This window comes from Rhodanobacter lindaniclasticus (assembly GCF_004799035.1).
Lineage (GTDB): Bacteria > Pseudomonadota > Gammaproteobacteria > Xanthomonadales > Rhodanobacteraceae > Rhodanobacter > Rhodanobacter lindaniclasticus.
Map to the genome: position 1 here is coordinate 1 of NZ_MWIO01000004.1, position 57,671 is coordinate 57,671.

Sequence of the window (57,671 nt, forward strand, 5' to 3'; positions counted from 1 at the left end):
CTGGGGCGCGCGGTCGCGCGCCCCAGGCCGAGGTGACGAAACACAGCTGCTGCGCCTGCTCGCGGATCGCCGCGACCACGGCCGGATGCTGGTGGCCGAGGTTGCTGCATTCGGCCAGGCTGCTCATGTCCAGGATGCGCCGGCCGTCCTCCAGTTCGAGGTACGCGCCACTGCCGCCGACCACGGTCGGTGCCCGCCATGCCGACTGCACGCACCAGCTGTGCAGCACACTGTCGCGTTCGCTCGCCACACCGATCCCCTCGATCCGGTTTGTGCGGTAATCGCACAACAATTCGTATTGCGAACCCATTGGAAACCTTCTACGCTCGGCCTGTCAATGGAGGCCGCCAACGCATGGCATCGACAGCATTCGAGGACAGCGCGGACTACGTGCAATCGCTGGCGCGCGGGCTCCAGGTGCTGCGCGCATTCGATCGCGAGCTGCCCAGCGCGAGTCTGTCCGAGGTCGCCGAACGCACGGACCTGTCGCGTGCGGTGGTGCGCCGCAGCCTGCTGACCCTGCAGCACCTGGGCTACGTGGGCAGCCGCGGCCGCAGTTTCTTCCTGACCCCGCGCGTGCTGGAGCTGGGCTACAGCTACCTCACCTCGCTGGACCTGACCGAGCTGGCGCAGCAGAGCATGGAGCTGCTGTCGCAGCGGGTCGGCGAGTCGTGTTCGATGGCCGTGCTCGACGGCAGCGACATCGTCTACGTGCTGCGCGTGCCGGTGCGCCGGGTGATGAGCCTGGCGCTGGGCGTGGGCGCGCGGCTGCCGGCGTTCGCCGCCTCGCTGGGGCGGGTGATGCTGGCCGACCTGGCCGAGGCCGAGCTGGCCGCCTGGCTGCGCGGCCAGAAGTTCCGTGCCTACACGCCGCAGACGATCCGCAGCGCCAGCGCGCTGAAGGCGGAACTGCGCCGTGTGCGCGAGCAAGGCTATGCGCTGGTCTCGCGCGAGCTGGAGCCGGGCTTGTGCTCGATCGCGGTGCCGATCCACGCCGGCGACGGCCGCGTGGTCGCCGCGTTGAACGTCGGCATGCCATACAGCGAGGAAGCCCCCGCGCGCGCGGTGCAGCAGATCCTGCCGGCCCTGCACGAGGCGCAGCGCGCCATCGAGCAGGCGATCCGGCGCGGCGGCTGGCTGCCGCACCTGGCAATGAGGCACGCCTATGAATGACGCCTGGCTGGTCGACGCCACGCGCACCCCGTTCGGTCGCCTCGGCGGCGCGCTGGCCGGCGTGCGCGCCGACGATCTCGCCGCGCTGCCGATCGCGGCCTTGATGGCGCGCCACCCGGCGCTGGACTGGGCGGCGCTGGACGAGGTGATCCTGGGCTGCGCGAACCAGTCCGGCGAGGACAACCGCAACGTCGCGCGGATGGCGGCGCTGCTGGCTGGCTTGCCGCCGGACGTGCCGGCCGTCACCGTCAACCGGCTGTGCGCGTCCGGCCTCGAAGCCATCGGCCAAGCCGCGCGCGCGATCGCCTGTGGCGAGGCCGAGCTGGTCGTCGCCGGCGGCGTCGAGAGCATGAGCCGCGCGCCGTACGTGCTGGCCAAGGCCGGCGCGGCGTTCGCGCGCGACCAGCAGCTGGAGGACACCACGCTGGGCTGGCGCCTGGTCAACCCGCGCATGCAGGCCGGCTACGGCATCGACTCGATGACGCAGACTGCCGAGAACCTCGCCCGCGAGCACGGCATCGACCGCGACAGCCAGGACGCCTATGCGCTGCGCAGCCAGCAGCGCACCGCGCACGCGCAGGGGCAGGGCTGGCTGGCGGAGGAAATCACCGCCGTGGATGCGCCGCGTGGGCGGGAGTCGATCCTCGTGCAGATCGACGAACACCCGCGCGCCGAGACCACCGCGGCGAAGCTGGCCGCGCTCAAGCCGCTGCTCGGCGCCGGCAGCAGCATCACCGCCGGCAACGCGTCGGGCCTCAACGACGGCGCCGCCGCCGTGCTGCTGGCCTCCGAGGCGGCACTGGCGCGATACGGCCTGCAGCCGCTGGCGCGCATCGTCGGCATGGCCGCGGCCGGCGTCGCGCCGCGGGTGATGGGCATCGGCCCGGTGCCGGCGATCCGCAAGCTGCTCGCGCGCACCGGCCTGGACCTGGCCGACTTCGACCGCATCGAGATCAACGAGGCGTTCGCCGCGCAGGTGCTCGCCTGCACGCGCACGCTCGGCCTGCCCGACGATGCCGATCACGTCAACGCCAACGGCGGCGCGATCGCGCTCGGCCACCCGCTCGGCGCCAGCGGCGCGCGGCTGGCGCTGAGCGCGGCATTCGCGCTGCGCCGCCATCAGCAACGCCGCGCGCTGGTCAGCCTGTGCATCGGCGTCGGCCAGGGGCTGGCGCTGGCCCTGGAGCGACCATGATGCGACTCCGTTTCCTGCACGCCCTCATCGCCACGGCGGCGCTGCTGCCGCTGGCCGGCCATGCCGCCGATACCGCGCCGCCGGCCGACCGCGCGCTGGGCCGCGCGCTGCTCGGCGAGCTGATCGCCGTCGACACCACCTCCGAACACGGCAGCACCACGGTCGCGGCAGAAAAGCTCGCCAAGCGCTTCCTCGACGCCGGCTTCGCGCCGGCGGACGTGCAGGTGGTCGGCGACGATCCGCGCCGGCGCAACCTGGTGGTGCGCCTGCGCGGCCACGGCGAGCGCAAACCGATCCTGCTGCTGGCGCACCTGGACGTGGTCGAGGCGCGGCGCGAGGACTGGCACGTCGATCCGTTCGCGCTGACCGAGCGCGACGGCTACTTCTACGGTCGCGGCAGCATGGACATCAAGGGCGGCGGCGCCGGCCTGGTCGAGACACTGCTGCGCCTGCACCGTGAGCGTTTCGTGCCGAAGGGCGACTACATCCTCGCGCTGACCGCCGGCGAGGAAGACGGCGTCGCCAACGGCGTGCAGTGGCTGCTGGCGCACCGGCCCGAACTGATCCGCTCGGCTTATTCGATCAACGTCGACGGCGGCGGCCCGGAACTGCGCGGCGGCCGCGTGGCGGTGCTGTCGGTGGAGACCGCCGAGAAGGTGTTCCTGAGCTACACGCTGACCGTGCGCAACCCCGGCGGGCACAGCTCGCTGCCGACGCCCGACAACGCGATCTATCGCTTGGCGCAGGCGCTGGCGCGGCTGGCGCCGCTGCAGTTCCCGCTGCGCAGCAACGCGGCCACCCGCGGCTATTACGCGACGCTGGCGAAGGATTATTCGGGCGCGCTCGCCGCCGACATGCGTGCGGTCGCCCGCGCGCCGTCCGATCCCGCGGCGCTGGCGCGGCTGGCGGCGTCCTCCGTCTACAACAACGCGCAATTGCGCACCACCTGCGTGCCGACGCTGCTCGCAGGCGGCCAGGCCGAGAACGCGCTGCCGCAGCTCGCGCGCGCCACGATCAACTGCCGTCTGCTGCCGGACGAGGACCCTGACCGGGTGGATGCGGCGCTGCGCCAGGCCGTGGCCGATCCCGGCATCGAGATCGCCCGCGTCGCGCCGCCGCAGCCCAGCCCGCCCAGCCCGGTGGACGCGGCGCTGTTCGCGCGGATCGGCGAGGTGGCGCAAGCGCTGTGGGGGCCGATTCCGGTGACGCCCTACATGTCCGCCGGTGCCTCGGACAGCGTGTTCCTGCGCGCCGCCGGGATGCCGTCCTACGTCTTCAACGGCATCGCCTACGACGTCGACGACGACCGTTCGCACGGCCAGGACGAACGCATCCTGGTCGATGCCTACTACCGCTCACTGGAATTTGACTATAGCTTGTTAAAAAAACTTTAAGAGGCCACTGTCTCCTCATGCAACGCACCGCCTTCCCCTGCTTGTACCGCCTGTCCGTCGACGCGGACCGGACCGCCGTGCCGCCGCGGCAGCACCGGCCATGACGGACACACTCGCCACCGGCACGCTGGAGCAGGCGCTGGCCCACGCCGAGCGTCTGCTGCAGCGCGACCCGGCGCTGGCCGGCGAACAGGCCGCGGAGATCCTCAAGGCTGCCGCCGGCCACCCCGCCGCGCTGCGCCTGCTGGCGGCGGCGCGGATGGGGCAGGGCGACACCCAAGGCGCGCTGGAGATCCTCGAACCGCTGGCGCGGGCCCAGCCGAACTGGGCGCTCGCCCAGCTCGACCTTGGCCTGGCGCTGGGCCACGACGGCCGCGGCCAGCAGGCGATCGCCGCGTTGCGTCGCGCGGTGGCGCTGAAGCCCGACCTGCCGCAGGCCTGGCGCGCGCTCGGCGACCATCTCATGGCCGCCGGCGAGCAGGAGGCCGCGGACGCCGCCTACGCCAGCCACGTGCGCCATTCCACCAGCGACCCGCGCCTGCTGGCCGCCGCCACCGCGCTGGTCGAGAACCGCATCCCGGTGGCCGAGGCACTGCTGCGCGAGCATCTGAAGCAGGCGCCGACCGACGTCGCCGCGATCCGCATGTTCGCCGAGGTCGCCGCCCGGCTGGGCCGCAACGAGGATGCGCTGCACCTGCTGGAGCGCTGCCTGGAGCTGGCGCCCGGTTTCGATGCCGCGCGCCAGAACTACGCCCAGGTCCTGCATCGCAGCAACCGGCCGGAGCAGGCGCTGGCGCAGATCGAGCGCCTGCTGGCGACGGCGCCGGGCCACCCCGGCTACCGCAACCTCAAGGCGGTAGTGTTGTGCCGGGTCGGCGACTACGAGCCGGCGATCGCCCTCTACGCCGAGCTGCTGGAGCAGTACCCGGACAACCCGAAGGTGTGGATGAGCTACGGCCATGCGCTGAAGACCGCCGGGCACACGCAGCGCGCCATCGACGCCTACCGCCGCAGCCTGGCACGGGAGCCGTCCTTCGGCGAAGTCTGGTGGAGCCTGGCCAACCTCAAGACCTTCCGCTTCGACGCCGACGATCTCGCCGCGATGCGCCGCCAGCTGGTGCGTACCGACCTGGCCGCGGACGACCGCCTGCACCTGGAGTTCGCCGTCGGCAAGGCGCTGGAGGACGCCGGCGAGTACGAAGCCTCGTTCCGGCACTACGCGCAGGGCAACGCGATCCGCCGCGCCCAGCTGCACTACAGCGCCGACGAGACCAGCGCGCGCGTGCGGCACATCCGCCAGCGTTACACCCGCGGGTTCTTCGCCGCGCGCGCCGGTTGCGGCAGCCCGGCGCGCGATCCGATCTTCGTGGTCGGCCTGCCGCGCTCCGGTTCCACCCTGATCGAGCAGATCCTGGCCAGTCACAGCCAGGTCGAAGGCACCATGGAGCTGCCCGAGGTCACCTCGATCACGCGCATGCTGCGCGAGCGCGCCGGCGCCGACGGCGAGATGCCCTACCACGACGCGCTGGCGGCGCTGGACGCCGGCGCGCTGCGCGAGCTGGGCGAGCGCTACCTCGACAATACCCGCATCCAGCGCAAGACCGCCGCGCCGTTGTTCGTCGACAAGATGCCGAACAACTTCATGCACGTCGGGCTGATCCACCTGATGCTGCCGAACGCCACCATCATCGATGCGCGGCGGCACCCGCTGGCCTGCTGCTTCTCGGGCTTCAAGCAGCACTTCGCGCGCGGGCAGGGCTTCAGCTACAGCCTCGAGGACCTGGCGCGCTACTACCGCGACTATGTCGCGCTGATGGCGCATTTCGACGCGGTGCTGCCCGGGCGCATCCACCGCGTCTTCTACGAACGCATGGTCGAGGACACCGAGGGGGAGATTCGGCGCCTGCTCGACCATTGCGGCCTGCCGTTCGAGGAATCGTGCCTGCGATTCTTCCGGAACGAGCGACCCGTCCGCACCGCGAGTTCGGAACAGGTGCGCCGGCCGATCTACCGCGAAGGGGTGGATCACTGGCAGAACTACGCGCCATGGCTGGCGCCTTTGGAATCGACACTGGGGCAGGTATTGCAGCGCTACCCCGAGGTGCCGGGATTCGAATCCGATGTGGCAGTTTCCGATTGATCGTCATCAACACTTAGAGAGGGGAGCCAATGCACAGGATCAGGGGTAGACAACCAGCAACAACACGGCGGACGAGCTTGAACCGCCTGCCGCTCGCCGCGGCGATCTGCTTCGCCATGAGCTCGGTGGCGTTCGCGCAGGACGCCGGCCAGGCCCAGACGCCGACCGGAACGCCGGCGGCGGAGCAGAAGGTCGCCACGCTCAGCACGGTGACCGTGACCGCGCAGAAACGGACCGAGAACCTGCAGAAGGTGCCGATCAGCATCCAGGTGCTGGGCTCGGAGAGAATCGAGCAGCTGCACATCGCCAACTTCGACGACTACGTGAAGTACCTGCCCAGCGTGTCCTACCAGAGCGCCGGCCCGGGCTTCTCCGAGATCTACATGCGCGGCGTGGCCAGCGGCGGCGACGGCAACCATTCCGGTTCGAGGCCGAGCGTCGGCGTGTACCTCGACGAGCAGCCGGTCACCACCGTCACCGGCCCGCTCGACATCCACATGTACGACATCGCCCGCGTCGAGGTGCTGGCCGGGCCGCAGGGCTCCCTGTACGGTGCCAGCGCGCAGTCCGGCGCGTTGCGCATCATCACCAACAAGCCCGACGCCAGCGGCTTCGCCGCCAGCTACAGCGCCGGCATCGACTCGGTCGCGCATGGCGGCATCGGGCACGTGGTCGAGGGCATGGTCAACATCCCGATCGCGAAAAGCGCGGCGGTCCGTCTGGTCGGCTGGCACGAGCGCGACGCCGGCTACATCGACAACAAGGAAGGCACGCGCACTTACCCGGTATCCGGCATCACCGTCAGCAATGCCAGGAACTGCACGGCGTCGAGCCTGCTGGTCTGCATGCCCGCGGCCAAGAAGGACTACAACGGCAACGACATCGACGGCGCGCGCGCGGCGCTGAAGGTCGACCTCAACGACGACTGGTCGATCAACGGCACCCTGATGGGACAGAACACGGTGGCCCACGGCAACATCGCCACCGACCCGGCGATCGGCGACCTCGCCCTGACCCACTTCTATCCGGAGCGCACTTCCGATCGCTGGTGGCAGGCGGCGCTGACGCTGCAGGGCAAGATCGGCAACTTCGACCTGACCTATGCGTACGCGCACCTCAAGCGGAACCAGGTCGAGCACAACGACTACAGCGACTATTCGTTCTGGTACGACCAGCTGCCCTACGCGTACGGCACCTACCTCTACGACAACGACGGCGCGCTGATCAATCCGTCGCAGTACATCATCGGCAAGGACCGCTACGCCATGGACAGCCACGAGCTGCGCCTGGCGTCGCCGAAGGAGGATCGCCTGCGCGTGGTCGGCGGCCTGTTCTGGGAACGCTCGGTGCACGACATCGAACAGCGCTACATGGTCGACGGCCTGGCCGATTTCCTGTCGATCACCGGCTGGCCGAGCACCCTCTGGCTGACCGAGCAGGTGCGCACCGACCGCGATGAGGCAGTGTTCGGCGAGCTGTCCTACGACTTCATCCCCGACACGCTCACCGGCACCATCGGCGGGCGCTACTTCCGCGCCGACAACAGCCTGGGCGGCTTCTACGGGTTCAGCGCCGGCTACTTCCCCGGCTCCAGCTACGGCGAGGCAGGCTGCGTCTCGCCCGAGCCGTTCCACGGCGCGCCGTGCCTGGACTTCGACAAGAACGTGAAGGAAACCGGCTCGCTCGGCAAGGTCAACCTGACCTGGAACATCTCGCCGACCAAGATGGTCTACCTCACCCGGTCCGAGGGCTACCGCCCCGGCGGCCTGAACCGTCGCGGCTCGCTGCCGCCGTACAAGTCGGATTACCTGACCAACTACGAGTTCGGCTGGAAGACCACCTGGCTCGCCAACCGGCTGTCGTTCAACGGCTCGGTGTTCCAGCAGGACTGGAAGGACTTCCAGTTCAGCATCCTCGGCGCCAACGGCCTCACCGAAATCAAGAACGCCAACCAGGCGCGCATCCGGGGCCTGGAAACGGAGTTGAACTGGGCCGCCGCCTACAACCTGCAACTCAGCGCCGGGGCCGCCTTCTACGACGCCAAGCTGACCGCGACCTACTGCGGCTTCACCGACGCCAACGGCACGCCGGTCACCGATTGTCCCGGTGCGGAGCTGGCGCCGAAGGGCACCCAGCTGCCGGTGACGCCCAGGTTCAAGGGCAACCTGGTGGCGCGCTACACCTTCGACGTCGGTGAAAACGAGGCCTACCTGCAGGGCGCGGTGGTGCATGTGGGCGAGCGCAAGTCCGACCTGCGTCTGCTCGAAAACAGCCTGACCGGCAATCTGGCGGCTTACACCACCATGGATGTCTCCGCCGGCTTCCGCAAGGGCGGCTGGACGCTGGACATGTACATCAACAACCTGTTCGACAAGCGCGCGCAACTCTACAAGTACACCGAGTGCGCCGAGGCGGTTTGCGCCGCCCACGGCGTGGTGGCGCAGTACCCGAACGGGCAGGTGTACACCGTCACCAACCCGCCGCGCACCATCGGCTTGCGCTTCACGCAGGAGTTCTAGGCCGGCAAGCCGCCCGCCCGCACGGCAAGGATGCCCGCGAAAGGCCCCGGTGCGAACCGGGGCCTTTCGCGTTCCAGGGCGGTGTCCGCGGCGGACCGGCGCGTGTTCGTCCGGTTGTCCGTACGGTGTCCGCGGACACTTCGGCGGCGCCGTCGGAACCGATCAAACCGTTGCAGGACAAGCGTTTGCGGCGCCGTGGCCGAGTGGCACGTGGATTGCAATGACTGCCGTGCAACCGCGCTGTACGCGGTCAGGAACGGCATCGATGATTCGCGACACTTCCGCACAGGACAAACTGGTAGAGGTCAAACCCAACCGCAAACGGCAGCTGATCTTCGGCGCCGTCGGCGTGCTCGTGCTCGGCCTGCTGGTGTGGCTGGCGCCCGGCATCGGGCGGCTGTTTTCCGCCTCCGGCTCGGTGAGCGCCTCGCGGCTGTCGTTCGCCACGGTCGAGCGCGGTCCGTTCGTGCGCGACATCGCGGCCGAGGGCAAGGTGGTGGCCGCGGTCAGCCCCACCCTGTACGCCACCTCGGGTGGCGCGGTGACGCTGAAGGTGCACGCCGGCGACACGGTGAAGAAGGGCCAGGTGCTGGCCACCATCGACAGTCCCGAGCTGACCAACAAGCTGGCCCAGGAACAGAGCAACGCCGACGCGATGCAGGTCGACTACATGCGCGCGCAGGTCGATGCACGCAAGCAGCGTTCCGCGCTGCAGAAGGCCTACGACAACGCCAAGATCGACCTGCAGACCGCCCAGCGCGACCTCGCCCGTTACCAGAAGGCGTTTGCCCGCGGCGCCGTGCCCAGCATGGACGTCGACCGCGCCAAGGACACCCTGGACAAGGCCAGCATCTCCCTGGAGCACGCCCACAGCGACCTGGGCATGGACAACGCCAGCCTCAATTTCGACATCCAGTCGAAGAAGCTGGCGCATGACCGCCAGCTGCTGCTGGTGGCCGACCTCAAGCGCCAGGTCGACGACCTCAACGTGAAGTCGCCGGTGGACGGCCAGGTCGGTCAGTTGTTCATCGCCGAAAAGGCCACCGTCGCCAAGGATGCGCAGCTGCTCAGCGTGGTCGACCTGTCCGCGCTGCAGGTGGAGATGCAGGTGCCGGAGAGTTTCGCCCGCGACCTCGGCATCGGCATGACCGGCGAGATCAGCGGCAACGGCCACACCTGGAAGGGCATCGTCAGCGCGATCTCGCCCGAGGTGGTCAACGGCCAGGTCGCCGCGCGGCTGCGCTTCGACGGCACCACGCCGAAACAGCTGCGCCAGAACCAGCGCCTGTCGGTGCGCGTGCTGCTGGACAAGCGCGACAACGTGCTCACCGTGCAGCGCGGCTCGTTCGTCGACGAATCCGGCGGCAGCTACGCCTACCTGGTGCACGACGGCATCGCCACCAAGACCCCGATCCGCGTCGGCGCCTCCAGCATCGACAAGGTGGAGATCCTCGAAGGCCTGAAGGAAGGCGACAAGATCGTGATCTCCGGCACCGACAGCTTCAAGGGCGCGGCCACGGTCGCGATCAGCAACTGACGCAGATTCACTCCCTCCCCTGCCTGCAGGGGAGGGCCGGGGTGGGGTAGCTCTTCGTCACGCAAGATCAAGGCGTCACCCCCTCCCAGCCTCCCCCTGCGAAGCAGGGGGAGGGGCAAAACACCATCACCACCACCAAAGGACGCAACCATGCTGAAGATGACCCACCTGTCCAAGGTCTACCGCACCGAAGTGGTGGAGACCTACGCACTGCGCGATTTCAACATCGACGTGAAGGAGGGCGAGTTCGTGGCCGTGACCGGACCGTCCGGTTCGGGCAAGACCACCTTCCTGACCATCGCCGGCTTGCTGGAGACGTTCACCGGCGGCGAGTACCACCTCGACGGCGTGGAGGTCAGCAACCTCAACGACAACGCGCGCTCGAAGATCCGCAACGAGAAGATCGGCTTCATCTTCCAGGCGTTCAACCTGATCCCGGATCTCAACGTGTTCGACAACATCGAGGTGCCGCTGCGCTACCGCGGCATGAAGGCCGCCGAGCGCAAGCAGCGCATCATGGACTCGCTGGAACGCGTCGGCCTGGCCTCGCGCGCCAAGCATTACCCGGCCGAACTCTCCGGCGGCCAGCAGCAGCGCGTGGCGATCGCCCGCGCGCTGGCCGGTTCGCCGCGCCTGCTGCTGGCGGACGAACCGACCGGCAACCTGGACACCCAGATGGCCCGCGGCGTGATGGAGCTGCTTGAGGAGATCCACCGCGACGGCGCCACCATCGTGATGGTCACGCATGACCCCGAGCTGGCCGCCCGCGCCCAGCGCAACGTGCACATCATCGACGGCCAGGTGGTCGATCTGGCCGAGGAGCCGCGCTTCCACGCCCATGCGGCTGCAGGGAATCGGGAATAGGGAATCGGAGAGAGCGATCGCGCATGCGTCGGCTTTGACGAAGCCCCAATCCCGGATATCGAGATGTTCACCTACTACCTCCAACTCGGACTGCGCAGCCTGCGCCGCAACCCCGCCCTCACTGCGCTGATGGTGATGGCGATCGGTTTCGGCGTGGCGGCGTCGATGATCACGTACTCCGTGTTCCGTGCCGTGTCGGGCAATCCGATACCAGGCAAGTCGGCGCAGCTGTTCACGCCGCAGGTGGACGGCTGGGGGCCGCAGCAGAACCTGAAGGGCGAGCCGGCCGAGGCGCTGGGTTACATCGACGCGATGGCGCTGATGCGTGCACACGAGGCCAAGCGCCAGACGTTCCTGTACCCGGTGCAACTGTCGGTGATGCTGGGCGGCAGTCGCGACCTTCCATTGAACGCCAACGGCTACGCCGTGACCGCCGACTTCTTCAGCATGTTCGAGGTGCCGTTCCGCTACGGCGGCGGCTGGAGTGCGCAGGACGACGACGCACGCGCTAGTGCCGTCGTCATCAGCGGCAAGCTCAATGCCAAGCTGTTCGGCGGCGCCGACAGCGTGGGGCGCACGTTCAATCTTGGCGGGCATGACTACCACGTGGTGGGCGTCACCAGCCAATGGAACCCGCGGCCACGCTTCTACGACCTGTTCAGCACCAACGGCTTTGCCGACGAGCCGGACATCTACATGGTGTTCAGTCGTGCGCTGGACCTGCAGATGCGCTCGGGCGGGCGCAACAGTTGCCGCGGCTCGCTCAGCTACACGACCTGGCAGGGTTATCTGCAGAGCAACTGCGTGTGGATCACGCCGTGGGTGGAACTGGACAGCCCCGCCGAGGTCGCCAGCTACCGCCGCTTCCTCACCAACTACGCCGCCGACCAGCAGCACGCGGGCCGCTTCGGCTGGGCAGCCAACGTGCGTCTGCGCGACGTGATGCAGTGGCTCGACTACGAGCACGTGGTGCCGCCGGAAAGCCGCATCTCGCTGGTGGTGGCGCTGGGCTTTTTCCTGATCTGCCTGGTCAACACCATCGGCCTGCTGCTGGCGAAGTTCATGCGCCGCTCCGGCGAGATCGGCGTGCGCCGCGCGCTGGGCGCGACGCGGCGCGAGATCTATACCCAATACCTGATCGAGGCCGCCACGATAGGCCTGGCCGGTGGCGTGCTGGGTCTGCTGCTCACGGCGGTGGGCGTGTCCGGCGTGGGCATCCTGTTCCGGCCGGAGATCGCGAAGCTGGCCCGGCTCGATGTCTCGCTGGTGGGGCTGACCCTCGTCGTCGCCATCATCGCCACCGTGCTGGCGGCGTTCTACCCGGCGTGGCGCGCGGCACACGTGCAACCCGCCTGGCAACTGAAGTCGAGCTGAGGAGAGTGCCATGAATTTTCAGGTCAGGCCCATCCTCACCGCGCTGCGCCGGCACAAGGCGGGCACCATGCTGATCGCGCTGCAGATCGCGTTGACGCTGGCCATCGTGTGCAACGCGCTGTTCATCATCCACCAGCGACTGGGCAACCTGTCCGCGAGCAGCGGCGTGGACGAGGCCAACGTGTTCGTCATCGCCAACATGTGGGCCGACATGGGCCAGTCGACCTCGCAGATCGATGCGCAGGTGCGCGCCGACCTGATCGCGCTGCGGCAATTGCCGGCCGTGGGCGATGCCACGCCCGCCAGCGGCTATCCGCTGCGGGGCGGCGGCTGGGACAACTTCGTCACCATGACGCCCGACCAGGTCAAGCCGACCACGGATAGCGCGGTGTACACCGGCGACGAGCATTTCATCGATACGCTGGGCCTGAATCTCGTCGCGGGACGCAATTTCCGCGCCGATGAGGTGATGGTGATGGGCACCCAGGAAGCTGTCACTCCGCCGACGGTGATCGTGAGCAAGGCGCTCGCCGACCGTCTGTTCCCCGACGGCAACGCGCTGGGCAAGAGCTTCTATGCGATGGGCACCACGCCGAGCACGATCGTCGGCATCGTCGACCCGCTGCACCGGCAGGGCGTGGATCAATGGAGCAACGGCTATGCCGGCCAGTCGCTGATCTGGCCGATGCGGGCGGATGATTCGCGCGGCGTGTACTACATCGTGCGCGCCAGGCCCGGCCAGCTTGCCGACGCCATGCGCGAGGTGCCCAAGGCGCTGTACGCACAAAGCCGCATGCGCATCATCGATCCCAAGGACGGCATCCAGGACTACGCCACCATCCGTCACAAGGTCTACGACAGCGACCGCGGCATGGCGATCCTGATGGGCATCATCAGCGTGGTGCTGCTGGCGATCACCGCGGCCGGCATCGTGGGCCTGACCAGCTTCTGGGTCGGCCAGCGCCGCAAGCAGATCGGCGTGCGCCGCGCACTGGGTGCACGGCAGCGCGACATCCTCGCGTATTTCCTCACCGAGAACTTCCTGATCAGCGCGTCCGGCGCGGTGCTGGGCATCGTGCTGGGCTTCGCCTTCAACCTGTGGACGGTGACCCACTTCGCGATGGACCGGATGTCGCTGGTCTACGTGGGTCTGGGCGTGCTGATGCTGGTGCTGCTTGGCCAGGCCGCCACGCTGGCGCCGGCGCTGCGCGCCTCGCGCGTGTCGCCGGTGGAGGCCACGCGGAGCGTGTGAACGACGAATTCCTGCAGGGCGCACGAGGTGCTCCTGCAACAACGAAGGCTTCGCGCACGAAGGTGCGCCCCTGCATGTGACAACGGAGAGACGAGATGTTCGCCTACTACCTTGAACTGGCCCTGCGCAGCCTGAAACGCAGCCCCGGACTCACCGCACTGATGGTGCTGGCGATCGGCTTCGGCGTGGCCGCGTCGATGACCTCGTGGTCGGTGTTCCGCGCGGTGTCTGGCGACCCGATTCCATGGAAATCGTCCAAGCTGTTCGTGCCGCAGATCGACATGTGGGGGCCGAACGGCCGCAGTCCCGACGGCGAGCCGCCGAATGCCATGGACTACACCGACGCTGTCGCCCTGATGCGCGACCACCGCGCCAAGCGGCAGTCGGCGATGTACCAGATCTCGCCCTCGATCGTGCCGACCGATGCCAGCAAGCATCCGCTCAATGTCAGCGGGCATGCCGTGTACGGCGAGTTCTTTCCGATGCTGGACGTGCCGTTCCAGTACGGTCGCGGCTGGAGCAGCAGCGACGACGCCAACCGTGCCCAGGTCGTGGTGATCAGCAGCAAGCTCAACCAGAAGCTGTTCGGCGGCGTCGACAGCGTGGGTCGCATCGTCAATGTCGAAGGCCGGGACTATCGCGTGGTCGGCGTGCTCGACCATTGGAACCCGCAGCCGCGCTTCTACGACGTGGTCAACAGCGGCGGCTTCTCCACCACCGATGCCGACGTGTTCCTGCCGTTCCAGACCGCAATCCAGGCCGACATCACCAACGACGGCAACACCAACTGCAATGCGGTGCCCGACGAGCCGGGCTTCGTCGGCCTGCAGCACTCGCCCTGCGCGTGGATCGCGTTCATGGCCGAACTTGACGATGCCGCGGCGGTGACGGCGTATCGCGCCTATCTCGACGGCTATGCCAAGGACCAGCAGTCTGCCGGGCGCTTCCGCTGGGCGCCGAACAACCGCCTGCGCGACGTGCCGGCATGGCTGGAAAACCAGCACGTGGTGCCCAGCGATACCAAGGTGTCCTTGCTGGTGGCGCTGGGCCTGCTGCTGGTGTGCCTGGTCAATACGGTGGGCCTGCTGCTGGCCAAGTTCCTGCGCCGCAGCAGCGAGATCGGCGTGCGCCGCGCGCTGGGTGCGCCGCGTGCGGCGATCTACACGCAGTTCCTGGTCGAGGCGGGCATTGTCGGCGCGGCCGGCGGCGTGCTCGGCCTGCTGTTGACCGGCGCCGGCGTGGCCAGCGTGGGCTGGGTGTTGCCGCGTGACATCGCCTCGCTGGCGCGGATCGACGTGTCGCTGCTGGTGCTGACCCTGCTGGTGGCGGTGGTCGCCACCATGCTGGCCGGCCTGTATCCCACCTACCGAGCCTCGCGCGTGCAACCCGCGTGGCAGCTGAAGAGCAATTGAGGATCACGCCATGAAACTGCATCCCATCCTCGCCGCACTGCGCAAGCACAAGGCCGGTACCGTGCTCATCTCCCTGCAGATCGCGCTGACCCTGGCGATCGTGTGCAATGCGATCTTCATCATCGGCCAGCGCATCGAACGGGTGAACCGGCCCACCGGGCTCAACGAGAGCAACCTGCTCCTGGTCACCCAGCAATGGGTGGGCGCGCCGAACGCCGACACCGCCGACGGCGTGGAGAAACTCGACGCGATGCAGCGCGAGGATCTGGCCGCATTGCGCAACCTGCCCGGCGTCGTGTCGGTGACGCCGACCAATTCGCTGCCCTTGCTCAACTCCTCCTGGACCGGCTCGGTGTCGCACAAGCCGGGCGCCCAGCTCGGCGGCAAGGACAACACCCGCACGGCGTACTACTTCATCGGCGACCAGGCAATGGACACGTTTGGCCTGAAGCTGGTGGCCGGCCGCGCCTTCACTGCCGGCGACGTGCAGCACCAGGGCTTTCGCGACCAGCCGCCGCGGCCGATCGCGATCATCACCAAGGCCTTGGCGCAAAAGCTGTTCCCCGACGGCAGTGCGGTCGGCAAGGTGATGTACAGCGACGGCAGCAATGCACCGACCACCATCATCGGCGTGGTCGAGCGGATGCAGACGCCGGCCACCGGCAGCTGGGGCAACGACTTCGCGTGGTACTCGACGCTGATCCCGACCCGGCTGGACGCCAACTTCGCCCGCTACGCCGTGCGCACCCGGCCCGGCCAGCTCGACAGCGTGATGCGCGCCGTGACCCCGTTGCTGTACAAGGTCAACCCGCTGCGCGTGCTCGACGACGACAGCGTCAAGTCCTTCGGCGAGATCCGCGCCAAGGCGTACCGCGCCGACGTGGGCATGGCGATCCTGATGGGCGTGATCTGTCTGGTGCTGATCGCGGTCACCGCCGCCGGCATCGTCGGCCTGACCAGCTTCTGGGTCGGCCAGCGCCATCGGCAGATCGGTGTGCGTCGTGCCCTGGGCGCGCGCAAGATCGACATCCTGCACTACTTCCAGGTCGAGAACCTGCTGATCGCCGGCATCGGCGTACTGCTTGGCATCGCGCTCGCGATCGGCCTGAACCTGTGGCTGATGACGCGCTACGAGATGACCCGGTTGCCGGTGCTGTACGTGCTGGTGGGGGTGCTGGCCATGCTGGTGATCGGCCAGGCTGCCGTGTTCGTGCCCGCGCGGCGCGCGTCCAACGTGCCTCCGGTGTCGGCCACCCGGGCTGCGTGATTTTTGCGGGCCGGGATTCGGCGGACGGGAAGGGGCAATCGCAAGCGCACGGGCTCGCGCCGCTGTCGCTCTTGCGCATCCCTTCCCGGTTCCGGACCCGGTCTCCTTGGGAGATATCATGTTTGCCTACTATCTCGAACTGGCGCTGCGCAGTCTCAAGCGCAACAGGGCGCTCACCGCGCTGATGGTGCTGGCGATCGCGCTGGGCATCGGCGCGTCGATGACCACGCTCACGGTGCTGCACGTGCTGTCGGGCGATCCGCTGCCGGGAAGCAGCGGCACGCTGTACTACCCGCAGATCGACCCGCGCGACAACAGTGGCCAGCTGCCCGGCGCCGAGCCGCCGGAGCAGGTCACCCTGATCGACGGCCTCAACCTGTTGCACGCCGGACGCGCCGACCGCCAGGCACTGATGACCGGCGGCTCCGTGCCGATCCAGCCCGACTCCGTGGTCGTGGACCCGTTCTACGTGGAATCGCGTTACACCACCGCCGATTTTTTCCCGATGTTCGGCACGCGGTTTAGCTACGGCCGCGGCTGGAACGCCGCCGACGACGAGGCGAAGGCGCGCGAGGTGGTGATCAACGGCGAGCTCAACCAGCGCCTGTTCGGTGGCGCCGACAGCGTGGGCCGCAATCTGCGCATCGCCGACGCCAGCTTCCGCATCGTCGGCGTGCTCGACGACTGGGCACCCAACCCCCACTTCTACGATCTCAACACCGGCTCCTACGGCCGCGCCGAGCAGGTATTCGTACCGTTGCAGACGGCACTGGACCTGAAGATGGAGCACAACGGCTCCAACGACTGCTGGGGCAGGGGAGCCGGTGGCGTGGGCCGGATCTATCCCTCGGAAAGCTGCGTGTGGCTGCAGTTCTGGGCGCAACTGGACAGCCCGGCCAAGGCGGCGGACTACAAGCAGTTCCTGGTGCACTACTCGCAGGAGCAGAAGGCGCTGGGACGCTTCGCGAAGGCGCCGAACGTGCGCCTGCGCAACATGATGCAGTGGCTGGCCCATGAGCGCGTGGTGCCCGACGACGTGCGCCTGCAGACCGGCCTCGCCTTCGGCTTCCTGCTGGTCTGCCTGGTCAACACGGTGGGACTGATGCTGGCCAAGTTCATGCGCCGCGCCGGCGACCTCGGCGTGCGCCGCGCGCTGGGCGCCTCCAAGCGCGCGCTGTTCGGCCAGTTGCTGATCGAATCCGGGGTGGTGGGCGTGGTGGGCGGCGCCGGCGGCCTGCTGCTGGCGGGGTTGGGCCTGTGGGTGGTGCGGCAGCGTCCGTCCAGCTACGCCGCGCTGGCCCACCTGGACGCGACGATGCTGCTGACCACGTTCGTGCTGGCACTGGGCTCGACCCTGCTGGCGGGCATGCTGCCGGCATGGCGCGCCTGCCAGGTGCCGCCGGCCCTGCAACTGAAGAGTAATTAGTGCGCTTTCCCTGCGCGTGGAAGCGGCCATCCATGGCCGCACTACTCAAGAAAAGCCGCTCCGATCTGGAGCATGAGGCAAGATTCATGGAACTGCGACCGATCCTCTCCACGCTGCGGCGGCACAAGACCACCGCCTGGCTGCTGATCCTGGAGATCGCGCTGACCTGCGCGATCGTGTGCAACGCGGTGTTCATGATCAACCATCGCCTGCAGCACATGGAGATGCCCACCGGCATCGACGAACATGCGCTGGTGCAGATCCAGCTGGCCGAGGTGACGCCATCGCCGGACATCTACGCGCGGGCAAGGGAGGATCTTGCCGTGATCCGGCAAGTGCCCGGCGTGCTGGACGTGGCGCTGGTCAACCAGTTGCCGCTGGGCGGCTCCTCGTCCAATGCCAGCATCAAGCTGGACCCGGAGCAGCGCCAGCCGACCCTCAGCGCCGGCACCTATTTCGGCGGGAACCTGGCGCAGACGATGGGTCTGCGCCTGCTGGCGGGGCGCCACCTGCAGCCCGACGAGGTGCTCGACGCCGACGTGGTGCTCAAGGCGCTGGCCACCGGCGACACCAAGGTCATCGCACCGGTCACGGTCATCACGCAGGCCATGGCGCAACGGCTGTGGCCGGGCGCCGACGCGCTCGGCAAGACGATCTACGTCGGCCCGGTCGGCGTGCGCGTGGTCGGCGTGGTCGCCGACCTGGCGCGCGCCAACGCCTACGATGACGCGACCGCGCACTACTCGATGATCCTGCCGATGTTCATGGGCGCCGGCAAGGACCAGAGCTACCTGATCCGCACGCGCCCGCAGGATCGCCAGGCCGTGCTGAAAGCCGCCGTGGCGGCGCTGAAGAAAGCCGACCCGCGGCGGGTGGTGACCGAGCAGCGCACCTACGACGAAGTGCGCGACAAGTTCTTCGAGAACGACCGCTCGATGGCCGGCATCCTGGTGGGCGCGATCGCCGCGCTGCTGATCGTCACCGCGCTGGGCATCGTCGGCCTGGCCAGTTTCTGGGTGGCGCAACGCCGGCGCACCATCGGCGTGCGCCGCGCGCTGGGCGCAACGCGCCGCAACATCCTCAACTATTTCCAGACCGAGAACCTGCTGCTGGCCACGATCGGCATCGTGCTCGGCATGGTGCTCGCCTACGCCATCAACCTGTTCCTGATGCTGCACTACGAGCTGCCGCGATTGCCGGCGATCTATTTCCCGGTGGGCGCGATCGCGCTGTGGCTGATCGGCCAGCTCGCCGTGCTCGGTCCGGCGCTGCGCGCCGCGGCGGTGCCGCCTGTCGTGGCAACGAGGTCGGTGTGACGCAGGAGCCCGCTCGCGGGCGATGCCCTTGATTTGATCTGCGTCGCGCATTTGAGCAGGAGCATCGCCCGCGAGCGGGCTCCTGCGAAAGAACGAGTCAACAGGAGTAATTCGGACGTGTTCACCTATTACCTCGATCTCGCCCTGCGCAGCCTCAAGCGCAACAAGGTGCTCACCGCGCTGATGGTCATCGCCATCGCGGTGGGCATCGGCGCCAGCATGACCACGCTGACGGTGATGCATCTGCTCTCCGGCGACCCGGTGCCCACGCGCAGCGGCACGCTGTTCTATCCGCAGGTGGACGGCAACCCGACGCCCGGCGATTTCAAGCAGCCGCTGGACGTGATGGATTACCAGTCGGCAGTGGACCTGTGGGGCGCGCATCGGGCCGATGCCCAGACGCTGGTGGTGGACAGCCCGGTGCGGCTGAGCGCGCCGGGGGTCAACCTGCCGACCTTGATGCCGAGCATGCTGTCCACCACCAGCGACTTCTTCCCGATGTTCGACGTGCCGTTCCGCTACGGCAGCGGCTGGAGCGCGGATGACGATGCCCGGCACGCGCGGGTGGCGGTGATCTCCGACGATCTCAACCACAAGCTGTTCGGCGGCCGCGACAGTGTCGGCCAGGTGCTGCGCCTGCGCGACACGGACGTGCGCATCGTCGGCGTGCTGCGTCCATGGCGCCCGTCGCCGGTGTTCTACACCGTGGCCGGCGGCCGCTTTGCCAATGGCGACACCGCGGACTTCTACGGCAAGACGCAGGACGTGTTCACGCCGTTCTTCACCGGTCTCGAACTCAACGACGGCAACTTCCAGCAGTTCACCTGCTGGCACATGCCCGAGCGGCCGGGCCATCTGCAGAACTCGCCGTGTGCGTGGGTGCGCCTGTGGGTGCAGCTTGGCGACGCCGGCAAGGTCGCCGCGTACAAGCAGTTCCTGGATGGCTACGCGGCGCAGCAGGCCGCGCTGGGACGCATCGTGCGGCCGCAGAACACGCGCCTGCGCAGCCTGATGCAATGGCTGGACTACAACGGCGTGGTGCCCGGCGACGTGCGGCTGCAGACCTGGCTGGCGTTTGCGTTTCTCGCCATCTGCCTGTTCAACATGATCGGCCTGCTGCTGGCGAAGTTCCTGCGCCGCAGCGGCGAGATCGGCGTGCGCCGCGCGCTCGGCGCCAGCCGCGGCGCGGTGTTCGCGCAATGCCTGGTGGAGGCCGGGCTGGTCGGCTTGATCGGCGGCATCGGTGGCCTGGGCCTGACCCTGCTCGGCCTGTGGCTGGTTCGCCGGCAGCCGGTGGCGTACGCCGATCTGGCGCACCTGGACGTGTCGATGTTCGTCGCCACCTTCGTCACCGCGATCGCCGCCAGCCTGCTGGCCGGGGTCCTGCCGGCGTTCCGCGCCAGCCGGGTGGCGCCGGGCCTTCAGCTAAAGACTTTGTAGTGCGCTGTTCCTGCGCAGGAGCCCGGCCATCCCTGGCCGGACATCTCAGACAGGCACCGTTTTCACCAGGCATCAGGTAACGAGACATGCAGATTCGACCCATCCTTGCCGCGTTGCGCCGCCATCGCATGGCCACCGTGCTGATCGCGCTGGAGATCGCGCTGGCCTGCGCGGTGCTGTGCAACGCCTGTTTCCTGATCGCCGGCCGGATCGACGCGATCCAGGTCGACAGCGGCGTCGACGAGGCCTCGCTGGCGACGGTGCAACTGGCCGGCTACGAGAACGCGCACGCGGTCGACCTCAACGCCCGCGTGCTGGCCGGGCTGGGCAGCATTGCGGGCGTGCAGTCGGTGAGCCTGCTCAACTCCATCCCGTTCGGCGCGCGCCGCGGCACCGCGGGCATCACCACGGACATGGCCGGCAAGCACTTCGGCGGCGTGGTCGAGTTCTACGTCGGTGGCCCGGGCAGCCTTTCGGCGTTGGGCACGCGGCTGGTTGCCGGGCGCAATCCGCAGCCCGACGATTTCCGTCCGTTCACCGCCTTGATGCCGGACGACGCCTCGGTGCAGGTGACGCGGGCACTGGCCGAGCACCTGTGGCCGGGCGCCGATCCGCTGGGCAAGGAGTTCTGGCTGGACAAGTCGCACTTTCGCGTGGTCGGCGTGATCGACCACCTGGTGCGACCCGACCCGGGCGGCTGGCCGGGCGACAGCCGCGACTGGTCGGTGTTCGTGCCGGCGCAGTCGAGTGTCTATCTCTCCGGCAGCTACCTGCTGCGCGCCGCGCCGACGGACCTGCCGCGGGTGTTGCGCGATGCCCGCGCCGCGATCGCGAAGATCGCCCCGGATGCGGTGCTCGACCAGGACGGCACGCAGACCCTCGGCGACCTGCGCACCCGCAGTTTCCAGAAGGACCGCGCGATGATCGGCATGCTGGTGGGCGTGATCGTGGCGCTGCTGCTGGTCACCGCCCTGGGCATCGTCGGCCTGGCCAGTTTCTGGGTGGCGCAGCGGCGGCGGCAGATCGGCATCCGCCGCGCCATCGGCGCCACCCGCCGCGACATCCTGCACTACTTCCAGACCGAGAACTTCCTGATCGTCAGCTTCGGCATCGTGCTCGGCATGGTGCTGGCCTATGCGCTGAACCTGCTGCTGATGACCCACTACGAATTGCCGCGCCTGCCGCTGGTGTACCTGCCGATCGGTGCCGCCGCACTGTGGCTGCTCGGCCAGCTCGCCGTGCTCGGTCCCGCGTTGCGCGCCGCCGCGGTGCCGCCGGTGGTGGCGACCAGGTCGGTGTGACGAACAAGGGTGCACCCCAGCAGGTGATTTTGGTGCTTGAAGGGAAGGGGGGGAGCAACATGGTTGGCTACTACATCCACATGGCGGCGCGCAGCCTGCGGCGAAACCCGGTCCTCACCGGCTTGATGGTGCTGGCGATCGGGCTGGGCATCGGCGCCAGCATGACGATGGTCACCGTGCTGCACGTGATGACGGACGACCCGCTGCCGGGGCGCAGCGCGCAGCTCTACACGCCGCACATCGATCCGCTGCCACTTGACTACAAGCAGGACGGCGGCGGTCCCGACGCCAGCGACAACCTCACCTGGCCCGATGCGATGGCGCTGCTCACGGCGCGACGCGCGACGCGACAGGCGGCGATGGCAGGCGGCAATCTGTTGTTGCGTCCCGACCGGGCAGGAGTACGGCCGTTCTATGTGGCCGGCAGATATACCAGCGCGGACTTCTTCACGATGTTCGGCGTGCCGTTCGTGCACGGCGGCGGCTGGAGCGCCGCTGACGACGCGGCCGGCGCGCAGGTGGTGGTGTTGACCGAGACGGTGGCGCGCAAGCTGTTCGGCACCGCCGATGCGGTGGGGCGCACGGTGCGGTTGGGCGAGCACGATTACCGGCTGGTCGGGGTCACCACCGACTGGGCACCGAAGCCGTTGTTCTACGCCGACAACGTCGGCAACCAGTACAGCGATGCGGATCAGTTCTTCCTGCCCTTCTCTGTTGCGGTGAACCAGGATCTCCAGGTCAGCGGCAACCAGTCCGGCTGGGGCAAGGATGAGAGCGCGTCCAAGCGCAGCGACACGACGACCTGGCTGCAATTCTGGGTGCAACTGGACACGCCGGCGCAGGTAGCGGCGTACCGTCAGTATCTGGTCGACTACTCGGCGCAACAGAAGGGGCTGGGTCGTTTCCAGCGCCCGCCCGCCAACGCGAAGTTGTACAGCCTGATGGGCTGGCTTGCGCATGAAAACCTGGTGCCCACGGACGTGCGCCTGCAATTGTGGCTTGCGCTGGGTTTCCTGTTCGTCTGCATGGTCAACATCGTGGCGTTGCTGCTGGCCAAGTTCCTGCGCCGCAGCGGCGAGATCAGCGTCAGGCGTGCGCTGGGCGCGCGCCGGCGCGACATCTTCGTCCAGTTCGGCGTCGAGTCGGCATTGATCGGAGTGGCCGGCGGTGCGCTGGGCCTGGCCGTGGCCCAGCTGGGCCTGTGGAGCATCCGCCAGCGGCCCGACGACTACGCCAGGCTGGCGCAGATGGATGCATCGATGCTGCTGGGCACCCTGATGCTGGCCGTGCTCGCCAGCATGCTGGCCGGCTTGCTGCCGGCCTGGCGCGCCTGCCGGGTGCCGCCGGCGCTGCAGCTCAAGGCCATGTAGCGCGCCTTGCGTCCGTTGGAACCGGCGTGGCCGGCTTCCTTCACGAAAGACAGGTAACCATCATGCAACTGCGACCGATTCTTTCCACCCTGCGCCATCACAAGCTCACATCCATCCTGCTGACCCTGCAGGTCGCCTTCACTTGTGCGATCGTCTGCAACGTGGTGTTCATGGTGGCCAAGCGCGTGGAGCGTGCCAGCGTGGCCACCGGCATCGTCGAGAACGAGTTGTCGGTGATCCACAGCAGCGGCATCGAGAAGAACGAGAACAAGCAGGCGCGCAACCAGGCCGATCTTGCCGCCTTGCGCGCGATTCCCGGCGTGACATCGGTGGCGGCGGTGAGTTATTCGCTGCCGTTGAACCACAACAGTTCCTCACGCGGCGTCTGTCCCGACCAGGCATCACTGCAACGCGCGATGCAGCAGCGTTCCGCCGATGGCACGAGCTGCATGACGCCAAGCATTTACGATGGTACGCCGGGGCTGATCGATACCCTTGGCCTGCATCTCGTCGCCGGACGCCGGTTCCAGCCGGACGACTACGTCGTGGGCATGGGGCATACGCCGGCGGTAGCCATCATCAGCAGCGCGCTGGCCCGGCGCCTCTACCCGAACCAGTCGGCGCTGGGCAAGGACATGTACCTGGGCCATTCTGTCATCCGCGTGGTGGGTATCGTGGAGACTTTGCTGCGCCCGAGTCTGCGCGATCCGGGCACGGAGGGCGACAGCATGCTCTGGCCGCAACTGCCCGACCTTTCCGGCGTCACCTACCTGTTGCGCAGCGCGCCGGGCGATCGCCGGCGCGTGCTCGAGGCTGCCGAGGCCGCTCTGCTCAAGGTCAGCGCCAGCCGTCTCATCGATCCCAGGCGGGTGCAGACCTATACGCAGATCCGCCATGACTATTTCCAGCGCGACACCACCATGATCGGCCTGCTGGTGGCTTCCGCCTCGGGCCTGCTGTTCGTCACGGCACTCGGCATCGCCGGACTGGCCAATTTCTGGGTGCAGCAGCGCTGGCGCAGCATCGGCATCCGGCGCGCGGTCGGCGCCACGCGCGGCGACATCCTGCGCTACTTCCAGGGCGAAAACTTCCTGATCGTCGGCGCCGGCATCGTGCTCGGCGGCGTGCTGGCGGTGCTGCTCAACCTGCTGCTCATGGCGCACTACGAGCTGCCTCGCCTGCCGCTGTGGTACTTGCCCATCGGCGCGGCGGTACTGTGGGTGCTCGGCCAGCTGTCGGTGCTGTCGCCGGCGCGGCGTGCAGCGCGCGTACCGCCGGTGGCGGCGATGCGTTCGGCATGACCATGCTATCTGGCACGGGTTGTCGGCATCGCGCGGCGCCACAATCCTGCCGGCCCCCCCCCATTTTCCTGCAGAGGATACCGTCCAATGAAAACCTTGCCCTTGCTGATCTGCGCGGCCCTGCTGGGTCCGGTCACTATCCCGGCCAGCGTGCTGGCCACCCCGACCGCGCAAGGCGCTGTCAAGGCGGACGTGGCCACTCGCGTGCGGGCGCTCAACTCGCTGCTGGCCGGGCAGTGGCAGTACACGCTGAAGAACAGCCCCGAGTTCGCCACCATCCTGGGCGACTTGCGCTACAACGACCACTGGAGCGATGTCTCGCTGGCGCATGTGCGCGCGGACCATCAGGCGACGGCCGATTTCCTCAAGCGCTTCGAGGCGATCGACACCAGCGGCTTCCCCGACAGCGACAAGTTGAACCAGCAGTTGATGGTGCGCCAGCTGAAGGATTCGCTGCGCTCCTACGACCTCAAGCTCTACGAGATGCCGCTGGACCAGATGAGCGGCGTGCATATCGCGCTGGCCGGCTTCGTCAGCTCGATCCCGTTCAACAGCACCAAGGAATACGACGACTATCTGGCGCGCCTGAGGTTGGTACCCAAGCTGTTCGACGAGGTCACCGTGTTGGCGCGCAAGGGCATGGCGGACAAGATGATGCCGCCGAAGTATCTGCTGGAAAAAGTGGTCAAGCAGATCGCCAGCATCGAGCAGCCGGCCGGCATGGACAGCGTGTTTGCCGAGCCGCTGAAGCATTTCCCCAAGTCGGTGCCGGAAGCCGACCAGAAGCGCCTGCATGACGCCATCCTCGCCGCGATCGACCACGACGTGCGCCCGGCCTACGCGAAGCTTGGCAAGTTCGTGGCGGACGACTACGCACCGCACGGACGCAGCCAGCCCGGCGTGTGGGACCTGCCCAACGGCGAAGCGATCTATCGCTTCCAGGTCGAGCAGATGACCACCACCCACGAGACTCCGCAGCAGATCCACGAGATCGGCCTGGCCGAGGTCAAGCGCATCGAGGGCGAGATGACCGAGATCGCCCACGCGCAGGGCTTCAAGGACCTGGCCAGTTTCCGCGCCTCGCTGAAGACCAACCCGAAGACGCATGCCACCTCGCGCGAGGACATCCTCAATCGCTATCGCGGCTACATCGCCGGCATGGAACCGGAGCTGCCCAAACTGTTCGGGCGCCTGCCCAAGACCGAGGTGGTGGTCAAGCCGGTGGAGAAGTTCCGCGAGAAGGAGGCCGCGGCGGCCGAATACCATCAGGGCACGCCGGACGGCTCGCGGCCCGGGCAGATCTTCGTCAACACCGGCGATTTCGCCAACCGCAGCGTGCTGACCATCGAGTCAACCGCCTACCACGAGGGTATCCCGGGCCATCACCTGCAGATCTCGATCGCGCAGAGCCTGCCCAAGCTGCCGCCGTTCCGCCAGCAGGCCGGCTACACCGCCTACATCGAGGGCTGGGCGCTGTATTCCGAGCAGTTGGGCAAGGAGGTGGGCTTCTACAAGGACCCGCTGTCCGACTACGGCCGCCTGTCCGACGAGCTGCTGCGCGCCGACCGCCTGGTGCTGGACACCGGCGTGCACTACAAGCACTGGACCCGCCAGCAGATGGTCGACTTCTTCCACGCCCATTCCAGCGAGGATGAGCCGGACGTGCAGGCCGAGACCGACCGCTACATCACCTGGCCCGGCCAGGCGCTGGCCTACAAGACTGGCGAGCTGAAGATCCTGGCGTTGCGCGCGCGGGCCAAGCAGGCGTTGGGCGACCAGTTCGACATCCGAGCCTTCCACGACGAGATCCTCGGCGGCGGCGCGCTGCCGCTGGACGTGCTGGAGGACCGCGTCAATGACTGGATCGCCGCGGTGAAGGCCGGCAAGGCGCCAGCGCATCCGATGGCGATCTAGAGGTTGGTCCCTTGTAGGGCGGGCACCGCCCGCCATCGTCGCGCCGCGGGACGGCCGGCGGGCGGTGCCCGCCCTGCGCGCGACGTGCCGTTCTTGCCATCGGGGCTTGCATAGCCCGATGGTCATGGCAACCTTGTGGGCACGAGCGGCATCCATGCCCGCATGTGCAGAAAACGTATGACCCGAACCGTACTCATCATCGACGACAACCCCGCGGTGGGCGAGGCGCTCTCGCTGGCGCTGTCGCTGCACGAGATCCGCCCGCTGACCGCGCTGACGCCGGAAGACGGGCTGGCCGTGCTGGAGCGCGACGCCGTCGACGTGGTGATCCAGGACATGAACTTCACTGCCGACACCACCTCGGGCGAGGAGGGTGTGGAGCTGTTCCGCGCCATCCGCGAGCGCCATCCCGACCTGCCGGTGATCCTGCTCACCGCCTGGACGCACCTGGAAACCGCGGTGGAACTGGTCAAGGCCGGCGCCGCCGATTACCTGGCCAAGCCGTGGGACGACCACAAGCTGCTGGCCACGGTGGAGAACCTGCTGGAGCTGTCCGAATCCAGCCGCGAGCTGAGCCGCAGCCGGCGCGAGCGGCGCCAGCGACGCGAACAACTGCGCAGCAAGTACGACCTCGACGGGCTGGTGTTCGCCTCCGAGGCGATGGGGCGCACGCTCAACCTGGCCTGCCAGGTCGCCCGCTCCGACGTGCCGGTGCTGATCACCGGCCCCAACGGCACCGGCAAGGAGCGCATCGCGGCGATCGTGCATGCGAACTCGGCGGTGAAGCGCGGGCCGTTCGTGGCGGTCAACTGCGGCGCGCTGCCGGGCGAGCTGATCGAGGCGGAACTGTTCGGCGCCGACGCCGGCGCCTACACGGGCGCCAACAAGGCGCGCGAGGGCCGCTTCGAACTGGCCGACGGCGGCACCCTGTTCCTCGACGAGATCGGCAACCTGCCGCTGCCCGGCCAGATGAAACTGCTGCGCGTGCTGGAAACCGGCCAGTTCGAGCGGCTCGGTTCAGGCAAGACGCGCCAGGTCAAGGTGCGCGTGCTCAGCGCCACCAACGCAGATCTCAAGGCGATGATCCAGGCCGGCACCTTCCGCGAGGATCTGTACTACCGGCTCAACGTGATCGAGGTGAACCTGCCGCCGCTCACCGAGCGCACCGACGACATCCTGCCGCTGGCGGAATTCTTCCTCGACGGCCGCGCCGAACTGGGCGACGCGGCGCGCGAGGCGATGCAAAGTTATTCGTGGCCGGGCAATGTGCGCGAGCTGAAGAATGCGATCGAGCGCGCCGCGCTGCTGGCCGGTGGCAGCCCGATCACGCCGGAGCTGCTCAACCTGCCGCAACATGCGGCGGTGTCAACCCGCAACCTGGACGAGCCCAGCCGCGACGCCGTGGAGGATGCCTTGCAGCATGCCGGCGGCGTGGTCAGTCGTGCCGCGCAGCAGCTTGGCCTGTCGCGCCAGGCGCTGTACCGGCGGATGGAGCGCTACGGGCTGGCCACCTCGGGCTGACCGGGGCGGCCTTGCCGCCACGCAGGCGGCGGACAAAGATGCGCGATCGGAAAGACGGGAGATACGCGATGAAATTCCGAGATCTGTTGATCCCCTGCGCGATGCTGCTGGCCGGCACCGTGGCGGCGCAGTCGGCCGCGCCGCAGAGTGTGTCGCGCGACGATCGCTGGGATGCCGCACCGCCGGCGACCAGCTCGACGAGCTACCGCAGCGCACCGACGCTGCCCGGCAACGACGCCCGTGGCGTGTTCCGGTTCAAGCAGGCGAAGCATCAAGGTCCCGCCTATGCGCCGCCGCCGCAGGCCAACGACAAGGCTGCCGTGATGGGCAAGCCGCGACCGTGGCAGAACGGCCGGCCGCCAGTCGATTGCGCGGCGCAGCCGAGGGATCCGGCATGCCGCTGATACGGCGGACGGCTGATCTCCGGGTGGCGGCAGCCAGTACGGCCGCCATCGCGTGCATCGGCCGGAGCGGTGCCCCATGTGGCAACACCTGAGTTCGCTGCGCGCCCGGCTGAGCCTGCTGCTGGTCGCCGCCGGCATGGTCGGCGGCCTGATCCTGGCCGGCGTTACCCACTGGCCGTTGCCGCAGCTGCTGGCATGGCTGCATGGCGGCATGGGCCAGGACGCGGCGGCGCCGACCCCGGTCACCGCCACCGCCACCACGGCGGCGTCTGTGCCGATGTCGCCGCAGGACCTCTATGTCGTGCTGGCGGTGGGACTGGTGCTGCTGGTGCTGGCCGCGATCTGGCTGGCCGGGCGCGCGCTGGACCCGGTGAGCCGTCTGCTGCGGGCGCTGGAAGGCGCGGTGGCCAGTTATCGCGACGGTGATTTCAGCTTCTCCATCGCGGCCAACCGCCGCGACGAACTGGGCAAGCTGATCCGCATGCACAACGAGCTCGGTCACACCTTGCGCGAGCAGCGCCAGCACCTGGCGCAACGCGAGCTGCTGCTGGACACGGTGGTGCAGAACACGCCGGTGGCGCTGGTGCTCACCGACGCCTCCGGCCGCGTGGCCTACGCCAACATCGCCTCGCGGCATCTGTTCAACGAGGGGCGCAGCCTGGCCGGGCTGGATTTCGCCGAGCTGCTGGCCGAGGCTCCGCAGGTTCTGCGGCAGGCGGTGGAGAGCGGCGAGGACGCGTTGCTCACGGTCGACATGGACGGCAGCGACGAAACCTTCCACCTGTCGCAGCGCGCGTTCCGGCTGCAGGGGCGGCCGCATCGACTGCATTCATTCCGGCGCATGACGCGGGAACTCTCGCGCCAGGAGGTGGCCACCTGGAAGCGCGTGATCCGGGTCATCAGCCACGAGCTCAACAATTCGCTGGCGCCGATTTCCTCGCTGGCCCATTCGGGCGCGGAGCTGGCCCGGCGCGGCGACGTCGATCGCCTGCCCGGCGTGTTCGCCACCATCGGCGAGCGGGCCCGCCACCTGCACGGCTTCATCGCCGGCTATGCCAGCTTCGCCAAGCTGCCGGCACCGCGACCGGTCGCGGTGGAGTGGGCGGGTTTCCTGGAGGGCCTGTCGCTGCATTGCCGCTATCGCCTGGCCTCCGCCGCACCGGAGCGGGCCGGCTGGTTCGACGCCGCGCAGATCGAGCAGGTGCTGATCAACCTGATCAAGAACGCCCATGAGGCCGGCGGCCCGGACGACGAGGTCACGCTGTCGATCCATGACGGCGGCAACGAGACGCGAGTGGAGGTATCCGACCGCGGCCCGGGCATGAGCGAGACGGTGCTGGCACAGGCGTTGTTGCCGTTCTATTCGACCAAGCGCGCCGGCACCGGCCTGGGCCTGGCGCTGGCGCGCGAGATCATCGAGGCGCACGGCGGCCGGGTGCTGCTGGCCAACCGCGAGGGTGGCGGCCTGCGGGTGACCTTGCTGTTGCCGACCGCCAAGGCGCCGCCGCGCGGCTGATCACGGGCGCGCGGGCTTGTCTCCCGATCCGGCCAGGCCGGAGAAATCCGCGCTGGAGGTCTGGTCGAGTTTCCTGCGCTGCGATTGCAGCGGTTCGCCGGTGACCTGGAACCACACGTTCTCGGCGATGTTGGTGGCGTGGTCGCCGATGCGCTCGATGTTCTTGGCCATGAACAACAGGTGCGTGCACGGGGTGATGTTGCGCGGGTCTTCCATCATGTAGGTCAGCAGCTGGCGGAAATAGCCGGTATAGGCCTCGTCCAGCACGGTGTCGTTCTTCCACACTGCGTGCGCGCGCTCGGCATCGCGCTCCTGGTAGGCCGCGAGCACCTCGCGCACGCCGGTGGCCGCCAGTCGCGCCAGGTGTTCCAGGCCCCTGGCCGGCTGCACTGGCGCCACCATCGACAAGGGGATCGAACGTTTGGCCACGTTGGCCGCGTAATCGCCGATGCGCTCGATGTCGGCCGCCGTGCGCAGGGCCGCGAACACGTTGCGCAAGTCGCCGGCCATCGGCGCGCGCAGCGCCAGCAGGCGGACCACGTCGTGGCTGATGTCGTGCTCCATCTGGTCGATCGTGTCGTCGTTGTCGACCACGCGCTGCGCGGCGCGCTCGTCGCGCCGCTCGACCACGTCGATCGCCGCCTCCAGCTGCTTCACGGACAACTCGCCCATGCGCACGATCTCGGCGGTGAGCCGGCTCAGTTCGGTGTCGTAACTCTTGATGATGTGGTCTGTGCCAGTGTTCATGATGTGCCTCTGCTTGTTCCTTCTCCCTTTGAGAGAAGGTGCCCCGAAGGGACGGATGAGGGTTCGGGGCGGAGCGAAGCATCGCGCTTCGCCCGGACCCTCACCCCAACCCCCCTCCCATGGGGAGAGGGGCTTTCAGTCGATCAGCCAAACCGCCCGGTGATGTAGTCCTCGGTCTGCTTCTTGTCGGGCTTGGTGAAGATCTTCTCGGTCTTGTCGAACTCGATCAGCTCGCCAAGGTACATGAAGGCGGTGAGGTCGGAGACGCGTGCGGCCTGCTGCATGTTGTGGGTGACGATGACGATGGTGAACTCGCTTTTCAGCTCCTCCACCAACTGCTCGATGCGGCCGGTGGCGATCGGGTCGAGCGCCGAGGTGGGTTCGTCCAGCAGCAGCACCTCGGGTTTCAGCGCGATCGCGCGGGCGATGCACAGGCGTTGCTGCTGGCCGCCGGAGAGGCCGAGCGCGTTCTGCTTGAGCTTGTCCTTCACCTCGCCCCACAGCGCCGAACTGCGCAGCGCCTGCTCGACGCGGCCTTCCATGTCGGACCTGGACAGCTTCTCGTGGTGGCGGATGCCATAGGCGACGTTCTCGAAGATCGTCATCGGGAACGGCACCGGCTTCTGGAACACCATGCCGATCTTGCTGCGCAGGCGGTTCATCGAATAGCGCGGGTCGAGGATGTTCTCGCCGTCGAGCAGGATCGAGCCGGTGGCCCGCAGCTTCGGATAGATCGCGTAGATGCGGTTGAAGATGCGCAGCAGGGTGGACTTGCCGCAGCCGGACGGCCCGATGATCGCGGTGACCTGCTTCTCGGGGATATCCATGTCGATGCCTTTCAGCGCATGGAAATCGCCGTAGTGGAAGTGCAGGTCGCGCACGGTGAACTTGGGCGACGCCACCGGCAACGGCCGGGCGGCGAGGGCGGGATCAGTCATGGGACACCTTGGTGCGGGAAAGGATCAGGCGCGAGGCCAGGCTCAGCAGCAGCACGAACATGGTGATCACGAACGCGCCGGCCCACGCCAGCGCGTGCATCGATTCGCCCGGGTCGTTGGCGTACTGGTAGATGATCTGCGGCAGGCTGGACATCTTCTCCATCGGGTTGATGGCCATGTAGTTGTTGCCGAAGGCGGTGAACAGCAGCGGTGCGGTCTCGCCGCTGATGCGCGCCAGCGCCAGCAGCACGCCGGTGATGATGCCCGAGCGCGCGGCGCGGATCAGGATCTGCACGGTCAGCTTCCACTGCGGCACGCCCAGCGACAGCGCGGCCTCGCGCAAGGTGGATGGCACCAGCCGCAACATCTCGTCAGTGGTGCGCACGATCACCGGCAGCGCGATCAGCGCCAGCGCCACGCCGCCGGCGAAGCCGGAGAAGGTGGTGTTGCCGTGGGTCAGCGCCGTGCTGGGCAGCACGATGATGGTGTAGACGAACAAGCCCATCACGATCGACGGCGCGGACAGCAGGATGTCGTTGAGGAAGCGGATCGACTCCCCCAGCTTCGTGCGGTTGGCGTACTCGGCCAGCCAGGTGCCGGCCAGCACGCCGATCGGCGTGGCGATGCCGATGCCGATGAAGTTGATCACCAGGCTGCCGACCATCGAGTTCAGCAGGCCGCCGTCCTCGCCATAGGCGGTGATTTTGGTGAACAGTTTCAGGTCCAGCGCGCTGATGCCCTGGCGCAGCGTTTCCCACAGGATCCAGGCGAGGAAGGCCAGCCCCACCAGGGTGGCCAGCATGCTCATCGTCATCGCCAGCGCATTGGTGATCCGCCGGCGCAGGTAGAGCGCGTTCATCAACGTCCCTCCTTGCTCGCCAGGCGGCGCAGCATCAGGCGCGCGATCAGCAGCACGATGAAGGTGACCACGAACAACAGGAAGGCCAGCGCCATCAGTGCGGACTTCTGCAGGCCGGCGGCCTCGCTGAACTGGTTGGCGATGGTCGAGGCGATCGAGGTGCCGGGATCGAGCAGCGAGGCCGACAACTGCATCGCGTTGCCCAGCACGAAGGTCACCGCCATGGTCTCGCCCAGCGCGCGGCCGAGGCCGAGGAAGATGCCGCCGATCACCGCCGAGCGGGTGTACGGCAGCACGATGTCCCACGACACTTCCCAGGTGCTGGAACCCAGCGCATAGGCCGATTCCTTCAGCCGCGTCGGCACGGTCTGGAACACCTCGCGCATCACCGAGGAAATGAACGGGATGATCATGATCGCCAGCACGATGCCGGCGACCAGGATGCTGGCGCCGAACGGATAGCTGCTGCCGAACAGCTTGCCCACGAACGGCACGTGCTCGGCCACCCACGACAGCTGGCCGTCGTCGGGCTGGTTGCCGAGGTTGTTGGTCAGCCACGGCTTGACGTGTTCGGCGAAGAACGGGGCGAAGATGAAAAGCCCCCACATGCCGTAGATGATCGAGGGGATGCCGGCCAGCAGTTCGATCGCCGAGGCCACCGGCGTGCGCAGCCAGGTCGGCGCCACTTCGGAGAGATAGACGGCGATGCCGAAACTCACCGGCACCGCGATCAGCAGGGCGATGAACGAGGTGGCCAGGGTGCCGTAGACCGGCACCAGGGCGCCGTAGACCTCGTTGCCCGGGTCCCATTCGGAGCTGACCAGGAAATGCCAGCCGAACGTGGCGAACGCGTCGCGCCCGCCCCACAAGGTGGCCGCGGCGGCGCCGAGCAGGGACGCCAGCACCAGCAGCGCGCAAGCCTTCAACAGCCAGCGGAACAGCCGCTCGTGACGGGCGTCGCGGCGGCTGCGCTGTTCCAGGATGTCGGTGGTGATGGCAGTCGTCATGCGGGACTCGGTGACCGGCTGGTGATTGAACAAACCCCGTTCCCCCTGAGCGTAGCGCAGCGGAGTCGAAGGGCAGTCCCCTTCGACTCCGACCCTGCGGCCACGCGTTCAGGACGAACGGGGCGGGGGGCTGCGATCAAGCCATCAATGCTTGAACTCGGCCGCCCAGTAGGCCTCGATCTGGCTGACCAGCGACGCCGGCAGCGGCACGTAGTCGAGTGCGCTGGCGGCTTGCTGGCCATGCTCCAGCGCGTACTTGAAGAAGTCGAAGGCGACCTTGCTGTTGCCGGCGTTCTTCGGCGTCTTGTACATGATCATCCAGGTGGTGGCGGTGATCGGCCACGCCTGCTCGCCCGGCGCGTTGGTCATGATCAGGTTGAAGTCCTTCGCGCTGGCCCAGTCGGCTGTCGCGGCGGCGGCGGCGAAGCTGGCGGCGGTCGGCGAGACGATGTTGCCGGCGGCGTTCTTCAGGTCGACCCAGCTGATCTTGTTCTTCACCGCATAGGCGTATTCGACGTAGCCGATCGAGCCCTTGATCTGGCGCACGTACTGCGACACGCCTTCATTGCCCTTTCCGCCCACGCCGGTCGGCCATTCCACGGCGGTGCCGAACTTGACCTTGCTGGCCCACTCCGGGCTGACCTTGGACAGGTAGTTGGTGAAGTTGAACGAGGTGCCCGAACCGTCCGAGCGATGCACCACGGTGATCTTGCCGGCCGGCAGGGCGAGGCCCGCGTTCAGCGCGGCGATCTTCGGATCGTTCCAGTTCCTGATCTTGCCCAGGAAGATGTCGGCCAGGGTGGCGCCGTCCAGCTTGATCTGGCCGGCCTGCACGCCGGCGATGTTGACCACCGGCACGATGCCGCCGACCACGATCGGGAACTGGCCCAGACCGTACTTCTTCAGGTCTTCCGCCTTCATCGGCGCGTCGGAGGCGCCGAAGTCGATGGTGCCTTCCTTGATCTGCGCGATGCCGGCGCCGGAGCCGATCGACTGGTAGTTGAGGCGGTTGCCGGTCTTCTCGGCATACGCGGCCGACCACTTGGACATGACCGGGTAGACGAAGCTGGAACCGGCACCGGTGATGTCGGTGGCGTGGGCGGCCACGCCGAACGTCGAGGCCACGGCGAACGTGGCGACGGCGGCGAGCCGGACTGGCAGTTTGCGGAGGGTCAACATGGAAGCTCCTTTCGAGTGAGGTCGGATGCGACCCCGCCATTTCAGGCTTTTCGTGTTGCCATTGAATGAAATGAATGTTGCAGCAAGATGACAGTCCCTGTGACAGTGCCTGCGGGCCGCACGCGGCGGGTGTCTCGAATCTGTCATGTCAGTGGCATCCAGCCGTAAAAGTCCGTCTGCAAACTTTTAACCAATCGCCGGCCAGGCCCCTCCGGGTCGAGCGGCGACCCAGCGATATCCCACCCACTTGCGGAGAAAGACATGCGTTCCAAACTGATTGCGGTGGCGATTGCCGCCGGCCTCGGGGTTGCCAGCTTCACGGCCGCGGCCGCGCCGCAGAACCGGACGTCGGCGACCACCAACGCCGAAGTCGAACTGCTGAAGGCCCAGCTCGCCGCACTGCAGGCCAAGGTGGACGAACTGGAACAGCGCACCGATGCGCAGTCCGACATCAACGTCAGCACCGGTCAGGCGGTGGAAAAGGCGACGGCGGTGACTACCGCCAGCGACAAGAAACTCGCCTCGCTGGAGAAGCTGGTCAACAACACCAAGTTGTCCGGCCGCATGTACTTCGACTTCACCAACATCGACCAGAAGGACAGCGACAGCGGCAAGACCGACAAGTCCGGCATCGGCCTGGACGTCAAGCGCTTCTACCTCGGCGTCGACCACAAGTTCAACGACATCTGGTCGATGAACCTGACCACCGATTTCAACTATTCCAGCAGCGACGGCCAGACCAGCCTGTTCGTCAAGAAGGCCTACGTGCAGGGCAAGTTCGACGACGCGGCGGTGCTGCGCATCGGTTCCACCGACATGCCGTGGATTCCGTTCGCCGAGCAGTACTACGGTTTCCGCTACGTCGAGAACACCATCACCGATCGCCTGAAGTACGGCAACTCGGCGGACTGGGGCCTGCACCTGGGCGGCGAGCTGGGCGCCGGCAAGTCGTTCAACTATGCGGTGTCGGTGGTCAACGGCAACGGCTACAAGAATCCGGGCCGCAGCAAGGGCGTGGATTTCGAGGGCCGCGTGGGCTTCGTGCCGTTCGAGAACATGGTGGTGGCGGTCGGCGGCTACCGCGGTCATCGCGGCCAGGAGACCGAGAACGTCAACGCCGTGAACACGGCCGAGCGCGGCGACATCATGGTCGCCTATGCCAGCGATGCGTTCCGCCTCGGCGCCGAGTACTTCACGGCGAAGAACTGGAACAACGTGCTCACCACGGCTACCGACAAGGCCGACGGCTACTCGCTGTGGGGCAGCGTGGCGGTGGCCGACGACGTGAGCCTGTTCGCCCGCTACGACAACGCCAAGCTCAGCAAGACGCTGGATGGCGCCAACAAGAACGTCTACTACAACGCCGGCGTCGAGTACCAGGTGACCAAGGGCTTCAGGCTGGCCGGCGTGTGGAAGCACGAGAAGGCCGACAAGACGGTCGGCACCCCGGTGCCGCCGCACGTGCGCAACGTGAAGACCAACGAGATCGGCGTGTTCGGCGAAGTGCGCTTCTGAACCCCGTGCCGCCGCGGCAGTGCGGCGGGGCAAACGGCTATCGTGAAGGAGTTCCACCCAGGGATGGAGAGCGGCGGGCGAGGATGCCCGCCGTTTCTTTTTTGCGCGGATGGGGACGATGACGCTGTGCGTGCGCGTCCACCGGGGCGTGAGTCAGGCCTTGTACTGCTCCAGCAGCCAGTCCTGCGCCGAATGTGCCGGCGCGTCACCCGGCGTGGCGCGGCGATAGCGGCCATCGGCGTCCAGCAGCCAGGCCTGCACGTTGTCGTCCAGGTAGTTCTGCAAGGTTTCGCGGAAGACGCGCGCCGCCAGGCGCGGGTCGCGTATCGGGAAGCACGCCTCCACCCGGCGCAGCAGGTTGCGCTCCATCCAGTCGGCCGAGGAGCCGTAAATCTCGGCGTGGCCGTCGTTGGCGAACCAGTACACGCGGCTGTGCTCGAGAAAGCGGCCGAGTACAGAACGCACGCGGATGCGCTCGGAAACCCCGGGCAGGCCGGGCCGCAGGATGCACGCGCCGCGCACGATCAGGTCGATCTCGACGCCCGCGCAGGAGGCGCGGTAGAGCGCCGCGACCATGGAGGGTTCGTTCAGCGCGTTCATGCGCGCGATGATCCGCGCCGGCTTGCCGGCGCGTGCGTGCGTGATCTCGCGCTCGACCAGGCCGAGCAGGCCGCGGTGCAGGCTGAAGGGTGACTGCAGCACGTGCTCCAGCTCGACTGCCGGCCCGAGGCTGCACAGCTGCTGGAAGATCCGGCCCACGTCGGCGCAGATGCCGGGGTCGCGGGTCATCAGGCCGATGTCGGTATACAGCCGGCTGGTGGCCAGGTGGTAGTTGCCGGTGGACAGGTGCGCGTAGCGGCACAGCACGCCCCGTTCGCGGCGCACGATCAGCAGCATCTTGGCGTGGGTCTTGTAGCCGACGACGCCATACACGACCTGCACGCCGGCCTCCTGCAGGCGGTCGGCCAGGCGGATGTTCGCCTCCTCGTCGAAGCGGGCGCGCAGCTCGATGACCGCCGTCACTTCCTTGCCGGAGCGGGCCGCCTCGGCCAGGTAGCCGACCAGCGGCGAGTCCTCGCCGACCCGGTACAGCGTCTGCCGGATCGCCAGTACGTCGGCGTCCGTGCTGGCCTGGCGCAGCAGTTCGAGCACGGGCGTGAACGATTCGAACGGGTGGTGCAGCAGCAGGTCGCCCTGGCTGATGGTGTCGAACATGCCGGCGTCAGCCGTGAAGGCGCGCGGCACGGCCGGCACGAACGGCGGATATTTCAGGTCCGGACGATCGACCATGTCATAGACCGCCGACGCGCGATGCAGGTTGACCGGTCCGCTGCACAGGTACACGTCGGCATCGGTCAGGCCGAAGTTCACCAGCAGCATCTGCCGCACCTCGGGCGTGCAGCCCTCGCCAAGTTCGAGCCGCACCGCGTCGGCGTAGGCACGCTCGCGCAGTTCCATGCTCAGCACGCGCGCGAGGTTCTCGGTATCGCCTTCCTCCAGCTCCAGTTCAGAATCGCGCGTCACGCGGAACTGGCAGGCGCCGCGGATCGTCATGCCAGGAAACATGACGTCGGCGAAGCGCTCCAGCAAGGTGGAGAGGAACACGAACTGATGTGGCGCGTCGGCGACCTCCGGCGGCAGGCGGATCACGCGCGGCAGCGAGCGCGGCGCGCGCACGACCGCGACATGGCCCTCGCGACCGAAGGCGTCCTCGCCGTCGAGCACCACCGCCACGTTGAGGCTCTTGTTGAGTATCCGTGGGAACGGGTGGGCCGAATTCAGGCCCAGCGGCGAGAGCACCGGCAGGATCTCGCGCTCGAAGTGCGTGCGCGCCCAGCGCGTCTGTGCGGGCGACCAAGGCGCACCGTCGATGAACACGATGCCCTCGCGCGCCAGTGCCGGGCGCAGCTCGTCGTGCCAGGTTTCGTACTGGGCGTGCATCAGCCGGGTGGCGTTTTCGCGCACCCGCGCGAGCACCCCGGCCAGCGGCATGCCGTCCGGGCCCGGGCGCGCGTCGCCGTAGGCGATCCAGTGCCTGAGGCTGGCCACGCGCACCTCGAAGAACTCGTCGAGGTTGCGCACCGAGATGCACAGGAAGTGCAGCCGCTCCAGCAGCGGTACCGTGGCGTTGCGTGCCTGGGCCAGCACCCTGGCATTGAATTCGAGCGCCGAAAGTTCGTGGTTGAGGTACAGGTTCGCTGCGCGGAAATCGACGCTGGCCGGCTCCGGCTCGATGTGCTGTGGCGCGCTTGCGATGGTCATGGGCGGGGCGGCGGGTGAGGGCGGTTCAACCCGCCAGGGCGCCGACCAGCGCGGCGTCGAGCCCGCGCGAGGCGAGGCCGAGCAGCGCGCCGAGTGCGGCACCGGCGAGCACGTCGCTGGGGTAGTGCAGGCCCAGCACCACGCGCGACATCGCCACCAGCACGGCGAACAGTGTCAGCGGCAGCGCCAGCACGGGAAACCAGCCGACGGCGACGATGCCGAAGCTCACCGCGTGCAGCGTATGTCCCGACGGGAAGCTGAACTCGTCCAGCGGCGGTGCACGCGCGATCACTTCACGATGCACGCGGAACGGCCGCGGGCGACGCGTGCGGCGTTTCAGCGTGCGGTACAGCAGCCACGCCACGATGCCGGTGCCGGCCATCTGCAGCGCGGCGTGCCGGCCGCGCTCACCGCCGCCGACGGCCAGCGCGGCGATCAGGCCGTACCAGAGCCAGCCGTCGCCGAGGCGGCTGACCACGCCGAAGGTCTGTTGCACTGCGCGGCGCGCGCCCCAGCGGCTGGCGGCGCGGCACAGCAGCGCGTCCAGCGACGGGGTTGCCGGTTCAGGCGACGGCGCGGAGACGGTCATCGGGGTAGCCATGCAGCAGGGAAACCAGCAAGGTCTCGAACTCCGCGATCACCATGTCCGGCGGGCACCGCAGCGCCGCGCGCCGCGCATTGGCAGCGAGTCGGCGCCGGGTCGCCGGGTCCGCGCCGAGCTGATAGGCCGCGGTGATGAAACCGCGCGCGTCCGCGGGCGGCACCACGCGCCCGGAAAGGCCGTCGACGACGTGCTCCTGCGCGGCCGCGTGGTCGAACGCGACCAGCGCCAGCCCCGAGGCCATCGCTTCCAGCACCACGTTGCCGAAGGTCTCCGACAGGCTCGGGAACAGGAACACATCCGCGCTGGCGTAGTGCGCAGCCAGTTCCGTGCCGTGCCTGGTGCCGACGAACAAGGCCTCCGGGCAGGTGCTGGCGAGTGCCGCGCGCTGCGGACCGTCACCGACCATCACCAGGCGCGCGGCGGGCGTGCGTGCCTGCAGCGCGCGGAACGCCTGCACGGCGAGGCCCAGATTCTTCTCCGCGGCGATCCGCCCGACGCACAGCAGCACCGTCGTCTCGTCATCCACGCCCCAGCTGCGGCGCAAGGCCGGATCGCGGCGGTCCGGCGAGAACAGCCGGATGTCGACGCCGCGGCGCAGCTTGCGTACGTGGTCGACGCCGGCGTCGGTCAGCTCGGCGTGCAGCGCGTTGGTCGGCACCAGGGTCATCTGCGCGCGGCGGTGGAACCCGAGCAGGTGGTTGCGTACCAGCGGCGCCAGCAGCCCGACGCCATAGTGGGCAGCGTAGTCGTGGAAGCGCGTGTGGAAACCGCTCACCACCGGGATCTGCAACGCGTTGGCCGCGCGCAGCGCCGAGGCGCCCAGCGGACCTTCCGTGGCGACGTACACCGCGTCGGGCCGCTTCGCCTGCCAGCGCCGACGCAGCGCACTGCCTGCGGGCAGGCCGAACTGCATGCCCGGGTAGCGCGGCAACGCTACGCCGCGTGCGCCTATCAGCTCGACCTTGCCGTCGCGGCCGTCGCCACCGGGGCGTACCACGTCGACGCCGAGCCCGCGTGCGGCCAGCCCGGCGGCAAGCGTGCGCACGGTGAGGGCGACACCGTTGACCTGGGGCGGCCAGGTTTCCGTGACGAAGCTGACGCGCATCGCTGCTCTCCGATCGGAACTGGCAACGATCGTGGTGCCGCCCTGTTGCAAGCGGGCGACGGCTGCATGACGCTTGTGTGCCTGGTGTCTTGCGCGCGTCGCCGGAAGGCATCGCGCACGGCATTCGTCGACGGTTTTCGGGAGTGCACCGCGCGGTGCGCTCCGTCGCACGACAAGAAAATCAAACCAGCCCCGCGTGTCATCGGCTTGTCACGCGGCGTCGCGATAATGCCTGCGCCTGCCAGGCACTCCCCTCCATGGCAGGCATCTTCGAGATGCCGCTCCCCCTCCTGAATCGGCTCCCGGCGTGGATTTTCTCCACGCCGTTTTTTTTTGCGCCAACAGGGTTCGCGCAGACGCGGCTCAGTTGGCCGGGGTCTCGGCGCGGAAGATGCCGCCGTGATCCGGCGGCAACACGCGTGAGGCTTCCATCACGCAGGAGAAGGTCGAGCCGCGGCCGGGCTCGCTCTCGATCACCAGGCGCCCCTGGTGCAGGTTGAGCACGTGCTTGACGATGGACAGGCCCAGGCCGGTGCCGCCGGACTCGCGCGAGCGGCTGGACGAGACGCGGTAGAAGCGCTCGGTGAGTCGCGCCAGGTGTTCGGCGGAGATGCCCAGCCCGCTGTCGCGCACGGAGAAGATCGCGCCGCCGTCGGCGGTCTGCCGCCAGCCGATCACGATCTCGCCGCCGCTGGGCGTGTAGCGCACGGCGTTGCTCACCAGGTTGGAGAACGCGCTGTGCAGGTGGTGGATCGAGCCGCGCAGGCGCACTCCGGTGGTCGCCTCGACGCTGATGCGGTGCCGGCCCTGGCTGAGCGCCACCGCCTCGCGGCGCAGCGTCTCCAGCAGCGGAATCATGGCCACTTCCTCGTCCGGCAGGGCCTCGCGCGTTTCCAGCCGCGACAGGGTCAGCAGATCCTCGACGATCTGCTGCATCCGCTGCGACTGCATGCGCATCTCGCCGAGCACCGGCGCCAGCTCGGGCACGTCGGCCGGGTCGAGCAATTCCAGGTAGCCGTGGATCACCGTCAACGGCGTGCGCAATTCGTGCGAGACGTTGGCCACGAAATCGCGGCGCACCTGCTCCAGCCGGCTCAGCGTGCTGATGTCGCGCGCCAGCAGCACTTTCAACCGCTGGCCGAAGGGGATGATCGTCGCGGCCAGGCGCAGCGACGCGTCGGCTGGTGCGGGCAGGTCGGTGGCCGGCTGCGCGGCATTCGTGCGCAGCCACGCGCCCAGTTCACTGCCGTCGAGCCATTGCGCGAGCGATTGTCCGACGTGTTCGCGCCGCACGCCGAGCAGGCGGGTGGCGGCCGCGTTGAACCAGCGCACGCGCCCCTGGTCGTCGAACAGCACCACCGCATCGGCCAGTGCGCCTACCGCGTCACGCACGTCGTGCAACTGCGCGCGCAGGCGCGACTGACGCAGGGCGCGTGCGGCGCGGAGCTGGCCGGGCGCATCGGGTCGCGTCCGACGCGCCCGGCGTGCGCGCAGCCACCATCCCAGCGCGACGGCTTCGCCGCCCAGGGCGATGCCGAGCGCCCACCACGGCGACGTCCACAGCGCGGCGACGATCGCGCCGGCCATCGAGCCGATCACGATGACGAGGAAGCCGGTGTCGAAGCGGGTGCGGATGCTGCGCATGCGCCGGCCGGAATCGCTCAGGGCCGCACGGGCGCGGGTTGCGCGGAGAAGCGGTAACCGGTGCCGCGCACCGTCTGGATCAGGGCATCCAGGCCCCAGGTCTCCAGCGTCTTGCGCAGGCGCCGGATGTGCACGTCGACGGTGCGCTCCTCGACGTAGACGCTGCCGCCCCAGACGTGGTCGAGCAGTTGCGCGCGGGAATACACGCGCTCGCTGTGGCTCATGAAGAAGTGCAGCAGGCGGTATTCGGTGGGGCCCAGGTGTACCGGCTCGTCGCCGGCGAACACCCGGTGCGCCTGGCCGTCCAGACGCAGCCCGCCCAGTTCGATCATGCCGGCGCCGTCCTCGCCCTGGCTGCGGCGCAGCACCGCCTTGATCCGCGCCACCAGTTCGCGGGTGGAAAACGGCTTGACCACGTAGTCGTCCACGCCGGCGTCGAGGCCGGCCACGCGATCGGTTTCCTCGCCGCGGGCGGTCAGCATGATGATCGGCAGGTCGCGGGTCAGCTCCTCGCGGCGCAGGCGTCGGGCCAGGTCCATGCCGCTGATGCCCGGCAGCATCCAGTCGAGCAGGATCAGGTCGGGCACCGCCTCGGCGATCGCCAGTTGCGCTTCACCGGCGTCGGCGGCGCAGACGGGAAGCATGTCGGCGCGGCGCAGCGCGAACGCCACCATGTCGCGGATCGGTGCCTCGTCTTCGATGATCAGGATGCGTTTTTGCATGCTTGTGCCCAGTGGCAGCCGGCGCCATGGAACCATGGCCATGTTACGCGACGATGACAGCGCCCGGCTGCCGGCGGCGCCGCGATGATCATTCCATGACGCCATGGTCGGGCCCGCTCGACGGGCCGGCGCTCGCCTATACTGACATCTTCATGGAAAGGGGAGAGTTTCATGGGTATCGCACAACTGCTGGCGCTGGTCATCCTGGTCGTGGTCGTCATCGGCATCGTCAAGCTGGTGCGCATCGTGCCGCAGGGTTACGAATGGACGGTGGAGACGTTCGGCAAGTACACCGGCACGCTGAGCCCCGGGCTGCATTTCCTGATCCCGATCTACCAGGCGATCGGGCACAAGATGAACATGATGGAGCAGGTGCTGGACGTGCCCTCGCAGGATGTCATCACCAAGGACAACGCGGTGGTGCGCGTGGACGGCGTGGTGTTCTACCAGGTGCTGGATGCGGCCAAGGCGGCCTATGAAGTGGCCAACCTGGAGCAGGCCTCGCTGGCGCTGGTGATGACCAACATCCGCACCGTGCTCGGCTCGATGGACCTGGACGAAAGCCTGAGCAAGCGCGACGAGATCAACGCCCGCCTGCTGCGCGTGGTGGATGAAGCCACCCACCCGTGGGGCGTCAAGGTCAACCGCATCGAGATCAAGGACATCTCGCCGCCGCGCGACCTGATCGACGCGATGGCGCGGCAGATGAAAGCCGAGCGCGAGAAGCGCGCCAACATCCTCGACGCCGAGGGCTTCCGCCAGGCGGCGATCCTCAAGGCCGAGGGCGAGAAGCAGTCGGCGATCCTGTCCGCCGAGGGCGAGAAGGAGGCCGCCTTCCGCGCCGCCGAAGCGCGCGAGCGCACCGCCGAGGCCGAAGCCAAGGCCACCACGATGGTCTCCGACGCGATCGCCGGCGGCAACATCAATGCGCTCAACTACTTCGTCGCCAACAACTACATCGGTGCGCTGAAGGAGATGGCCAATTCACCCAACCAGAAGATGCTGCTGCTGCCGATCGAGGCCACCGGCGTGATCGGCGCGATGGCCGGCATCGCCGAACTGGCCAAGGAATCCCTGACCCAGCAGCAGCGTCCGGCGGCTGCGCCGGTGCCGCCGCTGCGCTGAGAGGTTGACTATTCAACCTCTCAGGCCGGCCACGGCGAGGGCATGGATGCCCGAGTTGAGGCAACGCAGGAGCAGTTGCCCGATGGCCGGACATGAAACAGTCACGCAAGTGACTGTTTCATGTGAGCGAGTCCGGGCGTGTACCGGACTCGCGATAGAAGAAAACCACAGGATGTGGTTTTCTTCACAAACTCTGACGGAGTCGTCGACCATGTGGCAACTAGCCGTGCATTACCTGTGGTGGATATTGGCGCTGCTGCTGATTGCCGGCGAGCTGCTGCTGCCGGGCTATTTCCTGTTGTGGATCGGCCTCGCCGCGGCGGCGATGGGCGTGCTGCTGTGGGCCGTACCGACGTTGGGCATGCTGGCGCAGGCAATCATCTTCGGCCTGCTCGCGTTCGCCTTCTGCGTGGCCTACGCGCGCTGGTTGCGGCCGAAGCTGGAGCGTCGTACGCCGGGCAGCGAGCGGCTCAATCGCCGCGCCGAGCAGATGATCGGTCAGCGCTATGAGCTGGTCGAGGCGATCGTCAACGGCCGCGGCAAGGCCCGCGTAGGCGACGGCCAGTGGCTGGTCAACGGGCCGGACCTGCCGCTGGGTGCGACCGTGGAAGTGGTCGCCGTCGATGGTTCCACCCTGCAGGTGCGCGCGGTGGCATGAGCGCCGGCGCCACCATCAGCCAGCAGCAATTCGCCACCACCGCGCTGAACACGCGGATGGCGTTCGTGCTGGAGCTGGCGCGGCGCCTGCACCAGTACGGCACCACCGCGCCGCGGCTGGAGATGGCCGTGGCCGGCGTGGCGCAGCGGCTGGGCTTGTCCGCCGACGTATGGTCCAGCCCCACCGCGGTCATCATTTCCTTCGCCGACCTCGCCCAGGGCGAGGAGAGCGTGGCGACGACCACCCAGGTGGTGCGGCTGCCACCGGGCGAGGTGAACCTGGAGCGGCTGTGCCAGGCCGACGACATCGCCGACCGCGCGATCGCCGGCGAGCTGGGTCTGCGCGAGGGCTTTCGCCTGCTGCGCGAGCTCGGGCGGCCGGACAGCCGGCGCGAGAAGATCGGGCTGATCGCCAGCCATGGTCTGTCCGCGGCCTGCATCGCCGCGTTGTTCCTGCACAGCTCGTGGGTGGATCTGGTGGTTGCAGCGCTGATCGGCACGATCATCGGTTGCATCACCCTGGCCGCCGCCGCGCGGCCGCAGCTGGCGGTGGCCAGCGATGCGATCAGCGCGCTGGTGGCGACCACGGTGGCGATCCTGGCCAGCGCCTTCATCGTACCGCTGGCGATCAAGTCGGTGGTGCTGTCCAGTCTCATCATCCTGATCCCGGGCATGTCGCTGACCACCGCCGTGCGCGAGATCTCAAGCCAGCACCTGGTTTCCGGCATGGCGCGCATGGGCGGCGCGATGGCGACCCTGCTCAAGCTCACCTTCGGCGTCATCGCCGCCACCGAGTTGTGCAGCGCACTCGGCATCACGGCGCGCGATTTCGCCTTGCCGCCACTGCCGGCGTGGACCGATTACCCGGTGCTGCTGATCGCCGCGATCGCCTTCGCGATCCTGTTTCGCGCCGCCCGGCGCGACTGGCCGGCGGTGATCGCGGCGGTGGTGGTGGGCTACCTCGCCACGCGCTGGGGCGGCGAGATCTCCACCTCGCTGCCGGGCGCGCCGGTGGGCGTGTTTCTGGGCGGGTTGCTGCTGGGCGCACTGGCCAACATCTACGCGCGTTATGCGCACCGACCTGGCGCCGTGATCCGCGAGCCGGGCATCCTGCTGCTGGTGCCGGGCAGCGTGGGCTTCCGCAGCATGTCGCTCCTGCTCGAGCGCGACACTTCGCTCGGCCTGGACGCCGGCCTGCTGCTGGTCACCTTGCTGGTCTCGCTGGTCGCCGGGCTGATGTTCGGCGACCTGCTGATTTCTCCCCGCCGCTCCCTGTAAGACGAGGGTGACCGAAGTCGCCGGACTGGTTCGAGCAAGACCAAGAGCGCCCCTCCTGACCTCCTCTGCGTTGCAGGGGGAGGGCTCATTGGGTGCCTCGCACGGCGAATGGACGTCGCATGGTTCAAGCCAAAAAAACGCCGGCGCGAGGCCGGCGTTGTTTCCATGGCGTGGCGACGGCGATCAGATCACCAGGTCCTTTTCCTTCTTGCCCGCCTTCAGCGCGTCGTTGAACCAGTGCGGACGCTTGCCGCGGCCGGACCAGGTCTGTGCCGGGTTGGCCGGGTTGCGGTACTTCGGGGCGACCTTGGCGCCGGCGCGCTTGCTCTTGCGGGCGCCGCCGAAAATGTCTTCGAACGAATAACCTTCGGCCTTGATCAGCGCGTGGATCTTCTCGCGCAGTTTGACGACCTTTTCCTTGCGCAGTTCGTCCTGGCGCAGTTGTGCCTTGCTGATCAGATCGTTGAGCTGGTTGTGGTTGAGGTTCTTGATGTCGACGGCCATGGGTGGACTCCGGGTCAGGGGGTGAATCAGGCCCCATTATCGGGGCAATGCGGGCATGTCGAATGCCGGCTTGCGGAGATTCTCCATGATCGGGCAAACGTTTGTAAAGCGCGCGATTCGGCGCAACGCGCTCCAGTTCATATTCGAGGCGATTATGAAGCGGACCCGCGGGGCGAATGTATCGATATTCTATTTTCCATGTGATTAATAGGCTGGAACCCGAGGAAATCAGGCCATTTCCAGCAGCTCGATCAGCTCGTCGCGGCTCAGCGTGCGGCTTTCGCTGTCCTCGCGGCCACGGTATTCCAGCGTGCCGGCGGCCAGCCCGCGTTCGCTAACCACCACGCGATGGGGAATGCCGATCAACTCCATGTCGGCAAACATGTTTCCTGGGCGCAGGCCGCGGTCGTCCAGCACGGTTTCGATGCCACGCTGGAGCAGGGCCTGGTACAGCTCCTCCGCCGCCTCGTTGACCGCGGCCGATGCGTTCTTCGGGTTGATCACGCACACCGCCACGCGCCACGGCGCCATCGCCTCCGGCCAGATGATGCCGGCCTCGTCATGACGCTGCTCGATGGCGGCGGCGACGATGCGGGTGACGCCGATGCCGTAGCAGCCCATGCTCATCACCTGCGCCTTGCCGCCTTCGTCGATCACCGTGGCACCCAGCGCCTCGGCATATTTGGGGCCCAGCTGAAACACGTGCCCCACCTCGATGCCGCGGGCGAGGTGCAGCGTGCCGTGGCCGTCGGGAGAGGGGTCGCCCTCGACCACGTTGCGCAGGTCGGCGATGCGGCTGATGCGTGCGTCGCGCTCCCAGTTGGCGCCGGTGCAGTGCACGCCGTCGACGTTGCCGCCGCAGACGAAATCGGCCAGCACGGCGGCGTCACGGTCGACGATCACCGGGATGGAATCGGGCAGGTCGATCGGGCCGATGAAGCCCGGACGCGCGCCGCATGCGGCGCGGATTTCCTCTTCGCCGGCCAGCACCATCTCGCCCGGCAGCTCGGCCAGCTTGCCGGCCTTGACCTCGTTGAGCTCGTGGTCGCCGCGCAGGCAAAGCGCGACCAGCCCGTCGACGCCGCGCACCAGCAAGGTCTTCACGCATTGCCGCGGTTGCACCTTGAGGAAGGCGGCGACATCGGCGATGGTTTTCTGGGTCGGCGTGTCCACGCGCTGCAGGCTGGCGGCCGGCGCGGGGCGTCCGGCAGACGGGGCGAGTGCCTCGGCCTTTTCGATATTGGCGGCGTAATCGGAGCCATCGGAAAACGCGATCGCGTCCTCGCCGGAATCAGCCAATACCTGGAATTCATGGCTGGCATTGCCGCCGATGGCGCCGGTATCGGCCTGCACCGCGCGGAAGCTCAGGCCGAGGCGGGTGAAAATGCGCACATAGGCCTGGTACATCGCGGCGTAGGTTTCAGCCAGCGACTCCTGGCCGAGGTGGAACGAATAAGCATCCTTCATCAGGAATTCGCGCGCGCGCATCACGCCGAAACGCGGGCGGATCTCGTCGCGGAACTTGGTCTGGATCTGGTAGAAATTGACCGGCAGCTGCTTGTAGCTTTTCAGCTCGTTGCGCGCGTAATCGGTAATCACTTCCTCGGCGGTGGGCGCGTAACAGAATTCCTGCTCCTTGCGGTCGCGGATCTTCAGCAACTGGGGGCCGAATTTGGCCCAGCGGCCGCTTTCCTCCCACAGCTCCCGCGGCTGGATGGTCGGCATCAGCAGCTCGATCGCGCCGGCACGATCCATTTCCTCGCGCACGATGCGTTCGACCTTGCGCATCACGCGCAGGCCCAGCGGGCTCCAGGTGTACAGGCCGGAGGCCAGCCGGCGGATCATGCCGGCGCGCAGCATCAGGCGATGGCTGGCGATCTCGGCGTCGGCAGGGACTTCCTTGACGGTGGCCAGGTGGAATTGGCTGAGGCGCATGCGGGCGATTCCGGCGTGTAAAGCGCCCATTGTAGCGGCGCCACCGCCGCCGGAGTGCGGCCGGCGGGCTTACTTGCCCTGGCAGTACTGGTCGTACTGGGCCTGGGCGGTGGCGATCTGCTGCTGGCGCTGGCTCGCGTCCAGTGCGCTCGGCTTGCCGTCCTTCTCCATCACCACCGGGCCGCCGCCCTGCAGGGTCGCCAGGTTGGACTGCAGCGAGGCGCACAGCGATTTGCGGTTCTCCGGTGTGTCGGCCATGGTCTTCGGCGCGGCGGTGGGTTCGTTGCTGCCGCCGGCATCTTCCGGGCTGGCGTGTTCGGCGGGCGCGGCCAACGGTTCCACCGTGCCGGTGGTGGTGACCTTGCTGTACTTGGTCCCTTGCGCCGGCGGCGCCTCGGAGTAGTGCACGGTGCCGCTGGCGTCGGTCCACTTGTAGACCTGCGCGGCACACAGCGGGGCAAACAGCAGCAGTGCCACGACAATCAGCGAACGGTGCATGGGTGTCTCCGGAGCGGGAAAAATCGGTCGTTCCTTGTTATCACTCCGGCGCTCCGGACTCAAGCAGGCAATGGTTTACACTGCGCCTACTCCGTCACGATCCTGCTTCATGAGTCCGTCCATGCCCGTTCAACCGCCCCGGCACCGCGGCATTTACCTGTTGCCGAACCTGTTCACCACGGCGGCGATGTTCGCCGGGTTCTACGCGATCATTTCCGGCATCGGCGGCCATTACACCGAGGCGGCCATCGCGGTGTTCCTGGCGGCGGTGCTCGACGGCATGGACGGGCGCGTGGCGCGCATGACCGGCACGCAGACCGAGTTCGGCGTGCAGTACGACTCGCTCTCGGACCTGGTCAGCTTCGGCCTCGCGCCGGCGCTGGTGATGTACACATGGTCGCTGTCGACGCTGCGCGACATGGGGCCGCTGTGGGGCAAGCTGGGCTGGGCCTGCGCGTTCATCTATGCCGCCTGCGCGGCGCTGCGGCTGGCCCGCTTCAACACCCAGGCGGGCGTGGCCGACAAGCGCTATTTCCAGGGCCTGGCCAGTCCGGCCGCGGCGGCGGTGAACATGTCGTTCGTGTGGACCATGGAGAAGGCCGGCTGGAGCGGCGCCGAGCTGGCTTTCGCGAGCGCGGCGATCGTGGTGGTGACCGGCCTGCTGATGGTCAGCCGCTTCCGCTATTTCAGTTTCAAGTCGCTGCCGATGGGCGAGCGCGGCAACGTGCCGTTCGCCTGGATGGTGGTGGCGGTACTGCTGCTTGCCTTGCTGTACCTGGCGCCGGCGCGGGTGCTGCTGGCGGGGTTCACCGTGTACCTGTTGTCCGGGCCGGTGTGGACCATCGCGGCGCGGATCACCCACCGGCGCCGTGCGCGGCGACCTGCCAGATGAACGCGCCCATGCCTGCCGCCCATCGCGCCCGCGTCCTGCATGCGCTGGGGCTGACGCCGTGGGTTCGTCGCGTGGCGGCAGCTGTGCCGGACACGGCCGAGCCGGAGATGGATGGCGCCGGCGTGGCCTGCGTGGTGATCCTGCCGGCGTCGTGCCATGCCCGCGAACTTGACCTGCTGGGCCGCGCGCTGCATGCCGGCGGCGCGGTGCTGGCGCGTGCGGCACGGATCAACGTGCGGGACGGCCAACTGGCGGAGCCGGTGCCCGCAGCGCGCGCCTATCTGGTGTTCGGCGACGCACAAGCGCATGCGCTCGGTCGTGCCTTGCCGGCGGCCGTGATGAGCCAGGCGCTGATCGTGCTGGCCGACGAGCCGAAGCTGGTGCTGGCCGATGCGGCGGCCAAGCGCCGGCTGTGGAACGCGCTGCGCAGCGTGCGCCGCGTCCTGGCCAGCGCGGGAGCCTGAACGATGGCCGCCGTGCCGAAAGCGGCGATCCAGGTGCGCGGCATGTACCTGGACGATCTGGCGGCGGTCAGCGCGCTGGAGAACGCCTCGTACGAATTCCCGTGGTCGCCCGGCATCTTCAGCGATTGCGTGCGGGCAGGGCATTCGTGCTGGGTGCTGTGCGTGGATGGCAGCGTGGCCGGCTACGGCATTCTCTCGACCGGCGCCGGCGAGGCGCACTTGCTCAATTTGTGCATCGGTCCGGAGCATCGCGGCCGCGGTCTCGGTCGACATCTGCTGATGCGCCTGCTCGACGTGGCGCGCTGGAACCGGGCCGAACGACTCTTCCTCGAAGTGCGCCCGTCCAACCCGGGCGCGAAAGCCTTGTACGAGTCGGTGGGCTTCCGCGAGATCGGAAGGCGCCCGCGCTATTACCCGGCACGCGACGGACGCGAGGACGCGATCGTGATGGCGCTCGATATGGCCGCAGGCCATATCGAGCAATAAGCAGGAACCCGAATGCCCGAGGCGGCGTAGGGCGGGCACCGCCCGCCGCCCTTCCCCACACTCCGCAGCGCGTCGCTTTCCGTCGGAAAGCCGGCGGGCGGTGCCCGCCCTACAGCTTGCCGGCCTGTTCGCGCAGTGCGGCCAGGGTGGTGTTCCAGTCCGTGATGCGCTGGCGCTCCTGCGCGACGACTTCGGCGGGCGCGTTGGCGACGAAATTCGCGTTGCCGAGCTTGCTTTCGCATTTCCTGATCTCGCCCTCGATGCGGCCGATTTCCCTGGCCAGGCGGGACTTCTCGGCACCCAGGTCGATCAGCCCGGCGAGCGGGATCAGCACGCGCAGGCCGCCGACCACGGCCGCCGCCGCCGCGGGTTCCCCGGCGCCGGCTTCGATCCACTGCGCTGCCTCGGTGCGGGCCAGGAAGGCGATCTGCGACGCGAACTTGGCGGCGCGGGTGCAGTCATGGGCGTCGCCGTCGGCCAGCAGCAGCGGAATCGTCTTGCCGGGCGGGATGTTCATTTCCGAGCGGATCCTGCGGATGCCCGAGAGCACGGCCTTGAACCACTCGATCTCGGCGGTGGCTGCCTCGTCGGCCGCGAAGCCGGCGGCCCGCGGGTAGGGGCGCGCAAACACGCTGGTTTCGGCAAGGCCCAGCCGTGGTGCGACCTCCTGGTAAATCTCCTCGGTGATGAAGGGAATCACCGGATGCAGCGCGCGCAGCACCGCCTCGAGCACCACCAGCAGCGTGCGGCGTGTCGAAGTCGCTGCGTCCGCATCATCGCCGTTGAGCGCCGGCTTCGACAATTCCAGGAACCAGTCGCAATACTCGTTCCACACGAACTCGTACAACGCCTGCGCCAGATGGTCGAAGCGGTAGCTGACGAAGTGCTGCTCGACCTCGGCAAGCGTCTGCTTGAGGCGAGTCAGGATCCACCGCTCGGCTTCGGTCGCCGGCTTCTTCGAGGCCCCGATATCGAATCCCGAATCCTCGACGTTCATCAACACGAACCGCGCCGCATTCCACAATTTGTTGCAGAACGCCTTGTAGCCCTCGGCGCGCTTGATGTCGAAGTTGATCGTGCGGCTGTAGCTGGCCAGCGCGGCGAAGGTGAAACGCAGTGCGTCGGTACCGATCGCCGGGATGCCGTCGGGGTAGTCCTTGCGGATGCGCTTCTCGACCTTGGCGCGCACCTGCGGGATCAGCAGCGAGCGGGTGGATTTGGCCACCAGCGGTTCCAGTGCGATGCCGTCGATCAGGTCCAGCGGGTCCAGCGTGTTGCCCTTGGACTTGGACATCTTCTGGCCTTCCGCATCGCGCACGATGGCGTTGATGTAGACCTCGCGGAAAGGTATCTGGCCGGTGAAGTACTTCGTGGTCATCACCATCCGCGCGACCCAGAAGAAGATGATGTCGAAGCCGGTGACCAGCACCGCGCTGGGCAGGAAGATCTTGTCCTGCGCCCAGTTCGCCACGACCTCGCCGCGCTCGTTCGTCACCGGGCCGTCGGCCGGCCAGCCCAGGGTGGAGAACGGCCACAGCGCGGAGGAAAACCAGGTGTCCAGCACGTCCTCGTCCTGGCGCAGCGCGCCGACCGGCATCGTCGTGGCATGCGCACGCGCGTCGGCCTCGTCCTCGCCCACGAAGATGTTGCCGGCCTCGTCGTACCACGCCGGGATGCGATGGCCCCACCACAGCTGGCGGCTGATGCACCAGTCCTGGATGTTGTCCAGCCACTGCGTGTACGTCGTGCTCCAGTTCTCGGGCACGAATTTGATCTCGCCCGAGCGCACCGCATCGAGTGCCGGCTCGGTGATCGCCTTGCGGCCGCCTGGGCGTCCGTCGGGTTGCACGTCACTGGTGAGGTCGACGAACCACTGGTCGGTCAGCATCGGCTCGATCACCGCATCCGAACGCTGGCTCACCGGCACCTGCAGCTTGTGCGCCTTCGTTTCGACCAGCAGGCCGGCGGCTTCGAGGTCGGCCAGCACGGCCTTGCGCGCGTCGTAGCGATCGAGTCCGCGATACTTCTCCGGCGCGTTGTCGTTGACCTTGGCATCCAGCGTGAAGATGGTGATCGGCGTCAGCTTGTGGCGCTGGCCGATGGCATAGTCGTTGAAGTCGTGCGCGGGGGTGATTTTCACGCAGCCGGTGCCGAAATCCTTGTCGACGTAGTCGTCGGCGATCACCGGAATTTCGCGATCGGTCAGCGGCAGCTTCAGGGTCTTGCCGACCAGGTGCGCGTAACGCTCGTCCTCCGGATGCACGGCCACGGCCACGTCGCCCAGCATGGTCTCCGGACGCGTGGTGGCGACGACCAGCGACGCGGTGCCATCGGCCGTCATGTAGCGGATCGACCACATGTGGCCGTCGCGCTCGACGTTGTTCACTTCCAGGTCGGAAACGGCTGTGCCCAGCACCGGGTCCCAGTTCACCAGTCGGTTGCCGCGGTAGATCAACCCCGCGCGGTACCAGTCGATGAACACCTTGCGCACCGCGGCCGACAGGCCCTCGTCCATGGTGAAGCGTTCGCGCGACCAGTCGGCGGCGGCGCCGATGCGACGCATCTGGTTGGTGATGGTGGAGCCGGATTCCTCCTTCCACTTCCATACCCGCTCGACGAACGCATCGCGGCCCAGGTCATGCCGGGTCTTGTCCTCGACCGCGAGCTGGTTCTCCACGATCTTCTGGGTCGCGATGCCGGCGTGATCCGTGCCGACCTGCCACAAGGTGTTCATGCCGCGCATGCGCTGGTAGCGCACCAGCATGTCCATCACCGTCTGCTGGAACGCATGGCCCATGTGCAGCGTGCCGGTGACGTTCGGCGGCGGCAGCAGGATGCAGTACGGCTCGCCCTGGCCGCTCGGCTTGAACGCGCCGCTGGCTTCCCAGCACTCGTACCACTTCGACTCGATCCGGGCCGGCTCGAAACTCTTTTCCATCGGGAAACGCTCGCTGGCGCGCCGGTGCGCGCGTGGGTGTCGGGTAAAGAGGTGATTGTACGGTGCGGGCCGGGGCCCGCCAAAGGTGGCTGTGCCGGGTTGCGCCGCGCGGGAGTCGGCGGGCATTGCCCGCCGTCCGGGACAGGGCGGTCTCAGCCGCCCACGGCCAGCCTGGCGCCAAGATCCAGCAGCGGAGCGGCGATCAGCATGCGGGCGAGGAACAGCACGATGATCACCGCCATCGGCGCGAAGTCGATCTGGCCGAACACCAGCTTGCCGTCGAGCGGCCGCAGCAGCGGGGCGACGATCTTCTCCACCAGTCGCAGCATCGGCTGGCGGCGATCGACGGAGAACATGCTCAGCAGCGACCAGCCGAAGATCAGCACGATGTAGAACAGCAGCACGAAATCGAACAGCTCGGCCAGTGACAGCACCAGCAGGCCGGCAAGGTTGGGCATCACCCCGACCAGGGCGAACAGCAGCAGGCGCTTGAGCAGCATCGCCAGCCACGCCAGCAGCAGGGCGGCAAGGTTGATCCGGCGCCAGTTCGGCACCACGCGACGGATCGGCGCCAGCACCGGGTTGGTGGTGCGGTAGATGAACTGGCTGAGTGGATTGTTGAAGTCGGCGCGGCAGGCTTCGGCCGTCACCCGCAGCAGGAACAGGATCACCACGGCGTCGAACGCCAGGCCGATCAGCATCGAGAGTGCGTTGAACAGGTAGCTCACGGCTGTGCGTCCAGTTCGGCGGCGAGTTCGACGCCGCGGCGGGTGGCGGCGGCGACCGCCCTGGCCACGATGCGTGACAGCCCGTCGGCGCTGAAGCTTTCCAGGGCGGCCTGGGTGGTGCCGTGCGGCGAAGTGACCCGCTGACGCAGCACGGCCGGATCCTCGCCGCTTTCGGTCAGCATGCGGCCGGCGCCGAAACAGGTCTGCGCGGCCAGTGCGCGCGCGGTCTCGCGCGGCAGGCCCTGGGTCACGGCGGCTTCCTCCAGCGCTTCCACCAGGGCGAAGAAATAAGCCGGCGCCGAACCGGAAATCGCGGTGACGGTATCCATCAGGGTTTCGTCATCGATCCAGCGGGTGAGCCCGGCGGCGTCGAGGATGTGCTGCGCCTGCGCCTTCTGCGCGGGGCTGACCCGGCCGTTGGCGCACAGGCCCGTCGCGCCGGCACCGATCAGCGCCGGCGTGTTCGGCATGCAGCGCACGATCGGCAGGCCGGTGCCGAACCAGCGTTCGAGCTGGTCCAGCCGCACGCCGGCGGCGATCGAGATCAGCAAGGGGCGCTGGCGCTGCAGGAGGTCCTGCAGCTCACCGTGGATGGACGGCATCACCTGCGGTTTGACGGCCAGCACGATCACCTCTGCCTCGGCTGCCGCCAGCCGGTTCTCGGCGTAGCAGGCGATGCCGAAATCGCGGCCCAGCTCCTGGCGCCCCTCGGCGCGGGGCTCGGCGACGCTGATCGTGGCGGGGGCGACGCCCGTCTTCAGCAGGCCGCCGATCAGGCTGCGCGCCATGTTGCCGCCGCCGATGAAGGCTAATCGTGTCATGCGGGACTCCTTGATCGTTGCAGCCGCCTACCTTACCGGAAGCCGGTTCATCGGCGCGCGAACGGCGCGCCCGTGCCGTCGCGACGAGGCGGGCGGCGGGGCAACCTCGCGTTTTTCGACGGGATGCGCAAATCCCCGTTGCGGTTTGGGCATGATAGGCGGGAAAGGCTGGCCGCACAGCCGCTTGCGCGAGTAGTATCGACGCGGCTACAGGGGGATTCGGGTTGCCGGTCCGCGCGGTTTCGAAGGGCAGCGGTTGCGCGCCCGGTCGCCGGCTGGCAACGACGGTCCGGGCCCCTCTGCGGTATCCGCATTCATGCCATCCAGACGACCGGTTGAGGGGAAACGACTTCATGGACATTGCCGAACTGCTTGCCTTCTCGGTAAAGAACAAGGCCTCGGATTTGCACCTGTCCGCCGGGTTGCCGCCGATGATCCGCGTCGACGGCGACGTCCGTCGCATCAACATCCCCGCGCTCGAGCACAAGCAGGTGCACTCGCTGGTCTACGACATCATGTCGGACAAGCAGCGGCGCGACTACGAGGAGTTCTTCGAGACCGACTTCTCGTTCGAGATCCCCGGCCTGGCCCGTTTCCGCGTCAACGCATTCACCCAGAACCGCGGCGCCGGCGCGGTGTTCCGCACGATTCCGTCCGAGGTGCTGACGCTGGAGGACCTGGGCGCGCCGCGCGTGTTCAAGGAACTGATCGAGCAGCCGCAGGGCCTGATCCTGGTGACCGGTCCGACCGGTTCGGGCAAGTCGACTACGCTGGCGGCGATGGTCGACCACATCAACAAGAACGAATACGGCCACATGCTGACGATCGAGGACCCGATCGAGTTCGTGCACACCTCGCAGAAGTGCCTGGTCAACCAGCGCGAGGTGCACCGCGACACGCACGGCTTCAACGAGGCGCTGCGCTCGGCGCTGCGCGAGGATCCGGATTACATCCTGGTCGGCGAGTTGCGCGACCTGGAAACCATCCGGCTGGCGCTGACCGCGGCGGAAACCGGCCATCTGGTGTTCGCCACCGTGCACACCAGCTCGGCGGCCAAGACGATCGACCGCATCATCGACGTGTTCCCTGCCGGCGAGAAGCCGATGGTGCGCTCGATGCTGTCCGAGTCGCTGCGTGCGGTGATTTCGCAGTCGCTGCTGAAGAAGGTCGGTGGCGGCCGCATCGCGGCGCACGAGATCATGGTCGGCATCCCGGCGATCCGCAACCTGATCCGCGAGGACAAGGTGGCGCAGATGTATTCGTCGATCCAGACCGGCCAGCAGTTCGGCATGCAGACGCTGGACCAGTGCCTGCTGGACCTGGTCAAGCGCGGCGTCGTGACGCGCCAGCAGGCGCAGGGCTACGCCAAGAACAAGGACAGTTTCAAGTGAGACCGGGAATCGGCAGCCGGGAGTCGGGGATCGTCGATGAGCGGCAAGCCGTGCACGGCCGCTCGTCGGGCGCCCGCACCCCGGAACCCGATCCGCGGCGTGTGCCGGTTTTCCGATTCCCCATTCCCTGTTCCCGATCCCCGGGGTTAAAGCCATGAGCGACTTCGATTTCACCTCGTTCCTGAAACTGATGGTGCACAAGAAGGCATCGGATCTTTTCATCACCGCCGGCGTCGCGCCGTCGATGAAGGTGCAGGGCCGCATCGTGCCGATCACGCAGAGCCCGCTCAGCGTGCAGCAGGCGCGCGACATGGTGCTCAACGTGATGACGCCGGGCCAGCGCGAGGAGTTCGAGAAGACCCACGAATGCCAGTTCGCGATTTCCGCGCAAGGCGTGGGCCGCTTCCGTGTCTCGTGTTTCTACCAGCGCAACTGCGTCGGCATGGTGCTGCGCCGGATCGAGTCGAAGATCCCCACCACCGAGGAGCTGAACCTGCCGCCGGTGATCAAGCAGCTGGCGATGACCAAGCGCGGCATCATCATCTTCGTCGGCGCCACCGGCTCGGGCAAATCGACCTCGCTGGCAGCCATGGTCGGCTACCGCAACCTCAATTCCACCGGCCACATCATCACGATCGAGGACCCGATCGAGTACGTGCACAAGCATGAGGGCTGCATCATCACCCAGCGCGAGGTCGGCATCGACACCGACAGCTGGGACGCGGCGCTGAAAAACACCCTGCGCCAGGCGCCGGACGTGATCATGATCGGCGAAATCCGCACCCGCGAGGGCATGGACCACGCCATCGCCTTCGCCGAAACCGGCCACCTGGTGCTGTGCACGCTGCATGCGAACAACGCCAACCAGGCGATGGACCGCATCCTGCACTTCTTCCCGGAGGATCGCCGCCAGCAGTTGCTGATGGACCTGTCGCTGAACCTCAAGGGCATCGTGGCGCAGATGCTGATCCCCACGCCGGACGGCAAGGCACGCCGGGTCGCGGTGGAAGTGCTGCTGGGTACGCCGCTGGCGCAGGATTACATCCGCCAGGGCGAAATCCACAAGCTGAAGGAGCTGATGAAGGAATCGACCCTGCTGGGCATGAAGACCTTCGACCAGGCCCTGGTCGAGCTCTACCACGCCGGCGAGATCAGCTACGAGGATGCCTTGCGCTACGCCGACAGCTCCAACGAGGTGCGTCTGCGCATCAAGTTGGCCCAGGGCGGTGATGCGCACACCTTGTCGCAGGGGCTGGACGGCGTCGAGCTGGAGGAGGACCCCAACGACAAGAGCTTTGGTGGCAGCAACCTGCTCAATCGCTGAACCGGGTCATCGCGGCACGAAAGAGAAAAGGAGCCTTGCGGCTCCTTTTCTTTTTCACGAGTGATTGCGGCCGATCAATGGCTGTCATCGTGGCGGGCGGGGCCCACCGCAAGTCCGGAGGCGTCGACGCTCTTGACGCCCTTGATCTGTCGCGCGATGCGCACGGCATGGTTCTTCTCCATGGAGCTCTCGACGTTGCCGGTCAGCGTGACCACGCCATCGTTGGTCGTCACGTTGATGTCGGTGGCGGTCACGCCCTTGGTGGTACCGAGCTCGGTTTTCACCTTGGTGGTGATCCATGCGTCGGCGGCCTTGTCGGGCACCGTCTGGTTGTCCGATGCCTGCATCGCGGGCTCGTTGCTTTGCGACGCCACGGCCTGGCTGGGCGGCACGGCGACGAAGGCGAGGGTCA

At 67.8% G+C, this 57,671-nt stretch carries 48 protein-coding genes (1 of these 48 running past the window's edge); 30 read left to right on the forward strand and 18 right to left on the reverse strand.

The annotated features are described in order from the left end of the window. Positions 1–310, reverse strand: a 310-nt coding sequence (locus B1991_RS01155; protein ID WP_246031018.1) for an aminotransferase class III-fold pyridoxal phosphate-dependent enzyme, incomplete at its 3' end; no start/stop codon positions are given. Positions 311–354: 44 nt separating this feature from the next. On the opposite strand from B1991_RS01155, the gene B1991_RS01160 reads away from it, so the two are divergent. The 21 genes from B1991_RS01160 (at position 355) to B1991_RS01260 (ending at position 29,636) form a co-directional block, all read left to right on the forward strand. Further along, the gene (locus B1991_RS01160; RefSeq protein WP_136256873.1) at positions 355–1,173 is read left to right on the forward strand and encodes an IclR family transcriptional regulator domain-containing protein; all 819 of its coding nucleotides are present in this window, start codon (positions 355–357) and stop codon (positions 1,171–1,173) included. Continuing rightward, the gene (pcaF, locus tag B1991_RS01165; protein ID WP_136256874.1) at positions 1,166–2,368 is read left to right on the forward strand and encodes a 3-oxoadipyl-CoA thiolase; all 1,203 of its coding nucleotides are present in this window, start codon (positions 1,166–1,168) and stop codon (positions 2,366–2,368) included. The genes B1991_RS01160 and pcaF overlap by 8 nt, the downstream gene beginning before the upstream one ends. After that, positions 2,365–3,762, forward strand: a complete 1,398-nt coding sequence (locus tag B1991_RS01170; RefSeq protein WP_136256875.1) for a M20/M25/M40 family metallo-hydrolase — start codon at positions 2,365–2,367, stop codon at positions 3,760–3,762. Before pcaF ends, B1991_RS01170 begins: the two co-directional genes overlap by 4 nt. Before the next feature lie 100 nt (positions 3,763–3,862). Then, positions 3,863–5,902: a tetratricopeptide repeat-containing sulfotransferase family protein gene (locus B1991_RS01175; protein WP_136256876.1), complete on the forward strand. Its 2,040-nt coding sequence runs from the start codon at positions 3,863–3,865 to the stop codon at positions 5,900–5,902. A gap of 29 nt (positions 5,903–5,931) precedes the next feature. Further along, on the forward strand, positions 5,932–8,421 hold the full coding sequence (locus tag B1991_RS01180) for a TonB-dependent receptor (protein ID WP_210772071.1): 2,490 nt from the start codon (positions 5,932–5,934) through the stop codon (positions 8,419–8,421). A 265-nt stretch (positions 8,422–8,686) separates the two neighbouring features. Further along, entirely contained in the window at positions 8,687–9,958 is a 1,272-nt protein-coding gene (locus B1991_RS01185) for an efflux RND transporter periplasmic adaptor subunit (RefSeq protein WP_136256878.1), read from the forward strand. Between the two features lie 150 nt (positions 9,959–10,108). After that, complete coding sequence (locus tag B1991_RS01190; protein ID WP_136256879.1) at positions 10,109–10,822, forward strand: ABC transporter ATP-binding protein; 714 nt, start codon at positions 10,109–10,111, stop codon at positions 10,820–10,822. Positions 10,823–10,885: 63 nt separating this feature from the next. Continuing rightward, positions 10,886–12,196, forward strand: a complete 1,311-nt coding sequence (locus B1991_RS01195) for an ABC transporter permease (protein WP_136256880.1) — start codon at positions 10,886–10,888, stop codon at positions 12,194–12,196. Positions 12,197–12,206: 10 nt separating this feature from the next. Further along, on the forward strand, positions 12,207–13,448 hold the full coding sequence (locus tag B1991_RS01200; RefSeq protein WP_136256881.1) for an ABC transporter permease: 1,242 nt from the start codon (positions 12,207–12,209) through the stop codon (positions 13,446–13,448). A gap of 95 nt (positions 13,449–13,543) precedes the next feature. After that, positions 13,544–14,860 (forward strand): ABC transporter permease, encoded by a 1,317-nt coding sequence (locus B1991_RS01205; protein WP_136256882.1) that lies wholly within the window; start codon positions 13,544–13,546, stop codon positions 14,858–14,860. Between the two features lie 10 nt (positions 14,861–14,870). After that, positions 14,871–16,127, forward strand: a complete 1,257-nt coding sequence (locus B1991_RS01210) for an ABC transporter permease (protein WP_136256883.1) — start codon at positions 14,871–14,873, stop codon at positions 16,125–16,127. A gap of 118 nt (positions 16,128–16,245) precedes the next feature. Next, on the forward strand, positions 16,246–17,553 hold the full coding sequence (locus B1991_RS01215; protein ID WP_136256884.1) for an ABC transporter permease: 1,308 nt from the start codon (positions 16,246–16,248) through the stop codon (positions 17,551–17,553). An 86-nt stretch (positions 17,554–17,639) separates the two neighbouring features. Beyond that, positions 17,640–18,869, forward strand: coding sequence for an ABC transporter permease (locus B1991_RS01220; protein ID WP_136256885.1), 1,230 nt, complete (start codon positions 17,640–17,642; stop codon positions 18,867–18,869). A gap of 117 nt (positions 18,870–18,986) precedes the next feature. After that, entirely contained in the window at positions 18,987–20,309 is a 1,323-nt protein-coding gene (locus tag B1991_RS01225; RefSeq protein WP_136256886.1) for an ABC transporter permease, read from the forward strand. Between the two features lie 86 nt (positions 20,310–20,395). After that, on the forward strand, positions 20,396–21,610 hold the full coding sequence (locus B1991_RS01230; RefSeq protein WP_136256887.1) for an ABC transporter permease: 1,215 nt from the start codon (positions 20,396–20,398) through the stop codon (positions 21,608–21,610). A 59-nt stretch (positions 21,611–21,669) separates the two neighbouring features. Next, positions 21,670–22,980 (forward strand): ABC transporter permease, encoded by a 1,311-nt coding sequence (locus tag B1991_RS01235; RefSeq protein ID WP_136256888.1) that lies wholly within the window; start codon positions 21,670–21,672, stop codon positions 22,978–22,980. A 62-nt stretch (positions 22,981–23,042) separates the two neighbouring features. Further along, positions 23,043–24,281, forward strand: coding sequence for an ABC transporter permease (locus B1991_RS01240; RefSeq protein ID WP_136256889.1), 1,239 nt, complete (start codon positions 23,043–23,045; stop codon positions 24,279–24,281). An 87-nt stretch (positions 24,282–24,368) separates the two neighbouring features. Further along, positions 24,369–26,195 (forward strand): DUF885 domain-containing protein, encoded by a 1,827-nt coding sequence (locus tag B1991_RS01245; protein ID WP_136256890.1) that lies wholly within the window; start codon positions 24,369–24,371, stop codon positions 26,193–26,195. A 177-nt stretch (positions 26,196–26,372) separates the two neighbouring features. Further along, positions 26,373–27,716 (forward strand): sigma-54-dependent transcriptional regulator, encoded by a 1,344-nt coding sequence (locus B1991_RS01250; protein WP_136256891.1) that lies wholly within the window; start codon positions 26,373–26,375, stop codon positions 27,714–27,716. Between the two features lie 68 nt (positions 27,717–27,784). Continuing rightward, the gene (locus B1991_RS01255; protein WP_136256892.1) at positions 27,785–28,120 is read left to right on the forward strand and encodes a hypothetical protein; all 336 of its coding nucleotides are present in this window, start codon (positions 27,785–27,787) and stop codon (positions 28,118–28,120) included. Positions 28,121–28,196: 76 nt separating this feature from the next. Beyond that, positions 28,197–29,636, forward strand: a complete 1,440-nt coding sequence (locus B1991_RS01260) for a sensor histidine kinase (protein WP_136256893.1) — start codon at positions 28,197–28,199, stop codon at positions 29,634–29,636. Here the strand turns inward: B1991_RS01260 and phoU are convergent, their stop codons facing one another. From phoU to pstS, 5 genes are all read right to left on the reverse strand, one after another. Then, positions 29,637–30,383: a phosphate signaling complex protein PhoU gene (gene phoU / locus B1991_RS01265; RefSeq protein WP_136256894.1), complete on the reverse strand. Its 747-nt coding sequence runs from the start codon at positions 30,381–30,383 to the stop codon at positions 29,637–29,639. A gap of 143 nt (positions 30,384–30,526) precedes the next feature. Then, complete coding sequence (gene pstB / locus B1991_RS01270) at positions 30,527–31,321, reverse strand: phosphate ABC transporter ATP-binding protein PstB (protein ID WP_136256895.1); 795 nt, start codon at positions 31,319–31,321, stop codon at positions 30,527–30,529. Next, positions 31,314–32,180 (reverse strand): phosphate ABC transporter permease PstA, encoded by an 867-nt coding sequence (gene pstA, locus B1991_RS01275; protein ID WP_136256896.1) that lies wholly within the window; start codon positions 32,178–32,180, stop codon positions 31,314–31,316. The genes pstB and pstA overlap by 8 nt, the downstream gene beginning before the upstream one ends. Then, complete coding sequence (pstC, locus tag B1991_RS01280) at positions 32,180–33,187, reverse strand: phosphate ABC transporter permease subunit PstC (RefSeq protein WP_136256897.1); 1,008 nt, start codon at positions 33,185–33,187, stop codon at positions 32,180–32,182. Before pstC ends, pstA begins: the two co-directional genes overlap by 1 nt. A gap of 144 nt (positions 33,188–33,331) precedes the next feature. Further along, complete coding sequence (gene pstS, locus B1991_RS01285; RefSeq protein WP_136256898.1) at positions 33,332–34,366, reverse strand: phosphate ABC transporter substrate-binding protein PstS; 1,035 nt, start codon at positions 34,364–34,366, stop codon at positions 33,332–33,334. Between the two features lie 261 nt (positions 34,367–34,627). On the opposite strand from pstS, the gene B1991_RS01290 reads away from it, so the two are divergent. After that, on the forward strand, positions 34,628–35,881 hold the full coding sequence (locus B1991_RS01290; RefSeq protein WP_136256899.1) for a porin: 1,254 nt from the start codon (positions 34,628–34,630) through the stop codon (positions 35,879–35,881). A 153-nt stretch (positions 35,882–36,034) separates the two neighbouring features. Here the strand turns inward: B1991_RS01290 and ppk1 are convergent, their stop codons facing one another. The 5 genes from ppk1 to phoB form a co-directional block, all read right to left on the reverse strand. Then, complete coding sequence (gene ppk1, locus B1991_RS01295) at positions 36,035–38,143, reverse strand: polyphosphate kinase 1 (RefSeq protein WP_136256900.1); 2,109 nt, start codon at positions 38,141–38,143, stop codon at positions 36,035–36,037. Between the two features lie 25 nt (positions 38,144–38,168). Beyond that, complete coding sequence (locus B1991_RS01300) at positions 38,169–38,732, reverse strand: phosphatase PAP2 family protein (protein ID WP_246031019.1); 564 nt, start codon at positions 38,730–38,732, stop codon at positions 38,169–38,171. Next, the gene (locus B1991_RS01305; RefSeq protein WP_136256902.1) at positions 38,707–39,852 is read right to left on the reverse strand and encodes a glycosyltransferase family 4 protein; all 1,146 of its coding nucleotides are present in this window, start codon (positions 39,850–39,852) and stop codon (positions 38,707–38,709) included. The genes B1991_RS01300 and B1991_RS01305 overlap by 26 nt, the downstream gene beginning before the upstream one ends. Positions 39,853–40,215: 363 nt before the next feature. Further along, positions 40,216–41,496: a phosphate regulon sensor histidine kinase PhoR gene (gene phoR, locus B1991_RS01310; RefSeq protein ID WP_136256903.1), complete on the reverse strand. Its 1,281-nt coding sequence runs from the start codon at positions 41,494–41,496 to the stop codon at positions 40,216–40,218. 17 nt (positions 41,497–41,513) lie between these two features. Beyond that, positions 41,514–42,218 carry a phosphate regulon transcriptional regulator PhoB gene (gene phoB, locus B1991_RS01315; RefSeq protein ID WP_136256904.1) on the reverse strand — a complete coding sequence of 235 codons (705 nt, stop codon included), beginning with the start codon at positions 42,216–42,218 and terminating at the stop codon, positions 41,514–41,516. A 171-nt stretch (positions 42,219–42,389) separates the two neighbouring features. On the opposite strand from phoB, the gene B1991_RS01320 reads away from it, so the two are divergent. The 3 genes from B1991_RS01320 to B1991_RS01330 all read left to right on the forward strand — a co-directional run bounded on the left by B1991_RS01320 (position 42,390) and on the right by B1991_RS01330 (position 45,278). Next, the gene (locus tag B1991_RS01320) at positions 42,390–43,343 is read left to right on the forward strand and encodes an SPFH domain-containing protein (protein WP_210772072.1); all 954 of its coding nucleotides are present in this window, start codon (positions 42,390–42,392) and stop codon (positions 43,341–43,343) included. 211 nt (positions 43,344–43,554) lie between these two features. Continuing rightward, entirely contained in the window at positions 43,555–44,001 is a 447-nt protein-coding gene (locus B1991_RS01325) for an NfeD family protein (protein WP_136256905.1), read from the forward strand. Next, entirely contained in the window at positions 43,998–45,278 is a 1,281-nt protein-coding gene (locus tag B1991_RS01330) for a threonine/serine exporter family protein (protein WP_136256906.1), read from the forward strand. The genes B1991_RS01325 and B1991_RS01330 overlap by 4 nt, the downstream gene beginning before the upstream one ends. Positions 45,279–45,461: 183 nt before the next feature. On the opposite strand, the gene B1991_RS01335 is transcribed toward B1991_RS01330, so the two are convergent. From B1991_RS01335 to B1991_RS01345, 3 genes are all read right to left on the reverse strand, one after another. Continuing rightward, the gene (locus tag B1991_RS01335; protein WP_136256907.1) at positions 45,462–45,782 is read right to left on the reverse strand and encodes an H-NS histone family protein; all 321 of its coding nucleotides are present in this window, start codon (positions 45,780–45,782) and stop codon (positions 45,462–45,464) included. 228 nt (positions 45,783–46,010) lie between these two features. Next, entirely contained in the window at positions 46,011–47,717 is a 1,707-nt protein-coding gene (locus B1991_RS01340) for a proline--tRNA ligase (protein ID WP_136256908.1), read from the reverse strand. Positions 47,718–47,786: 69 nt separating this feature from the next. Further along, positions 47,787–48,215 carry a DUF4124 domain-containing protein gene (locus B1991_RS01345; RefSeq protein WP_136256909.1) on the reverse strand — a complete coding sequence of 143 codons (429 nt, stop codon included), beginning with the start codon at positions 48,213–48,215 and terminating at the stop codon, positions 47,787–47,789. A gap of 109 nt (positions 48,216–48,324) precedes the next feature. Between B1991_RS01345 and B1991_RS01350 the strand changes: the two genes are divergently transcribed. The 3 genes from B1991_RS01350 to rimI are packed head-to-tail and all read left to right on the forward strand — an operon-like array spanning position 48,325 to position 50,057. Then, positions 48,325–49,107: a CDP-alcohol phosphatidyltransferase family protein gene (locus B1991_RS01350; protein WP_136256910.1), complete on the forward strand. Its 783-nt coding sequence runs from the start codon at positions 48,325–48,327 to the stop codon at positions 49,105–49,107. Positions 49,108–49,115: 8 nt separating this feature from the next. After that, positions 49,116–49,571 carry a hypothetical protein gene (locus B1991_RS01355; protein WP_246031020.1) on the forward strand — a complete coding sequence of 152 codons (456 nt, stop codon included), beginning with the start codon at positions 49,116–49,118 and terminating at the stop codon, positions 49,569–49,571. A 3-nt stretch (positions 49,572–49,574) separates the two neighbouring features. Next, a complete protein-coding gene (rimI, locus tag B1991_RS01360) occupies positions 49,575–50,057 on the forward strand; it encodes a ribosomal protein S18-alanine N-acetyltransferase (protein ID WP_136256912.1) in 483 nt (160 codons plus the stop codon). Between the two features lie 109 nt (positions 50,058–50,166). Here the strand turns inward: rimI and B1991_RS01365 are convergent, their stop codons facing one another. From B1991_RS01365 to proC, 3 genes are all read right to left on the reverse strand, one after another. Next, complete coding sequence (locus B1991_RS01365; protein WP_136256913.1) at positions 50,167–52,995, reverse strand: valine--tRNA ligase; 2,829 nt, start codon at positions 52,993–52,995, stop codon at positions 50,167–50,169. Between the two features lie 152 nt (positions 52,996–53,147). Then, complete coding sequence (locus B1991_RS01370; protein WP_136256914.1) at positions 53,148–53,723, reverse strand: YggT family protein; 576 nt, start codon at positions 53,721–53,723, stop codon at positions 53,148–53,150. Then, positions 53,720–54,544, reverse strand: a complete 825-nt coding sequence (proC, locus tag B1991_RS01375; protein ID WP_136256915.1) for a pyrroline-5-carboxylate reductase — start codon at positions 54,542–54,544, stop codon at positions 53,720–53,722. Before proC ends, B1991_RS01370 begins: the two co-directional genes overlap by 4 nt. Positions 54,545–54,897: 353 nt before the next feature. Here proC and B1991_RS01380 point away from each other — a divergent pair, with 353 nt between their 5' ends. Together B1991_RS01380 and B1991_RS01385 are read left to right on the forward strand one after the other, a co-directional pair. Further along, complete coding sequence (locus B1991_RS01380) at positions 54,898–55,935, forward strand: type IV pilus twitching motility protein PilT (RefSeq protein WP_136256916.1); 1,038 nt, start codon at positions 54,898–54,900, stop codon at positions 55,933–55,935. Between the two features lie 154 nt (positions 55,936–56,089). Further along, a complete protein-coding gene (locus B1991_RS01385; protein ID WP_136256917.1) occupies positions 56,090–57,259 on the forward strand; it encodes a PilT/PilU family type 4a pilus ATPase in 1,170 nt (389 codons plus the stop codon). A 74-nt stretch (positions 57,260–57,333) separates the two neighbouring features. Here the strand turns inward: B1991_RS01385 and B1991_RS01390 are convergent, their stop codons facing one another. After that, a protein-coding gene (locus B1991_RS01390) for a BON domain-containing protein (protein ID WP_136256918.1) crosses the window boundary here: on the reverse strand, positions 57,334–57,671 show its 3' portion. The gene runs 46 nt beyond the window's last position; only the last 338 of its 384 coding nucleotides appear in the window; its start codon lies beyond the right edge, outside the window; the stop codon is at positions 57,334–57,336.

Bases quoted from the DNA above. Each gene is read 5' to 3' on its own strand.
- pstS (WP_136256898.1), bottom strand. From the start codon at position 34,366: ATGTTGACCCTCCGCAAACTGCCAGTCCGGCTCGCCGCCGTCGCCACG.
- B1991_RS01335 (WP_136256907.1), bottom strand. From the start codon at position 45,782: ATGGCCGTCGACATCAAGAACCTCAACCACAACCAGCTCAACGATCTG.
- phoB (WP_136256904.1), bottom strand. From the start codon at position 42,218: ATGCAAAAACGCATCCTGATCATCGAAGACGAGGCACCGATCCGCGAC.
- pstB (WP_136256895.1), bottom strand. From the start codon at position 31,321: ATGACTGATCCCGCCCTCGCCGCCCGGCCGTTGCCGGTGGCGTCGCCC.
- B1991_RS01330 (WP_136256906.1), top strand. From the start codon at position 43,998: ATGAGCGCCGGCGCCACCATCAGCCAGCAGCAATTCGCCACCACCGCG.
- B1991_RS01380 (WP_136256916.1), top strand. From the start codon at position 54,898: ATGGACATTGCCGAACTGCTTGCCTTCTCGGTAAAGAACAAGGCCTCG.
- ppk1 (WP_136256900.1), bottom strand. From the start codon at position 38,143: ATGACCATCGCAAGCGCGCCACAGCACATCGAGCCGGAGCCGGCCAGC.
- B1991_RS01290 (WP_136256899.1), top strand. From the start codon at position 34,628: ATGCGTTCCAAACTGATTGCGGTGGCGATTGCCGCCGGCCTCGGGGTT.
- B1991_RS01255 (WP_136256892.1), top strand. From the start codon at position 27,785: ATGAAATTCCGAGATCTGTTGATCCCCTGCGCGATGCTGCTGGCCGGC.
- B1991_RS01345 (WP_136256909.1), bottom strand. From the start codon at position 48,215: ATGCACCGTTCGCTGATTGTCGTGGCACTGCTGCTGTTTGCCCCGCTG.
- B1991_RS01180 (WP_210772071.1), top strand. From the start codon at position 5,932: ATGCACAGGATCAGGGGTAGACAACCAGCAACAACACGGCGGACGAGC.
- B1991_RS01160 (WP_136256873.1), top strand. From the start codon at position 355: ATGGCATCGACAGCATTCGAGGACAGCGCGGACTACGTGCAATCGCTG.
- B1991_RS01250 (WP_136256891.1), top strand. From the start codon at position 26,373: ATGACCCGAACCGTACTCATCATCGACGACAACCCCGCGGTGGGCGAG.
- B1991_RS01260 (WP_136256893.1), top strand. From the start codon at position 28,197: ATGTGGCAACACCTGAGTTCGCTGCGCGCCCGGCTGAGCCTGCTGCTG.
- B1991_RS01325 (WP_136256905.1), top strand. From the start codon at position 43,555: ATGTGGCAACTAGCCGTGCATTACCTGTGGTGGATATTGGCGCTGCTG.
- B1991_RS01190 (WP_136256879.1), top strand. From the start codon at position 10,109: ATGCTGAAGATGACCCACCTGTCCAAGGTCTACCGCACCGAAGTGGTG.
- B1991_RS01175 (WP_136256876.1), top strand. From the start codon at position 3,863: ATGACGGACACACTCGCCACCGGCACGCTGGAGCAGGCGCTGGCCCAC.
- B1991_RS01240 (WP_136256889.1), top strand. From the start codon at position 23,043: ATGCAACTGCGACCGATTCTTTCCACCCTGCGCCATCACAAGCTCACA.
- B1991_RS01355 (WP_246031020.1), top strand. From the start codon at position 49,116: ATGCCTGCCGCCCATCGCGCCCGCGTCCTGCATGCGCTGGGGCTGACG.
- B1991_RS01305 (WP_136256902.1), bottom strand. From the start codon at position 39,852: ATGCGCGTCAGCTTCGTCACGGAAACCTGGCCGCCCCAGGTCAACGGT.
- B1991_RS01385 (WP_136256917.1), top strand. From the start codon at position 56,090: ATGAGCGACTTCGATTTCACCTCGTTCCTGAAACTGATGGTGCACAAG.
- B1991_RS01365 (WP_136256913.1), bottom strand. From the start codon at position 52,995: ATGGAAAAGAGTTTCGAGCCGGCCCGGATCGAGTCGAAGTGGTACGAG.
- B1991_RS01245 (WP_136256890.1), top strand. From the start codon at position 24,369: ATGAAAACCTTGCCCTTGCTGATCTGCGCGGCCCTGCTGGGTCCGGTC.
- proC (WP_136256915.1), bottom strand. From the start codon at position 54,544: ATGACACGATTAGCCTTCATCGGCGGCGGCAACATGGCGCGCAGCCTG.
- pcaF (WP_136256874.1), top strand. From the start codon at position 1,166: ATGAATGACGCCTGGCTGGTCGACGCCACGCGCACCCCGTTCGGTCGC.
- B1991_RS01320 (WP_210772072.1), top strand. From the start codon at position 42,390: ATGGGTATCGCACAACTGCTGGCGCTGGTCATCCTGGTCGTGGTCGTC.
- B1991_RS01235 (WP_136256888.1), top strand. From the start codon at position 21,670: ATGGTTGGCTACTACATCCACATGGCGGCGCGCAGCCTGCGGCGAAAC.
- B1991_RS01340 (WP_136256908.1), bottom strand. From the start codon at position 47,717: ATGCGCCTCAGCCAATTCCACCTGGCCACCGTCAAGGAAGTCCCTGCC.
- B1991_RS01215 (WP_136256884.1), top strand. From the start codon at position 16,246: ATGTTTGCCTACTATCTCGAACTGGCGCTGCGCAGTCTCAAGCGCAAC.
- B1991_RS01200 (WP_136256881.1), top strand. From the start codon at position 12,207: ATGAATTTTCAGGTCAGGCCCATCCTCACCGCGCTGCGCCGGCACAAG.
- phoR (WP_136256903.1), bottom strand. From the start codon at position 41,496: ATGCGCAGCATCCGCACCCGCTTCGACACCGGCTTCCTCGTCATCGTG.
- B1991_RS01300 (WP_246031019.1), bottom strand. From the start codon at position 38,732: ATGACCGTCTCCGCGCCGTCGCCTGAACCGGCAACCCCGTCGCTGGAC.
- B1991_RS01350 (WP_136256910.1), top strand. From the start codon at position 48,325: ATGAGTCCGTCCATGCCCGTTCAACCGCCCCGGCACCGCGGCATTTAC.
- B1991_RS01195 (WP_136256880.1), top strand. From the start codon at position 10,886: ATGTTCACCTACTACCTCCAACTCGGACTGCGCAGCCTGCGCCGCAAC.
- pstA (WP_136256896.1), bottom strand. From the start codon at position 32,180: ATGAACGCGCTCTACCTGCGCCGGCGGATCACCAATGCGCTGGCGATG.
- B1991_RS01210 (WP_136256883.1), top strand. From the start codon at position 14,871: ATGAAACTGCATCCCATCCTCGCCGCACTGCGCAAGCACAAGGCCGGT.
- B1991_RS01220 (WP_136256885.1), top strand. From the start codon at position 17,640: ATGGAACTGCGACCGATCCTCTCCACGCTGCGGCGGCACAAGACCACC.
- phoU (WP_136256894.1), bottom strand. From the start codon at position 30,383: ATGAACACTGGCACAGACCACATCATCAAGAGTTACGACACCGAACTG.
- pstC (WP_136256897.1), bottom strand. From the start codon at position 33,187: ATGACGACTGCCATCACCACCGACATCCTGGAACAGCGCAGCCGCCGC.
- B1991_RS01170 (WP_136256875.1), top strand. From the start codon at position 2,365: ATGATGCGACTCCGTTTCCTGCACGCCCTCATCGCCACGGCGGCGCTG.
- B1991_RS01185 (WP_136256878.1), top strand. From the start codon at position 8,687: ATGATTCGCGACACTTCCGCACAGGACAAACTGGTAGAGGTCAAACCC.
- B1991_RS01205 (WP_136256882.1), top strand. From the start codon at position 13,544: ATGTTCGCCTACTACCTTGAACTGGCCCTGCGCAGCCTGAAACGCAGC.
- rimI (WP_136256912.1), top strand. From the start codon at position 49,575: ATGGCCGCCGTGCCGAAAGCGGCGATCCAGGTGCGCGGCATGTACCTG.
- B1991_RS01230 (WP_136256887.1), top strand. From the start codon at position 20,396: ATGCAGATTCGACCCATCCTTGCCGCGTTGCGCCGCCATCGCATGGCC.